The 57671-nt window shown below is 46.7% G+C and carries 55 protein-coding genes, 16 tRNA genes and 2 rRNA genes (2 of these 73 cut by a window edge); 64 read left to right on the top strand and 9 right to left on the bottom strand.

Features of this window, described 5'->3' with window-relative positions:
- Together M1D71_RS24895 and M1D71_RS24890 are read left to right on the top strand one after the other, a co-directional pair.
- Window positions 1–567: the 3' portion of a sigma-70 family RNA polymerase sigma factor gene (locus tag M1D71_RS24895; protein ID WP_145325800.1), read on the top strand. Its footprint begins 207 nt before the window's first position; only the last 567 of its 774 coding nucleotides appear in the window; the start codon falls outside the window, past its left edge; its stop codon occupies window positions 565–567.
- Window positions 568–697: 130 nt separating this feature from the next.
- A complete protein-coding gene (locus M1D71_RS24890; protein WP_458127350.1) occupies window positions 698–1726 on the top strand; it encodes a magnesium transporter CorA family protein in 1029 nt (342 codons plus the stop codon).
- Between the two features lie 17 nt (window positions 1727–1743).
- On the opposite strand, the gene M1D71_RS24885 is transcribed toward M1D71_RS24890, so the two are convergent.
- The 4 genes from M1D71_RS24885 to M1D71_RS24870 form a co-directional block, all read right to left on the bottom strand.
- Window positions 1744–2109: a DUF5665 domain-containing protein gene (locus M1D71_RS24885; RefSeq protein ID WP_458124097.1), complete on the bottom strand. Its 366-nt coding sequence runs from the start codon at window positions 2107–2109 to the stop codon at window positions 1744–1746.
- A gap of 82 nt (window positions 2110–2191) precedes the next feature.
- On the bottom strand, window positions 2192–2599 hold the full coding sequence (locus tag M1D71_RS24880; RefSeq protein WP_458124096.1) for a YtxH domain-containing protein: 408 nt from the start codon (window positions 2597–2599) through the stop codon (window positions 2192–2194).
- 64 nt (window positions 2600–2663) lie between these two features.
- The gene (locus M1D71_RS24875) at window positions 2664–2921 is read right to left on the bottom strand and encodes a GlsB/YeaQ/YmgE family stress response membrane protein (protein WP_145325797.1); all 258 of its coding nucleotides are present in this window, start codon (window positions 2919–2921) and stop codon (window positions 2664–2666) included.
- A 135-nt stretch (window positions 2922–3056) separates the two neighbouring features.
- Entirely contained in the window at window positions 3057–3758 is a 702-nt protein-coding gene (locus tag M1D71_RS24870) for a phosphatase PAP2 family protein (RefSeq protein WP_458124095.1), read from the bottom strand.
- Between the two features lie 178 nt (window positions 3759–3936).
- Between M1D71_RS24870 and M1D71_RS24865 the strand changes: the two genes are divergently transcribed.
- Window positions 3937–4956, top strand: coding sequence for an asparaginase (locus M1D71_RS24865; RefSeq protein ID WP_458124094.1), 1020 nt, complete (start codon window positions 3937–3939; stop codon window positions 4954–4956).
- Window positions 4957–5096: 140 nt separating this feature from the next.
- Window positions 5097–5822 carry a pirin family protein gene (locus tag M1D71_RS24860; protein ID WP_458124093.1) on the top strand — a complete coding sequence of 242 codons (726 nt, stop codon included), beginning with the start codon at window positions 5097–5099 and terminating at the stop codon, window positions 5820–5822.
- A 149-nt stretch (window positions 5823–5971) separates the two neighbouring features.
- Here M1D71_RS24860 and M1D71_RS24855 read toward each other — a convergent pair whose 3' ends face one another.
- The gene (locus M1D71_RS24855) at window positions 5972–6196 is read right to left on the bottom strand and encodes a DUF1128 domain-containing protein (protein WP_458124092.1); all 225 of its coding nucleotides are present in this window, start codon (window positions 6194–6196) and stop codon (window positions 5972–5974) included.
- A gap of 158 nt (window positions 6197–6354) precedes the next feature.
- Between M1D71_RS24855 and yyaC the strand changes: the two genes are divergently transcribed.
- The 5 genes from yyaC (at window position 6355) to M1D71_RS24830 (ending at window position 12542) form a co-directional block, all read left to right on the top strand.
- Entirely contained in the window at window positions 6355–6912 is a 558-nt protein-coding gene (gene yyaC / locus M1D71_RS24850) for a spore protease YyaC (protein ID WP_458124091.1), read from the top strand.
- Between the two features lie 60 nt (window positions 6913–6972).
- On the top strand, window positions 6973–7764 hold the full coding sequence (locus M1D71_RS24845; protein WP_458124090.1) for an alpha/beta fold hydrolase: 792 nt from the start codon (window positions 6973–6975) through the stop codon (window positions 7762–7764).
- Between the two features lie 197 nt (window positions 7765–7961).
- Window positions 7962–8666 carry a DUF6483 family protein gene (locus M1D71_RS24840; RefSeq protein WP_458124089.1) on the top strand — a complete coding sequence of 235 codons (705 nt, stop codon included), beginning with the start codon at window positions 7962–7964 and terminating at the stop codon, window positions 8664–8666.
- 95 nt (window positions 8667–8761) lie between these two features.
- Window positions 8762–10003: a class I SAM-dependent methyltransferase gene (locus M1D71_RS24835; RefSeq protein WP_458124088.1), complete on the top strand. Its 1242-nt coding sequence runs from the start codon at window positions 8762–8764 to the stop codon at window positions 10001–10003.
- A gap of 1090 nt (window positions 10004–11093) precedes the next feature.
- Window positions 11094–12542, top strand: a complete 1449-nt coding sequence (locus M1D71_RS24830) for an O-antigen ligase family protein (RefSeq protein WP_458124087.1) — start codon at window positions 11094–11096, stop codon at window positions 12540–12542.
- A gap of 153 nt (window positions 12543–12695) precedes the next feature.
- On the opposite strand, the gene M1D71_RS24825 is transcribed toward M1D71_RS24830, so the two are convergent.
- Window positions 12696–13043, bottom strand: a complete 348-nt coding sequence (locus M1D71_RS24825; RefSeq protein WP_458124086.1) for a dehydrogenase — start codon at window positions 13041–13043, stop codon at window positions 12696–12698.
- Between the two features lie 160 nt (window positions 13044–13203).
- Here M1D71_RS24825 and M1D71_RS24820 point away from each other — a divergent pair, with 160 nt between their 5' ends.
- From M1D71_RS24820 to M1D71_RS24740, 17 genes are all read left to right on the top strand, one after another.
- Entirely contained in the window at window positions 13204–13818 is a 615-nt protein-coding gene (locus M1D71_RS24820; RefSeq protein WP_145325788.1) for a DedA family protein, read from the top strand.
- Between the two features lie 2 nt (window positions 13819–13820).
- Window positions 13821–14390 (top strand): thioredoxin family protein, encoded by a 570-nt coding sequence (locus M1D71_RS24815; protein ID WP_458124085.1) that lies wholly within the window; start codon window positions 13821–13823, stop codon window positions 14388–14390.
- Window positions 14391–14396: 6 nt separating this feature from the next.
- Window positions 14397–15029 carry an MBL fold metallo-hydrolase gene (locus M1D71_RS24810; protein WP_458124084.1) on the top strand — a complete coding sequence of 211 codons (633 nt, stop codon included), beginning with the start codon at window positions 14397–14399 and terminating at the stop codon, window positions 15027–15029.
- Between the two features lie 427 nt (window positions 15030–15456).
- A complete protein-coding gene (locus M1D71_RS24805; RefSeq protein ID WP_458124083.1) occupies window positions 15457–15702 on the top strand; it encodes a hypothetical protein in 246 nt (81 codons plus the stop codon).
- A 102-nt stretch (window positions 15703–15804) separates the two neighbouring features.
- The gene (sigY, locus tag M1D71_RS24800; RefSeq protein WP_336764721.1) at window positions 15805–16335 is read left to right on the top strand and encodes an RNA polymerase sigma factor SigY; all 531 of its coding nucleotides are present in this window, start codon (window positions 15805–15807) and stop codon (window positions 16333–16335) included.
- A gap of 2 nt (window positions 16336–16337) precedes the next feature.
- A complete protein-coding gene (locus tag M1D71_RS24795) occupies window positions 16338–16673 on the top strand; it encodes a DUF5345 family protein (protein WP_458124082.1) in 336 nt (111 codons plus the stop codon).
- Window positions 16666–16899, top strand: coding sequence for a sigmaY antisigma factor component (locus tag M1D71_RS24790; RefSeq protein WP_336764719.1), 234 nt, complete (start codon window positions 16666–16668; stop codon window positions 16897–16899). Before M1D71_RS24795 ends, M1D71_RS24790 begins: the two co-directional genes overlap by 8 nt.
- Window positions 16900–17116: 217 nt before the next feature.
- Window positions 17117–17500, top strand: a complete 384-nt coding sequence (locus M1D71_RS24785) for an ATPase (RefSeq protein ID WP_458124081.1) — start codon at window positions 17117–17119, stop codon at window positions 17498–17500.
- 205 nt (window positions 17501–17705) lie between these two features.
- A complete protein-coding gene (gatC, locus tag M1D71_RS24780) occupies window positions 17706–17993 on the top strand; it encodes an Asp-tRNA(Asn)/Glu-tRNA(Gln) amidotransferase subunit GatC (RefSeq protein WP_076333553.1) in 288 nt (95 codons plus the stop codon).
- 27 nt (window positions 17994–18020) lie between these two features.
- Window positions 18021–19478, top strand: a complete 1458-nt coding sequence (gene gatA, locus M1D71_RS24775; RefSeq protein WP_458124080.1) for an Asp-tRNA(Asn)/Glu-tRNA(Gln) amidotransferase subunit GatA — start codon at window positions 18021–18023, stop codon at window positions 19476–19478.
- 26 nt (window positions 19479–19504) lie between these two features.
- Window positions 19505–20944, top strand: coding sequence for an Asp-tRNA(Asn)/Glu-tRNA(Gln) amidotransferase subunit GatB (gene gatB / locus M1D71_RS24770; RefSeq protein WP_336764717.1), 1440 nt, complete (start codon window positions 19505–19507; stop codon window positions 20942–20944).
- A 95-nt stretch (window positions 20945–21039) separates the two neighbouring features.
- Entirely contained in the window at window positions 21040–21501 is a 462-nt protein-coding gene (locus tag M1D71_RS24765; RefSeq protein ID WP_458124079.1) for a GNAT family N-acetyltransferase, read from the top strand.
- A gap of 33 nt (window positions 21502–21534) precedes the next feature.
- The gene (locus tag M1D71_RS24760) at window positions 21535–22245 is read left to right on the top strand and encodes an MgtC/SapB family protein (protein ID WP_076212609.1); all 711 of its coding nucleotides are present in this window, start codon (window positions 21535–21537) and stop codon (window positions 22243–22245) included.
- 147 nt (window positions 22246–22392) lie between these two features.
- Window positions 22393–22986: a hypothetical protein gene (locus tag M1D71_RS24755; RefSeq protein ID WP_458124078.1), complete on the top strand. Its 594-nt coding sequence runs from the start codon at window positions 22393–22395 to the stop codon at window positions 22984–22986.
- 25 nt (window positions 22987–23011) lie between these two features.
- Window positions 23012–24421 carry a DUF4097 family beta strand repeat-containing protein gene (locus tag M1D71_RS24750; RefSeq protein WP_458124077.1) on the top strand — a complete coding sequence of 470 codons (1410 nt, stop codon included), beginning with the start codon at window positions 23012–23014 and terminating at the stop codon, window positions 24419–24421.
- Between the two features lie 171 nt (window positions 24422–24592).
- Window positions 24593–25015, top strand: coding sequence for a peroxide-responsive transcriptional repressor PerR (gene perR, locus M1D71_RS24745; protein WP_026081471.1), 423 nt, complete (start codon window positions 24593–24595; stop codon window positions 25013–25015).
- 118 nt (window positions 25016–25133) lie between these two features.
- Window positions 25134–26864, top strand: coding sequence for a glycosyl hydrolase family 18 protein (locus M1D71_RS24740; RefSeq protein WP_458124076.1), 1731 nt, complete (start codon window positions 25134–25136; stop codon window positions 26862–26864).
- A 259-nt stretch (window positions 26865–27123) separates the two neighbouring features.
- On the opposite strand, the gene M1D71_RS24735 is transcribed toward M1D71_RS24740, so the two are convergent.
- On the bottom strand, window positions 27124–27504 hold the full coding sequence (locus tag M1D71_RS24735; protein ID WP_458124075.1) for a DUF2614 family zinc ribbon-containing protein: 381 nt from the start codon (window positions 27502–27504) through the stop codon (window positions 27124–27126).
- A gap of 122 nt (window positions 27505–27626) precedes the next feature.
- Here M1D71_RS24735 and M1D71_RS24730 point away from each other — a divergent pair, with 122 nt between their 5' ends.
- The 20 genes from M1D71_RS24730 to M1D71_RS24635 all read left to right on the top strand — a co-directional run bounded on the left by M1D71_RS24730 (window position 27627) and on the right by M1D71_RS24635 (window position 36855).
- Window positions 27627–28505, top strand: a complete 879-nt coding sequence (locus M1D71_RS24730) for a nucleotidyltransferase-like protein (protein WP_458124074.1) — start codon at window positions 27627–27629, stop codon at window positions 28503–28505.
- 502 nt (window positions 28506–29007) lie between these two features.
- Window positions 29008–30560: ribosomal RNA gene (locus M1D71_RS24725) — 16S ribosomal RNA — on the top strand.
- Between the two features lie 345 nt (window positions 30561–30905).
- Window positions 30906–33833: ribosomal RNA gene (locus tag M1D71_RS24720) — 23S ribosomal RNA — on the top strand.
- The 16S and 23S rRNA genes sit together here with 15 tRNA genes alongside, the layout of an rRNA operon.
- A 66-nt stretch (window positions 33834–33899) precedes the next feature.
- Window positions 33900–33975: transfer RNA gene (locus M1D71_RS24715), tRNA-Asn, on the top strand.
- 3 nt (window positions 33976–33978) lie between these two features.
- Window positions 33979–34070 (top strand) — tRNA-Ser (locus M1D71_RS24710).
- Between the two features lie 9 nt (window positions 34071–34079).
- Window positions 34080–34151 (top strand) — tRNA-Glu (locus M1D71_RS24705).
- 67 nt (window positions 34152–34218) lie between these two features.
- Window positions 34219–34294: transfer RNA gene (locus tag M1D71_RS24700), tRNA-Val, on the top strand.
- A gap of 21 nt (window positions 34295–34315) precedes the next feature.
- Window positions 34316–34389 (top strand) — tRNA-Met (locus M1D71_RS24695).
- A gap of 27 nt (window positions 34390–34416) precedes the next feature.
- Window positions 34417–34494, top strand: a tRNA-Asp gene (locus M1D71_RS24690).
- Between the two features lie 95 nt (window positions 34495–34589).
- Window positions 34590–34665, top strand: a tRNA-Phe gene (locus M1D71_RS24685).
- Window positions 34666–34685: 20 nt separating this feature from the next.
- Window positions 34686–34761 (top strand) — tRNA-Thr (locus tag M1D71_RS24680).
- Between the two features lie 9 nt (window positions 34762–34770).
- Window positions 34771–34856 (top strand) — tRNA-Tyr (locus tag M1D71_RS24675).
- A gap of 5 nt (window positions 34857–34861) precedes the next feature.
- Window positions 34862–34935 (top strand) — tRNA-Trp (locus tag M1D71_RS24670).
- 30 nt (window positions 34936–34965) lie between these two features.
- Window positions 34966–35038 (top strand) — tRNA-His (locus M1D71_RS24665).
- Window positions 35039–35060: 22 nt separating this feature from the next.
- Window positions 35061–35135: transfer RNA gene (locus M1D71_RS24660), tRNA-Gln, on the top strand.
- Window positions 35136–35139: 4 nt separating this feature from the next.
- Window positions 35140–35214: transfer RNA gene (locus M1D71_RS24655), tRNA-Gly, on the top strand.
- A 6-nt stretch (window positions 35215–35220) separates the two neighbouring features.
- Window positions 35221–35294: transfer RNA gene (locus tag M1D71_RS24650), tRNA-Cys, on the top strand.
- Between the two features lie 6 nt (window positions 35295–35300).
- Window positions 35301–35379: transfer RNA gene (locus M1D71_RS24645), tRNA-Leu, on the top strand.
- Window positions 35380–35547: 168 nt separating this feature from the next.
- Complete coding sequence (locus tag M1D71_RS24640; RefSeq protein WP_458124073.1) at window positions 35548–36483, top strand: class I SAM-dependent methyltransferase; 936 nt, start codon at window positions 35548–35550, stop codon at window positions 36481–36483.
- A 296-nt stretch (window positions 36484–36779) separates the two neighbouring features.
- Window positions 36780–36855: transfer RNA gene (locus tag M1D71_RS24635), tRNA-Asn, on the top strand.
- Window positions 36856–36911: 56 nt separating this feature from the next.
- Here M1D71_RS24635 and M1D71_RS24630 read toward each other — a convergent pair.
- Window positions 36912–39299 (bottom strand): helix-turn-helix domain-containing protein, encoded by a 2388-nt coding sequence (locus M1D71_RS24630; protein ID WP_458124072.1) that lies wholly within the window; start codon window positions 39297–39299, stop codon window positions 36912–36914.
- Window positions 39300–39785: 486 nt separating this feature from the next.
- On the opposite strand from M1D71_RS24630, the gene M1D71_RS24625 reads away from it, so the two are divergent.
- The 12 genes from M1D71_RS24625 to M1D71_RS24570 all read left to right on the top strand — a co-directional run bounded on the left by M1D71_RS24625 (window position 39786) and on the right by M1D71_RS24570 (window position 50250).
- Complete coding sequence (locus M1D71_RS24625) at window positions 39786–40094, top strand: LiaF transmembrane domain-containing protein (RefSeq protein ID WP_017692311.1); 309 nt, start codon at window positions 39786–39788, stop codon at window positions 40092–40094.
- A gap of 35 nt (window positions 40095–40129) precedes the next feature.
- Entirely contained in the window at window positions 40130–40801 is a 672-nt protein-coding gene (locus tag M1D71_RS24620; RefSeq protein WP_458124071.1) for a PspA/IM30 family protein, read from the top strand.
- Window positions 40802–40805: 4 nt separating this feature from the next.
- Window positions 40806–41039 (top strand): PspC domain-containing protein, encoded by a 234-nt coding sequence (locus M1D71_RS24615; RefSeq protein WP_458124070.1) that lies wholly within the window; start codon window positions 40806–40808, stop codon window positions 41037–41039.
- Between the two features lie 17 nt (window positions 41040–41056).
- The gene (locus M1D71_RS24610; protein ID WP_145325033.1) at window positions 41057–41560 is read left to right on the top strand and encodes a PspC domain-containing protein; all 504 of its coding nucleotides are present in this window, start codon (window positions 41057–41059) and stop codon (window positions 41558–41560) included.
- Window position 41561: 1 nt separating this feature from the next.
- On the top strand, window positions 41562–42269 hold the full coding sequence (locus M1D71_RS24605; RefSeq protein ID WP_017692315.1) for a PspA/IM30 family protein: 708 nt from the start codon (window positions 41562–41564) through the stop codon (window positions 42267–42269).
- A 150-nt stretch (window positions 42270–42419) separates the two neighbouring features.
- Entirely contained in the window at window positions 42420–43067 is a 648-nt protein-coding gene (gene liaF / locus M1D71_RS24600) for a cell wall-active antibiotics response protein LiaF (protein WP_458124069.1), read from the top strand.
- A gap of 31 nt (window positions 43068–43098) precedes the next feature.
- Window positions 43099–44214: a sensor histidine kinase gene (locus M1D71_RS24595; protein WP_458124068.1), complete on the top strand. Its 1116-nt coding sequence runs from the start codon at window positions 43099–43101 to the stop codon at window positions 44212–44214.
- Window positions 44150–44824, top strand: a complete 675-nt coding sequence (locus M1D71_RS24590) for a response regulator (RefSeq protein ID WP_458124067.1) — start codon at window positions 44150–44152, stop codon at window positions 44822–44824. Before M1D71_RS24595 ends, M1D71_RS24590 begins: the two co-directional genes overlap by 65 nt.
- 219 nt (window positions 44825–45043) lie before the next feature.
- The gene (locus M1D71_RS24585; protein ID WP_458124066.1) at window positions 45044–45793 is read left to right on the top strand and encodes a YwmB family TATA-box binding protein; all 750 of its coding nucleotides are present in this window, start codon (window positions 45044–45046) and stop codon (window positions 45791–45793) included.
- A 215-nt stretch (window positions 45794–46008) separates the two neighbouring features.
- Window positions 46009–47559, top strand: coding sequence for a glucose-6-phosphate dehydrogenase (gene zwf / locus M1D71_RS24580; protein WP_458124065.1), 1551 nt, complete (start codon window positions 46009–46011; stop codon window positions 47557–47559).
- Window positions 47560–47915: 356 nt separating this feature from the next.
- Window positions 47916–48314, top strand: a complete 399-nt coding sequence (locus M1D71_RS24575; protein ID WP_458127349.1) for a DoxX family protein — start codon at window positions 47916–47918, stop codon at window positions 48312–48314.
- 352 nt (window positions 48315–48666) lie between these two features.
- The gene (locus M1D71_RS24570) at window positions 48667–50250 is read left to right on the top strand and encodes a peptide chain release factor 3 (protein ID WP_336764565.1); all 1584 of its coding nucleotides are present in this window, start codon (window positions 48667–48669) and stop codon (window positions 50248–50250) included.
- A gap of 230 nt (window positions 50251–50480) precedes the next feature.
- On the opposite strand, the gene sspI is transcribed toward M1D71_RS24570, so the two are convergent.
- Window positions 50481–50714, bottom strand: a complete 234-nt coding sequence (gene sspI, locus M1D71_RS24565; protein ID WP_458124064.1) for a small acid-soluble spore protein SspI — start codon at window positions 50712–50714, stop codon at window positions 50481–50483.
- A 167-nt stretch (window positions 50715–50881) separates the two neighbouring features.
- Between sspI and M1D71_RS24560 the strand changes: the two genes are divergently transcribed.
- The 6 genes from M1D71_RS24560 to M1D71_RS24535 all read left to right on the top strand — a co-directional run.
- Window positions 50882–51544 (top strand): potassium channel family protein, encoded by a 663-nt coding sequence (locus M1D71_RS24560; protein ID WP_458124063.1) that lies wholly within the window; start codon window positions 50882–50884, stop codon window positions 51542–51544.
- Between the two features lie 26 nt (window positions 51545–51570).
- Window positions 51571–52356 (top strand): TrmH family RNA methyltransferase, encoded by a 786-nt coding sequence (locus tag M1D71_RS24555; protein WP_458124062.1) that lies wholly within the window; start codon window positions 51571–51573, stop codon window positions 52354–52356.
- 630 nt (window positions 52357–52986) lie between these two features.
- Window positions 52987–54195 (top strand): sensor histidine kinase, encoded by a 1209-nt coding sequence (locus M1D71_RS24550; protein WP_458124061.1) that lies wholly within the window; start codon window positions 52987–52989, stop codon window positions 54193–54195.
- Window positions 54182–54829 (top strand): response regulator, encoded by a 648-nt coding sequence (locus M1D71_RS24545; RefSeq protein ID WP_458124060.1) that lies wholly within the window; start codon window positions 54182–54184, stop codon window positions 54827–54829. The genes M1D71_RS24550 and M1D71_RS24545 overlap by 14 nt, the downstream gene beginning before the upstream one ends.
- A 226-nt stretch (window positions 54830–55055) precedes the next feature.
- Complete coding sequence (locus M1D71_RS24540) at window positions 55056–57269, top strand: MMPL family transporter (RefSeq protein ID WP_458124059.1); 2214 nt, start codon at window positions 55056–55058, stop codon at window positions 57267–57269.
- Window positions 57270–57388: 119 nt separating this feature from the next.
- On the top strand, window positions 57389–57671 hold the 5' end (the start) of the coding sequence (locus M1D71_RS24535; RefSeq protein WP_458124058.1) for an LTA synthase family protein. The gene runs 1637 nt beyond the window's last position; the window shows 283 of its 1920 coding nt (coding positions 1–283); it begins with the start codon at window positions 57389–57391; its stop codon lies off the right edge, out of view.

The following is a 57671-nucleotide window of genomic DNA, read 5'->3' as shown; positions in this document are numbered from 1 at the left end:
TTGCTCAAGCAATATGATATCAACCTGGGTATCCCATTCGAACCTTATGCCATGAAGAGCATGATCGGTCATATGAAGAACTATTTGCGAGATAAATCCTGGTATATTCAGGTGCCCCGGAGGATCAAGGAAAAGGGAGCACTTGTGCAGCATGCCATTGATGAGTTAACCGTTAAGCTGGAGCGCTCACCAGGTGTGAACGAGATTGCTGAATACCTTGATTTGACTGCAGAAGAGACGATTGAAGTTCTGGCTGGTCGGGAATGTTACCACTATGTGTCACTGGATTCTCCGTTATCTCAGGATGACAGTGCAGCCACATTGGGAGAACTGATCAGTGCAGATGTAAATGACTTCGATTCAGTCGAAAAACGGATGGACTTGCAACAGGCATTGGCACAATTGAAGGAACAGGAACAGAAGGTACTTATTCTAGCATTCCAGGATGGTCAGTCTCAGCGGGCAATTGCCCAGAAGCTTGGTGTTTCACAGATGAGTGTATCTCGGATTCAGAAGCGAGCTACAGAGAAATTGAAACAGATCATGTCCAATGCTTCAATGCTATGAAAGATGAATCCCTGATATTTTTGAGCACGGCATAAAGAAGGACACGTAATTCCGTTGGAATACATACGTGTCCTTTTTGGGATTAAAAAGGTTGTATGCTATAAACATATGTGCAGGAGTGGATATTGTGATTGTGGACCAAATCAAGCTGGAAGCTCGTCGAGACAAGTTATCTTGCTCAGATCATTGGCAATGGTGGGATTGGGTTGCACCTGACACGGATAGCATGAATAATGCCTTGGAGGAGCTGACAGAGGCATTTCCGGATATGCAGTATTGGCTTCATAAAATTTCGGAAGTGGAATCGAATTATTTGTCCGTCCGTTTCGTGAATGGTACGGAGCCCATCATATTTGGCTCCTTGTTATATGCGATTAAGAATGAGAGAGATGACAAACGAAAAGATAATCAGATGTTCTTTTATGTCGATCGCACCAACCTGGTTACCTTGAATATGGATGACAACACAAGAGGCATTATGAAGACAGATGAACGTGCGAATATGTTGCAACAATGTACGGTAGCCAGGGATGGCATGTTCGTACTTTTTCGAGCTCTACTTCATTACTACCATGTGGGGATGGATCATTTTGAGATGAACCTGCGTGATTTGGAACGAAAGATGGAGTCTCGTAATGCACGCACCTTGATGGACCAGATTCTCGCTGCCCGATTTGAATTGTTATACTGGAGCAATCTGTTTATCCCGTACTCGGAACTCATGGCCGCTGCCCATGAAGCTTACCTGAGTGAGATGAAAGACAATCGTTTCTTTCTACAGCTTCAATATCGTGTAGAACGGATGGAGCGTCTGTTCAATCACTATGAGAAAGAGATTGACACCTTAATCTCTATTGATAATGCAATCTCAGGGGTTCGTGGAAATGAGATTATGAAGACGCTAACTATAGTTACAGCTGTATTCATACCGGCAACGGCTGCTGGAGCGATATGGGGCATGAACTTTGAGAATCTGCCCCTGATCGACAAGAGCTGGGGAGTTGTACTGGTCATCGGACTGATTATCTTTAGCATGATCGGCATGTATGTATGGCTGATGATGAAAGGGTGGACAGGAGACCTGCTGAAAGTGAAGTCTTCGCAGCCTTCAGCTGAAGAGGTCGAGAAAAAAGGAGCAACTGAAACACGTAGGGGATAGCCTATCGGCTAGTCCTCTTAGTTTTTGTAATCTTCAATATAGCCAAGTAAATCAGCAATGTATTGTCCAACAATCGGCATATTGACGAATTGACTCAGAATGAACGCCAGCAAACCCAGAACAACAAAGGTCCCCACGGTTAGACCGAGTCCTCGTGCCATGCCTGCTGTAAAGTTGGTAATGATCCGCTTTTTGGGACTGCTGTAATTCTCAATAATATCTTTGATCTGTGCCCTCTCCAGACTGTCCGCAATCTGGTCCAGACGGGTATTTAGCCGCTTTACCTCATGTCTTAATTCAAAAGGGTGCTCGCTCGTATCATACTGTTGCCCCGGTGTTCCTCCCGTAACTGGAGTATTACCGTTGATTGTAACTTTGCTCATGCTCCTTTTCCTCCCATTCGCATTGGATAAAAAATAGCCAGCTGGAATGCAGCTGGCTATTGGTCACTCGATCTACATCCCCTTACAGGCTAGGCGAGTTTAGTTCTTTACGCGCATCTTCCTTCGCTTCTACGGAAGCGGCAGCCACTTCATCAGATGCACGGGATGCTTCGTTAGCCACATCAGCGGACGCTTTTCGTACAGAGTCCATTACATCATTACGACCTTGATTTACCGTTTTCGCAATTTCAGAAGTTTTGGAGGAGACCGTTTTAGCCAGTTCAGAGGCTTTGTCACCTACAACGGTTGCCACTTCTTTCGTACGATCAGTAACCATGCCTACTTTCTCGGAAAGATCACCTCGTAATTCACGTCCTGGTTTAGGCGCGAAGAGTAGAGCTGCAGCTGCTCCCAGCAAACCCCCGATGAAAATTCCTTTGGCGAAAGTCGAACCCGTCTGTACAGGATATTGTTCTTCTACTTTATTCATGTCTAATCACTCCTTCTTCAAATTAAGAAACAAATACGAAACACCGAACACCTTGTTGCCCGAATCAGGCAGCCTGTCTTAGCAGTCTGGACACAAGCCCCAGCAAGAAAACAAAGAGCGCTGTACCAATGATGGCAGGAAGAATGGCAAAGTTACCGATAACCGGTCCCCAGTTACCAAGCAAAAGTGCTCCCAGCCAAGCTCCGGCAAATCCGGCAATCATTGCACCGATGATGCCTCCAGGCATATTGTGACCGGCTAGTGCATCTCCGATCAAACCGATGATGACAGCCATCACAATGCTGATAATGATGCCCCACATAACAACCGCCTCCTTTTAAACTTGATGTAGGATGTTGTCTGTTCGCGTTTGCTTACTTCGTATATAAACGCCGTGCACCCCTGTGAAACAACAAAGATGAGGATGAACGATCTGGAAATTGGAGAAATCCATTCTTCAACCGGTGCGTTTAATGCCTTTAATCATGCAGAAGATCCATGCCAATCCAGCGGCAAACCCCGTAAATACATCCGTAGGATAATGAACGCCCAGCATGATGCGGCTGATGCCAATCAAAAAAATAAAAATAATGCCGCATAGAACAGGAAGCCGCATACCAGAAGAGTTATTCCGTTGTCGTTCAATCGCCCAGATTACAAAGAGCATGCCGTAGAAACCCATGGAGATCATCGCATGACCGCTGGGGAAACTGTATCCGTGAACGACCAGCAGATGATCCAGTTCAGGCCGGCTCCGTTTGAAAAATTCCTTCAATAACGTGTTCAGAATCCACATCACGGCAAAGCTCCCCAAGATCGTATATCCATATATAACAAACCTTGGACTGCGTTGCATGAATAAAAGAAGAGCAAAACCTCCTGCAGCCACAGCAGAGATCTTGAATGAGCCCAGTGCTGTTATGAATGCAGCATAAGGGAACAGGAGGAGGCGTAAATCCGAATCCAAATAAAGTAATTGCTGAATCCAATCATCCAGACGAATGATACCATCAGCGCCCAACCAGGCACCTTGAGCTGCCAGGATGAATACGACCGAAGCGCTGAGCGCCATACCAGCCAAACTCCAGTTGAGCAAGGGGCGTAATAACATGCCGGGAGTTGAACCGGATGAGGATGGTAGATACGATTTGCGCGGCATAGTGAGTTTCTCCTTAAGTAGTTGTAATAGATGAATCTAGATGAATATAGGTATACCCGAAATACCTGTCGAAAAAACTGTAAAAACGTCGTTTTTGTACTATACTATTTAAGATATCCCATGCGGCGTCGTGACGCAAAGCAGAGATGAATTCGGGAGCATAAAGGAGAGAACTCGCATGGAGAGTGACTTGTTAATTACAGAATACCGTGCAGGCGTTATGGAATCCGCCCATTACGGACACATAAGCATTACGGATGAGCAGGGTCGAATCGTATACTCGGCTGGCGATCCTCATTTTCGAGCGTTCACACGTTCATCAGCCAAACCTTTTCAGGCTATACCAGGCATTCGGGCAGGGATTGCTGATCACTATGGCCTGTCAGCACAGGAGATTGCTATCATGTCCTCCTCGCATCGCTCGGAACCCGAACATATCCGGGTGCTTGAACAGTTGTCTAGTAAAATAGGGTTGGGTGAAGAGTGCTTGATCTGTGCTCCGAGCTATCCGCTTAATGAAGAAAGCCGAAATGAATGGCTGCGCGGACAAGGGGAGAAACGTCGCATTTTACACAACTGCTCCGGCAAGCATCTGGGAATTCTAGGATACAGTCAGATGAAGCAGGTGGATCTGGGCAGTTACGCTGAGCCGGATCATCCAGTGCAACGTGAAATTCTTGAGACCTTTGCCGATATGGCGGGTATTGAGGAAAAAGAGATTGAACTTGGGACGGATGGCTGCGGCTTTCCGGTATTTTCTTTGCCGTTGTCAGCATTATCGAACGCCTATCTGAAACTCGCTTGTCCCGATCTTATCGCTGATCCTTTCACAAGGAAAGCTGTCGAGACCATCACGTCGGCCATGAATGAACATCCGTTGATGGTAGGTGGCACAGAGCGTGTAGATTCAGTGCTCTTGGAAGACGATAACATTGTAGCGAAAGGTGGATTCAAGGGTGTATTCGGATTCGGCCTGAAAAAGGAACGACTGGGAATCACCTTCAAGGTTCTTGATGGTTCCGAAGATGAGTGGGCCATCATTACCCAATCCATTCTGAAACAGATTGGTTATTCCAATAAGCAAACTATTGCACGACTGGCTGAAGTCTTTCCATCTGGCATTCGAAATGATGCAGGGAACCTTGTTGGTCATACAGATAGTGAGTTCCTCCTGCGCTCACTTGCAGATAGCCTATAACCTTAAGAAGGGGCGTGATTAGAGTTGCCGGACCCCGGGTAAAGATGACATACCAACTGGTATTCATCTATACAATTCATATACACGCACGGACTGCCGCAGTAATGTGGCAGCTCTAAACCCTTGGAGGTGGATGAACCATGATTAAAGTGGTGACATCGGAAGAAAGGCACACGTCGGATCGAGGTTGGATACACAGTGAATTCAGCTTTTCCTTTGCGGATTATGATGATCCTAGTAATGCCCATTTTGGTTGTCTGCTCGCTCATAATGATAACACGCTGATGCCGCAAGAAGGCTTTAAGAAGCATCCACATCATGATCTTGAACTTGTCAGTTATGTCATATCAGGTACGCTCAAGCATACGGACAGCATGGGAACAGAACAATTACTTGAGCCGGGCACGGTTCAGGTTATGAGCGCAGGTACGGGAGTGGAGCATTCCGAGACCAATCCGTCAATGGATGAACCGGTACATTTCCTCCAGATGTGGTTTTTGCCATCTGAACGTATGCTACAACCTTCCTATACGAATCGAAGGGTAGAGGCTCAGGAACAGTTGAATCGTCTATGTCCGATTGTATCAGGGCAAGGCGGCGAGGGAACCGAGGGCGCATTGGCTATTTCCCAGGATGTAACCTGTTACTTGTCCCATTTGGAATCCGGTAAGAAGTTGATGTACCCGCAGCACGAAGATCGGCGTACACATCTTTTCCTGATCAGTGGACATATCGAGATTAATTGTTCGGATGGCAATTTCAACCTCAAGCCGGGGGATGCTGCACGAATTCGCAAAAGCTGTGATCTGCAAATCACGAGCACAGGTAGCGAACCTGCCGAATTTGTTCTGGTTGACCTGCCTTAATGTTCATGTTTATCCAATAAGGATAGCCTTGAAATATTACTAAGCAAAAAGGGACCTGTCCTCCACATGAACGTGGAAACAGATCCCTTTTTGGCTTGTTCTTGAATATGTCTTCATAGAGGTCGCAGATGACCAAAAGCAATACTGCACTAGGCTTTACGAAGTTTGCCCAGTTCCGAAGCGACAGCTTCCACTTCAGAAATACTGAGATGTTCCTTACCCAAAATCATTTCATACAGGTCATACAGATCTTCGTATTTCTCAAGTGGAAATGCCGAAGCTTGCATGGCGGCACCGCTTGCCATCCGGAGTTTGGTTTTGATCGCTTCAATCATATATTCCATATTGGCTGCTGTTGCTTGTGTTAAATCCATCGTTAAGATCATCCCTTCCGTATCGGAAACTCTTGTTATTGTATCATGATTGGAAGTGCTCAGGCCAATGCTTTTGCGGGGAGACGAAGCATCGGTTACAATAATGGATACAACAACAGGGGTCAATGGAGACCTGGGTGTACTGGAGGGAATACAGCTTGGCTGCGTATAAGCGAGAAATGGTTCGCCATCAAGGAAGGGAAGTCCGCAAAGGTGTACCTGCAGGGGATCTGGTCTTGTTTTTCAAAAACATTGTTCAACTTCATTCCTTAGATGAAATCACGTTTGTCTGCATCGGCACCGATCGTTCCACCGGGGATGCGCTGGGTCCACTGACAGGAAGTTTACTGCAAGAGAACGGAATGGAGAATGTGATCGGCACGTTGTCTTCCCCTTGTGATGCAGATAATCTGGAGAAAAAATTGGCACTTGTTTCGCCACATCATGCCATCATAGCAATTGATGCGTGTCTGGGTCCCAAGAATGCTGTAGGTACATACTATCTCTCGAATAACCCACTCATTCCAGCTCAATCAGTTGGAGGCAAGCTGCCGCCTGTCGGACAATATAGTGTAGCAGCTGTGGTCAATGCCAATGGGCCAAGGCCCTATTCCATATTGCAGATGACCTCGCTTCACTTGGTTATGGGGATGTCACGAACGATTGCAGACGCTGCAATCGAAGCATGGAAATGGAGACAAACGTTTCATTCATGATACGCAGGCTTAATAATATACAACCTGAATTATATCATTCGCGCAGAGAGAGGGATTCATATGGAAAAAGTGATGTGTGATGGAACGACGATTTGTTATGCCGAACAAGGTAAGGGAGAAGCACTCATTTTGCTCCACGGATACTGTGGCAGTTCATCGTACTGGGATGAGGTCGTACCTGAGCTGGCACGCAGCTATCGCTGTATCGTACCTGATCTGCGTGGACACGGAAAAACAGATGCACCTGTAGGGAGTTATACCATCGAGCAGATGGGCAACGATGTATTACAATTGATGGATGAACTAAATGTGGATAAAGCTGTTCTCCTGGGACACTCGATGGGCGGATACATTGCGCTCTCAATCGCACAACGCCATCCGGAACGCCTGAATGCATTTGGTCTGATTCATTCCACAGCCTATCCGGACAGTGAAGAAGCCAAGGAGAAACGCCTTCGCGCTGTATCCACCATTCAGACCGAAGGTATCGTGAATTTTGTAGATGGACTGGTTCCCGGCCTATTCGCACCAGAACATGTGGAGACGTTATCTACGCAAGTAACACGTGTGAAGGAAATTGGTTACCAGACAGCACCTCAAGGTGCTGTCGGCGCTGCACTTGCTATGCGGGAAAGGCCGGATCGTCGTGATGTATTGTCGGCAACCCCATTACCTGTATTGCTGGTTGCGGGAGAGAAGGATGCGGTTATCCCACCAGAACGCACATTTACAAGTGACAAGCCGCATATCGTGCAAGCCGTTATTGCTGGTGCGGGGCATATGAGTATGTACGAAGCTCCTGAACAGTTAATTCAGGTCATTAAGCAATTCATGGCAGGATTTTCAAAGTAAATTAGTACCAGTACCATTCAAGTCCAACCCCTGCAACGTCCCTTTGGGACAGGCGGGGGTTAGGTGCGTTAGGGCCAGAACATAGACGCACAAGTCTTGTTTTTGGCTTTTTGTCATGGCATGAATTAAAATAATTATAAAGGGACGATGTGAGAACGAGTGAATTGACAGGGTCGAACGATGAGGGGGCATGAAGCATGTTCAGAAAAGATTATCTGCTCCGCATGTTGGAGGAAATGACAGAGGCCATTGGCAAAGTGTTCACGCTCAAACAGCAACGTAAGCACACCGAGGCTTTGTCTGAACTAGATGAGTTGATGCGCAGACAGTTTGGGTTGAACTTATCTTTACTGAATTCATTGCCAGCGGAGGATGTCATAGAAATGTTCCGTTTTCGCGGAGTTATCGAAGTGGACAATCTGCAGCAAGCCGCCAGGCTGATTGAAGAAGAAGCTTACATTTATCAAGAGAAGGCCAGAGTGGAAGGCATAGATGATCAGGAGAGAATGGACGCAGAGGATGACGCCCTCATTCGAATGATGAGATCACTTCATTTTTACCTGTATGCATTGAATCATGGCGCTAATCCTAAGTTATTGGACGCACCGGAACGGTTGGAGGGTATATTGGGGCTCACGATAGAATATGAACTCCCTGCCCGAACCGAAAGACAGCTTGCCCTGTATCGTGAGCAACAAGGACGGTATGACCAGGCAGAGAACAGTTGGTACAGATTGTTACGGCTTGGTGCTGAATTCCCGGTGAATTATCGAGCTGATGTGCAGGCGTTCTACGAAAGGTTGAGCCATCTCACGGATGAACAACTGGAGCAAGGTGGTCTGCCACGGAACGAAGTTGAAGAGGGGCTAGCTGAACTCAATCGTCAAGGGATGAGCTCATAAATATGGATTGCATCAAGGCTTGTTACATGCCTTCACTTGGAGAGGGGACGGAAGTGTGGTATGGTAACGGTTGACCAAACCAAACCGAAAGTGAGATGTACCCCGTGGATTCATTGCGAAAGCTTATACAAGACATCTTTGAACAGAATTCGCTGATTACAGCGACCTGGAGCCAGCTGCGCAGACGGGACAATGTCTCGTATACCAAAGTGCAAGTCAAGCCGGTGACACTGAAGAATCAGCTGCATTATCAATTTGCATTTCATTATAACAACAAAGTGCTGCACGAGAATTTGACTCCGGCTGAAGCGGCGGATCGCATGACTTTGCTATGCGAAGAGACGTTTCGTCAAGGGCTGCTCTGCACGACCGAGGCGGACTATCAAATTTTGATCAGCAAAAAATATAAAGTATCCATACTGACTAAATCTGCATCCAAGACTGCGGTGGATTTGTCGCATAATCGCAAGAAGCAATATGTATTGGAAGAGGGAGTACCCGTCTCGTTCCTCGTTGAACTTGGTATTATGAATGAAGAAGGTCGTGTGCTGGCTCGTAAGTATGACAAGTTCAGACAGATCAACCGGTTCCTCGAAATGGTGCAGGATGTCATTCCGCATCTACCCGAGGGACGTCCGCTTACCATCGTTGATTTTGGTTGTGGCAAGTCTTATCTGACATTTGCTTTGTATCATTATCTGTCGGTACAACAACGGCGTTCGCTCAAGATTATCGGTCTCGACTTGAAGGCTGATGTCATCGAACATTGTAATGATTTGGCTAACAAATTACATTATGGTGACCTGAAGTTCCTGGTTGGAGACATCGCCGACTACGATGAACTCAATGAAGTGGATATGGTCGCAACGCTGCATGCTTGTGATACAGCTACCGATGCGGCTTTGGAGAAGGCGGTTCGCTGGGGCGCTTCAGTCATTCTGTCTGTGCCTTGCTGTCAGCACGAGCTGTTTGACCAGGTTGAATCTTCCGTGATGAATCCATTGTTGTCCCATGGCATCCTGAAGGAACGTTTCTCGGCACTGGCTACGGATGCGATTCGTGCCAAGCTGCTGGACCTGATGGGATACAAAACACAACTGCTTGAATTCATCGATATGGAGCATACGCCCAAAAATATATTGATTCGTGCCGTTCGCGGTCAAGCAGGCCAGATAACGGATATGTGGAATGAATATACAGCTTTCCGTGATTTCATTCATGCCGATCCATATTTGGAGCGGGCTTGTGCAGATTTGCTTCCAGGCGATGGCAAGCAGATCAGCGAGAAATCGAGCAAAGAAGCCCTTCAGGATTCCGCGAATTGCGATCTTTGCTAAGTGTGTCAATGACAATCCAGGGACATACTGCAATTAGGGTCTCTGAATGTAAATTTTAATACAGTGCATATACTTCGTAGCAAGCAACATCATAACTGTCAGATCTATCAGACAGAAGGACCCGATATCGGGAACTTCTGTCTTTTTGTTGTGCATGTGGAGCGGTGAATGGAGGTGGATCTGGGTGAAAGATTGGACAAAAGACGAGGGAATTTTAAGGAGTAGACGAGGGCATGCGGAGAACGAGGAAAGGGTGGAACACGCCTTTGACAGGTCTCACCATGGAGATGGAGTTATCCAAACTGAGGGGGCAGGTAGTTTTTCTCAAAGTTTGAGGCGTAAACGTTATTCAGAATTAGGATGGACTGGTGCGGTGGGTATACTCTCCATTGTCCTGCTGCTCGCAGGATGTCTGAGTCGGGGATTGTACTTTTCCACCGATCTATATTCTGTTCTTCTGATCGCAGCAGGAAGCACCTTGATCCTGGTAACCCTGTTCCTTGTAGGTGTTCGTCCACAGAAGGCGAGTGAACGAATAGTTGAGAAAATATTTCGATTTCCGGGAATGTGGCGGGTGTTGTGGCCGCTGGCGATGATGATTTGTTACGCCCTACATGCATGGGCAGGCTCGGTGAGTAAACAAGGCAGTATAGATGAGATGCTGCGGTGGAGCCTGCTTGCGATGTTTACTCTGCTCACCGCAATACTGGCTGCGCGTACGGATGGTGCGTGCTGGTTAGCCTGCGGTTGGCAGATGGCGGGCGGCTTGCTCGTGCTAAGCGGCATCCTTGCCGTGTGCGGGGTATGGCCGCTGCCCTTCGGGGTGATGCGGACTGCTGACCCCGAGATCAGCTCCGCCGGTGCCCGTCTCGGCGGATTATTGCAGTATCCGAATGCGTACGGTGCCGTTGTCGGCATGTACGCATTGGAGCGGCTGACGGCCGCCGCCCGAGTCATAGCCCGGCCTGTTCCGGCCGGGCGACTCATCGCGGCAGTGCTGCCGCTCATGCCTGCGCAAGCCGCGCTCCTGCTGAGCGAGTCGCGCGGCGCTTGGCTGGCGACCGGCTGCGCCGCGGTCGCCGCCTTCGCTTTGCAGCGGCGCGGTGCCCGCCTGCCGCTGCTGCTGGCCATGGCCGCGCCACTGGCGTGCGCGGCCTGGCTGTACCGCCAGCTGGCTGCTGCCCAGCTGGCGCCTGCACCCGTGCCCGGCCTGCTGGCACTGGCCGGGGCATGGGCAGCTGCGCTGCTCGGCACGCTGCTGCTGTGCCGCCTATGGCACAGCGGCGCCGCCAAGACTCGCGCCGCTGCCCTGACGGCCATCGTGCTGGCGGGAACCGCCGCCGCACTGATGGCCGTAGCCTCCACTGCCGATCGCCTCGCGGCTGGTGTCGGCACAGGGGTGTCCCGCCTGCACCTGTGGCGGGACGCCCTAACGCTGTGGACCGAGGCCGCATGGCTTGGCCACGGGGGAGATACATGGCGCAACATGTTCCGCGCCATTCAATCCTCGCCTTATGTCGGAGGCGAGGTTCACAACGGCTTGCTCGATCTTGCCCTGGACACGGGCTTGATCGGCATCCTGCTTGTCGCAGGGTGGTTTCTCCTCACCCTGCGAAGCATGCTTCACGTTGCACCGCAGCTCATGCCATCTTTGCTTATTTTTGGCCTGCATGGGGCGATGGACTTTGACTGGAGCTTCACACTATTCTGGATGCTCTTCATCTGGCTCGGTGCTTGGGCAGCTGCATTGAAGATGGAAGAGGTGGAGGACAAGCAATCCGGGGGAACTGTCGAATACAACCCACCCAGACCTCATCTCTCCGATTCTCCACTAACCCAATCCCGTCTATTATCTTTACCGATGCGGTCCTTCTCTCATTTTCTTCAGCGTTTAACTTATCGGGGAATACGGGCATCAGTAGTGATGATTATCCTGTTCTGGCTCGGTGGAACAGTCTGGCTGACCTCCCGATACGCCTTAGCAGAAGTGCAGTACCGTCAGACGATGTCTGAATCGGATGGAACTCCCGTACAAAAGGCACATCTTATGGCTGCCTTTCAATCGAATCCGAATCGACCAGATATTATCTTATCCCTTGCACGATCTCTAACGGGGCAAGAAGCAGAATCACTCCTTCTGAACAGCCTGTCCCATTCCCCTGTGCACCCTCAGATTTACTTCGAACTGGGGCGACTGGCAGCCCAATTCGGAGAGGGGCAGCGGGCTGGAAAATATTTTAAGCAAGCTATCGCATTGAATCGCTATGATGGCATTGGCCAATCCGCGGCTTTATATTGGATGGAACAGGCAGCGCGGCGGGAATGGGAGGCAGGATTCACGGATCGAGCCCAACAGACTGCCGCCGCTGGTGTACAGATGTATGAACGTTATCGTTTGTTGGTGGAGAAAGTGGAAGCAGGGAACGTTCATAATGATCGTCGTTTTGTAATGGAGGAACATGCTCTTGATTATGGAGAGAACCTGCGCAAGCTTGCTTCCGCTCCATTTACTCCAGAGTTGACCATGCGGAATCATTGAACCGTAGCTGGATCTTAATGGCTTACCTGTTTGCTTTTATCAAATGAACAGATTCAATGCATGAGAATGAAGAGGGTTAACTGTTAAGCCATTTTCATGTACAGGTAGACAACATAAACTTTTTTTCCGCCTACCTACCTCATTGCCCCATATCTACAGACGATACCCGCCAAATGCATGCTGAAATGCATCTTTTAATGGCTCAACATCCACTTCCCATAGCGCAGCGATCTCTGCACTGACATCCGTGTTCCACCACTCACATAATTTTTTGCGGTTGTCGCGATTCTCCCCGATCCAGAGCAGGTTCGCAATCACCTTACGGTAATAACATTCTTCCGCCTCCTTCATTCGTTCGGGGGAGACGTACACCTTCAGCCGTTTGGCTGTGCGGTATAGTTCTTTGCTGCATGCCCGGCGAATTCCCCTGGCGGAAGGAAGGTTTTGACCGGACTGCTTATGTTTGACCGGTGGAGAACCGGGTATTGACTTGTGTGACATCTTTTCACGCTCCTCTCCCCATACCATATGCGAACCGCTGCAAACGGGACACTATCCCAGCCCTGTGAAGTAGCAACGTCCACAGCCCTGTGATAAAATAGGGACGAACATCCATGGTGCGGAGGGGCACCGCCAATCAGGATGGAGAAAGAGGGTTGAGATGGACTTTATTCATAACCTTGTCGGCCAATTGTTCGATTGGATTCAAAGTCTAGGATACTTTGGAATCATGCTTGGATTAATGATGGAAGTCATCCCGAGCGAAATTGTGCTGGCGTATGGAGGTTTTCTCGTTTCACAAGGTAATATCAACTTTTTCGGTGCTATGATTTTCGGAACAGTGGGCGGTGTGATTGCCCAGTTATTTATTTACTGGATTGGCCGTTATGGCGGCAGACCTGTACTTGAACGCTACGGTAAATACATACTCATCCAGAAAAAACACATCGACCATTCCGAAGAGTGGTTCCGCAAGTATGGTACAGGTGTCATTTTCACGGCTCGTTTTGTCCCGGTGGTACGGCATGCAATCTCCATCCCGGCTGGCATCACGAAAATGCACGCAGGCAAATTCATCTTGCTTACTACACTCGCTGTTATACCTTGGACTGCATTGTTTATATATTTAGGGATGATTCTTGGAGATCAATGGAAGCATATTGATGAGAAAGCGGCACCGTATGTTATGCCTATTTTGTTGGTCGCTCTCGCCCTTATGATTGTTTATGTACTTATTAAATGGATGAATGCTCGTAAAAAGAAAGGAAGTGTATAGTTATGGGTAAACCCAACTTGTCTCACAAATTCGGTAAAGGTCTGCCACCAAAGGATTTCATCGAGAGTATGACCAAGAACCAAAGTGAATTTCAGGCCAACTACGATAACTTTACATGGTCGAATGAAGAGGATCGTGAGTTCTTTGAGAGCCTGAACCATCGCGACGATCTGCGTGTGTTAATTCTGGCTGCTGACTGGTGTGGAGATGTTGTACGCAATATTCCGGTTGTGTTCCAGGCGCTTGAAATCTCAGGAATCCCAACAGAAGTTCTGATTATGGAGAACCATCCAGAAGTGATGGATGAGTTTCTGACGATGGGTGGCCGTTCCGTGCCAATCGTTATTTTCGCCGATACAGGTGGCCATGTGTTGGGTCAGTGGGGACCTCGTCCGCAGCATGTACAGGAAGTTATGATTGAATTCAAACGCCTTAATCCGGATCGTGAAGCAGCAGACTATCAAGAAAATTTAGCTGTAGCGCGTCAAGAGATAGGTAAACGTTATGGGAAAGGAACGGAGTCACATGCAGTCATTATCCGTGAGTTGCGTGAACTGATTTCGGGTTACTAAGCCGATATGCTTAACATTCGTACGTTTACACTAGGCCCGCTTCAAACCAATGCATATCTGTTACAGGGAGATGATCCGGGTAAAGCAGTCATTATCGATCCGGGCATGAATCCAGGGCCGCTGCTTAAGGTGATCCAAGACTTGGAGATCGAAGCCATTCTCCTGACTCATGCTCACTTTGATCATATGGGTGGGGTAGATGAGATCCGTAAATTAAAGGGATGTCCCGTGTATCTTCATGATTTGGAGAGTGACTGGCTGACAACCCCAAAATTAAATGGATCTTTGAATTGGCCGCAGGCGACACCGCCGCTTTCGACAGATCCTGCCGAATATGCCATGGACGAAGGACAGAAGCTGAATCTGATTGGTCATACGTTTAAAGTGTTCCATACACCTGGACACTCACCAGGAAGTGTAAGTCTGCTTTGTGGTAATGACCTGTTTGCCGGTGATGTGCTGTTCCGCATGGGTGTGGGCAGAACGGACCTGACCGGAGGACGTGAACGGGATCTGATCGATTCGATCCAGAACAAGCTTTACACCTTTGCAGATGAAGTGAAAGTGTACCCAGGTCATGGTCCCAAAACGACCATTGGTTATGAGAAACAGAACAATCCTTACGTGTCCGCAAGATAATCCGACAGGATATGTGAAGAAAGTCTGGACAAGTGACAACTTTTTCATTAGAATAGCAATTAGTTGTTACAAGCGTTAAGGCATCAACTAACTGAAGTATTACCAAGAAACACCAACCTCGCGAAGCACGCAGACTGTGGTCTATACCCGGTTTGCGTTCTTTTTTTATTTTCAGCCGTTTTTTATCGAAAAATCAGCCAGTTTCACCCTACATAGAGATGCATGACATGTGCTTCATAACAATCCAGTTTGAGACCAATAGCAAGTACGAATTGATTTAGAAATGATGAATTTAAGAAAATAGTATATAAGTTGAACTAATCATTTACACGATAACGGCGATTGGAAGGTTATTCTGTCATCGTAGTGTCAGTGTAAATAATCTTTAGTTCAACTTATATAGATCATGAGAGCGGGGGATATCAAAGTGGAGAAAACAAGAGTCATTCCGTTGGGACAGCGTGTCGAGTATCTGATTATTGAAGAAAACCGTCGCATATTGGATAGTGGAAAAAGAGAAACAGGTACTAACCGATCTTTAATACATAATCCTAGCGTGACCAATGAAGTGATCAAGCCTCAGCAGAATATATGGACAAGCCGTGTACTAATAAACGGAGCCTGCAACCAACCGTGGTTCGACAAACTGCAAGATTACCGGAATCAAGTCTGATTGCCCGGGAAATTGTCGGGTTTAATTTTTTTTGAGTCCATTGAACGTTTCTGCAGAGCCTGTCGTATTAACTCCAGATTGAACGGGAAGCAGGTGATTTTCATGATAAAAACAGCTGAGCTTGAAGAGGTACGCAGAGCAGTATCGGGAGACGATAGCGCACTAGCAGCGTTGTTGCAACGTCACTACACTTTTGTGTATAAGTATCTTGTCAAAGTGACAATGGACGCTAACCTCGCAGAAGAGACGGTGCAGGATACGATGATTCGTTGTATGGAAAATATCCATCGATATGATGGCACGTCTGCCTTTTCATCATGGATGATCACCATTGCGACCCGCATCTATATCGATAAGACAAGACGTAAGAAGAGAGAACAGAACTGGCTTGCTCTCATCCGGGATCAGGCTGTACGTCGATTCCGCTGGCAGCTTGAGACTCGGAATGAAGAATGGACAGATGTCATGGATGCGATGACAAGACTGACACCCGAACATCGTGTAGCAGTGCTACTGAAGCATTATTATGGATACGGGTATGACGAGATCGGGGAAATGCTGGGTATTCCTGCCGGAACGGTGAAGTCACGTACAGCTTATGGTCTCCGTCAGTTAAGAAAGGAGCTGGAATAAGGATGGGCAGATCAGATGATGCACAAGAACAAGAAGTTGTAGAACGATTGCAGCAACACATGAAAGTGCTGGATGATACATTTGAGCCGACAAGTATTCCTTCCTTGGGTTCACTTGAATCCCAAGTCAGGGAACGGAGACAGATTAGACGTCGAGCCAATTGGATCGAGATGATATGTTTCTGGGTGGTTGGATTGCTTGCCATTACGTTCGGGGCATTATTTTTTGTATCTGCTCCAGCTCTATATTTGGGTATCCAGGCTCTTGGTACAGCTATTGCGGTGATTTTGGCTGTGATCTGGGCAGGACGGCGCCGGAAGGAGGTTCGTCATGAATAAAATGCATTATTCATTGGATGAGATTTCTCCACTGTGGCTTACATTGCTTGGCATTTTTCTTCTGGTTCAGGGCACATGGATCTTTCAGGACGCACGCAAACGTGGACGTTTCCCCTGGTTATGGGGATTATGGGGGATCACCGGATTTCCCACGCCGCTCATCATATACTGGTTCGTTGTGATTCGATCACAACGCAAGCCAGGTACACAAAACAAGAAAATATGATCGTTTTAATAGAGGTTGTATAAAAAGTTCGCTACTCCATTTCTAGCTTCATCCCATCTTCACGGTACTGAAAACCGATCTTCTTAAACACATTAGTGCAGAGAAAAAAGATTTTGCACAAATATGTTGTTTAATTCTAGTATTCCTAGACATCGTTATTCTTTTCTAGTAGACTATACAGATAAATATTAATGATAGACTACCAGGAGGTTAGACGATGCTGCGATTAGGAGAGAAGGTTGTCATCGTCGCGGATGCGTTTGAGCAGAATCTTCCTGTGGGGGAATATGGTTTCATCATCGCTTATGACCGGAATCCGGACAATGCGTTCGATTACGTGCTTCGAGTGCCGCAGGTGAACCGGAACTTTTTTGTTCCATCCGGCGACGTCGATCTGGAAGAGGTTCTGCTGAAGCAGGAAGCTGAGCGGGTCGAGCGAGAAGCGTTGATAGATTACGCCCTTGCGACACACAATGAGAAGCTGTTTCATCATCTGATGAACGGAGATTTTCAAATTGTGGAAGAGGAAGAGGAAACCGCGAACGATGTTATGTCACAGGCGGATTTTATAAAGCAGGTTAATCTGCGTGCATGGATTTAGAATTTTAAGAGTCGGCTGATGCCGGCTCTTTTTTATTTTATAAGTTTGATTTTAGCTTCCCGGAAGCCTGTCAGGTCATTTGCATTGAATTGTCGAACTATCTCACCTATAATGAAAAAAGTTATCTTGAGACTTTAGCCCGTTAAACGAGCGATTCGTTTCAGGTCGTTTCGGGAATCAGAACGAATGAAGGAGGCATCCGCTAATGAGTATTTCGAATAATGACGTTCAGCATGTGGCCAAGCTGGCCCGGCTCAACTTGACTGCTGAAGAAGAACAGACCCTGACAGGTCAGCTGAACGCGATTTTAAAATATGCAGAAAAGCTGAATGAGCTGGATACAGAAGACATTGAACCCACCACTCACGTTCTGCACGTAAGCAATGTCATGCGTGATGATGAGACCAAAGAAAGCCTGTCGATTGAACAGGTGATGCGCAATGCACCGGAAGAAGAAGACGGGCAGTTTAAAGTGCCTGCTGTAATGGAATAACGGATAACCGGAAGGAGGACAAAAACAGTGAGTTTATTTGAACAATCGTTGCCTGAGTTACATAACAAGCTGCATGCCAAAGAGCTGTCGGTCAGCGATCTGGTGGATCAGGCGTATCAGAACATTGGCGCGCATGATGATAAAGTTAAGGCATATTTGGCACTGGATGAAGAACAAGCACGCGCTCGTGCACGTCAACTGGATGACCGTCTGGTTAGCGGCGAGGAGAAAGGTTTGCTTTTCGGCCTGCCTGTAGGCATTAAGGATAACATCGTTACAAACGGACTGCGCACGACGTGCGGTAGCCAGTTTCTTCGTAATTTCGACCCGGTGTATGATGCGACAGTTGTCGAGAAATTGAAAGCTGCGGACACCGTAACTATTGGTAAACTCAACATGGACGAATTCGCCATGGGCGGCTCCAATGAGAATTCAAGTTTCTCCCCTGTACGTAATCCATGGGCACTTGATCGTGTTCCAGGAGGCTCCAGTGGTGGTTCTGCAGCAGCTGTGGCTGCGGGAGAAGCATACTTTACACTCGGATCAGACACAGGTGGCTCCATCAGACAGCCTGCTTCGTATTGCGGTGTTGTTGGATTGAAGCCGACTTATGGACTTGTTTCCCGCTTTGGTCTTGTGGCATTTGCCTCATCCCTGGATCAGATTGGACCTTTGACGAAAAATGTTGAAGATTCTGCCTATGTATTGCAAGCCATTGCTGGTTATGATGCCAAAGATTCGACATCTGCAAAAGTGGAGATCCCCGATTATTTGAGCGGACTGACAGGTGATGTCAAAGGACTTCGTATTGCCGTTCCGAAAGAATACATCGGTGAAGGCGTCGATCCACAAGTGAAAGAGACAGTTCTGTCTGCATTGAAAGTTCTCGAAGGACTCGGGGCAACATGGGAAGAAGTATCCCTTCCGCATACCGAATATGCGGTGGCTACGTATTACCTGCTTGCTTCTTCGGAAGCTTCTTCGAACCTGGCTCGATTTGATGGTGTACGTTATGGCGTGCGTGCAGACAATCCGGACAACTTGTTGGATCTGTATCATCAATCCCGCAGTCAAGGCTTTGGTCCTGAAGTGAAACGACGCATCATGCTTGGAACGTATGCACTCAGCTCGGGTTACTATGATGCTTATTATCTGAAAGCACAGAAAGTTCGTACATTGATCAAACAGGATTTCGACAATGTATTTGCCAAATATGATGTCATTATCGGACCAACTGCGCCAACAACGGCGTTCAAACTGGGTTCACAGGTGGATGATCCACTTACGATGTATCTGAACGATATTCTGACGATTCCGGTCAATCTGGCTGGTGTACCTGCCGTTAGTATTCCATGTGGATTCTCGGAAGGATTGCCAGTAGGCCTGCAGATTATCGGTAAGGCATTTGATGAAACGACCGTATTGCGTGTAGCGCATGCGTTTGAACAAAATACAGAATTCCACAAGCAGCGTCCGCAGCTGTAGACTGCCCGGAACGGAGGAATATAGAAATGTCCGCATCTAAATATGAAACGGTCGTTGGACTTGAGGTCCACGTGGAGTTGCACACGAACTCCAAAATTTTCTGTGGCTGCTCCACAGCTTTTGGAGCTCCGCCGAATACGCATACCTGTCCGGTCTGCCTTGGGCATCCTGGCGTATTGCCTGTACTGAATCGTCAAGCTGTAGACTATGCGATGAAGGCAGCGATGGCCCTGAATTGTACGATTGCTGATGTCAGCAAGTTTGACCGTAAAAACTACTTTTACCCCGATTCACCAAAAGCCTACCAGATCTCGCAATTCGATCAACCAATCGGTGAGAACGGCTGGATTGATATCGAAGTGAATGGTGAAACGAAACGAATCGGCATCACGCGTCTTCACTTGGAAGAAGATGCAGGGAAGCTCACGCATATCGATGGTGGGTACGCGTCTTTGGTGGACTTTAACCGTGTCGGTACTCCACTCGTGGAGATTGTATCCGAACCTGAGATTTCTTCTCCGGAAGAGGCACGTGCGTATCTCGAAAAATTGCGTGCGATCATGCAGTACTGTGATGTATCGGACGTGAAGATGGAAGAAGGTTCACTGCGTTGTGACGCCAACATCAGTTTGCGTCCACATGGACAGGAGAAGCTGGGAACAAGAGCCGAGCTGAAAAACATGAACTCCTTCCGTGGTGTGCAGCGTGGTCTGGAATATGAACAGTATCGCCAGGCTGAAATTCTGGATGATGGCGGTGAAGTGGTTCAGGAGACGCGTCGTTGGGACGAAGCTCAAGGAAAAACACTATCAATGCGTGGTAAGGAACAGGCGCATGACTACCGTTATTTCCCGGACCCGGATCTGGTGAAGCTGCATATTGATGCAGACTGGAAAGAGCGAATCAAGGCTACCATACCTGAGCTTCCAGACGAACGTAAGGCTCGTTATACGGCTGATTATGGGTTGCCTAGCTATGACGCAGAGGTTATTACTTCATCGAAAGCTATTGCTGATCTTTTTGAGGATAGCCTGAAATTCACTCAGGATGCCAAATCCGTATCCAACTGGATCATGGGCGATTTGCTGGGTTACCTGAATACAAGCAACCTCGAGGTGACTCAGGTTCCACTAACAGGTCAAGGTTTGGGTGAGATGATTGGCTTGCTTGAGAAGGGCACCATTAACAGCAAAATCGCCAAAACGGTATTTAAGGAAATGCTCGAGAGCGGTAAGCTTCCTCAGCAGATCGTTGAAGAGAAGGGTCTTGTGCAGATTAGTGATGAAGGTGCCATTCTTGCCATCGTGGAGCAAGTTGTGGCGAACAATCCTCAATCTGTGGAAGATTATAAGGCTGGTAAACAGAAAGCTATTGGCTTCCTCGTTGGTCAGGTTATGAAAGAAAGCAAAGGCAAGGCGAATCCCGCCCTCGCCAACCAACTGCTTGCAGATGTACTGAACCGCTAATCCTTCCGGTGAGGCCGGACAGAAAGAGGCTCGTCCCTGTGACAGCCTCTTTTTGTTATGAAAGAGACGAAAGTAATTCAGACGGGGGAACAGATATGAACATTCAAATATTATCACTAAGTGATCAGGAGACGTTGGGACAGTTATGGAGACTTCAACATGCAGCCTATCGATTGGAAGCTGAAATCATCGGATTTCAGGAGATTCCTCCTTTGATGGATACGATGGAGACACTTCGGGATTGTGGAGAGCACTTTTATGGTGTCCATGATGAGGGAGAACTTATCGGGGCTGTCGCTGTAGCGGAGGAAGAGGAGAACACACTGACTATTACACGAATGATGGTGCACCCGGATCACTTTCGCAAGGGAATCGCCGCATCTTTGATGGCGTATGTGTTAGAACAGCATGCGGATGTTCCGCGTTACATCGTCTCCACAGGAACGCTGAATCAACCCGCTGTGAAACTGTACACCAAATTTGGTTTTGAGCCCGTAGAAGTCATACAGATTGCACCTGGAGTGGAATTAACGACTTTTCACAAGAATAAACTTTAATAACGTTAAAAACTTGGAGGAGGAATACCAACTTTGGGCGATCCCTGGTTCATTGATGAGTGGCACATTTTATTACGATTATTACTGGCTATGCTGCTTGGAGGGCTCGTAGGCCTGGAGCGGGAACGGTCCAATCATGCTGCTGGTTTGCGTACTCATATTTTGGTGTGTCTGGGCTCTGCACTGATTATGATGTTGTCTGTTTATGGCTTTAAAGATTTTGCTAATGAATTAAATGTAAGGATCGATCCAGCTCGTCTAGCTACAGCTGTAATTACTGGTGTCGGATTCCTGGGAGCAGGGACAATTCTCTTCACGGGAAAATCCATCACCGGATTGACTACGGCAGCTTCAATCTGGGTTGTTGCAGCCATTGGGCTCGCAGCAGGTGCGGGATTCTTTTTTGCATCGATCGTCTCCACCGTCCTGGTATTGCTTAATCTCTGGGTATTTAACAAACTGGAGCTGAGGTATTTACGAGGGAACAAAATGCATGTCGTTACACTTCATACCTTGTCAGAACCCGGTTTTCTGGAACAACTGTCTTCATGTATGGAGCAGGAGAAGATCAAGATCCGTAAAATTACTGTGAATGAACAAGACCTGGCATATGCAGAGATGATATCGGTTGAACGCAAAATTGAGATTGTGCTGCATGTCCAGGTACCGCATGATTTCGAAACAGTAGGGCTGGTATCCAAGTTGAGACAGTGGGAACACGTGACCAAAGTTTCGATCGAATAAATGAATGACAACCCTCCACAGGCCAGCAGTGCCGGAGGGTTTTTGGTCATATCCATATTTCTTCCAGTTACTCTCCTTGCTCTTTAGGGTACTATCTAACCAAATGCATGAAGAGCGGAAGGTCAGATCAGAAGAGAGGAGTATGTTATGAAGCGGAGACGTCGATTGAACAAAAAGACCCGTATAGTTCAGGCCAAACCGGTCAGAAATCGGACTCACAAGTTTATTGCGGGATTATTGAGTGCCATTATTCCTGGACTCGGTCATATATATCTGAGATTGTACATGCGAGGTTTGACCTTTATGCTGTTGGTTTTGCTTGATCTATCAGCAGTGCTGTACTTCTCATCCATTGGAATACAGATCAATGTGCCATTGCTCATTTTGCTTGCTTTGTGTATCCCGGTTATTTACTTTTACAATGTATATGATGTGCTGCAATCTGCAGATTGGGTCATGATGCGCAGACGGAGAGCGGTAACCCAGGGAACTTTGGACAAGCCGGTATCCAATGAACGTTCTACAAGAGATGCCATGATGGTCTGGGAGAGAGGCATATCATTTGGATTGCTCCTGATTGTGGGAGGGTCTTTGATGGTACTGTTTTTCCGTAAACCACGCTGGTTCCAGGAGATCCTTGCCATGTATGGCGGATATTCATTCGCGATTCTCATGATTGTAGGAGGTTTGCTTCTGTTCGGGCGTGAGTTTTGGGTTATGTTGAACAAGAAAAAATTGTAGCCGATACGATAAAGGGGGGAACCTGATGAACCGTAAAGTCCGGGTTGGCCGCTATACGGCTGCCGCCTTAATCATAGCGGTCGGTGTGCTGTTGATTTTGGATAAACGGTGGGGAACAGACTATGTATATGAGATGGTGGACTGGTGGCCATTTTTACTCGTTGTTTTAGGCGTGGAATATATTGTGCTGTTCTTGTGGACACGTAGAAGAAAAAAAGTGCAATCCGTTAATTCAGACAATCCTGATGAACCCATAAAAGTACGTTTCAGACCCGATGCCAAAGGCATTCTGACCTCGTTGATTTTGGCGGCTTCTGTATTTATTGTTACGGAACAGGATCACTACATGCACTTATGGAATAGAGTGAGTCTAAATCTTGGAGCGGCTTCCATGGACTACAGTCAAGCTGCAGGATATATGGAGGATAAGGGCACGATCCGTGTACCTGTTGGTATGGATACTTCAGATCTGGTGGTTGAAGGTGTGAACGGAGATATCTCGGTACAACGGGGAGACACAGAGGGGATTGAAGTACGAACGGTTATCTGGGTAGATCAGACGACGGAGGTGCAGGCGAAGGCCGTAGCGGATGCCTCTTTTGTGGAGACCGATGGTACGAAAGTAATTCATATCAAGGCTACAGGCAAGACGTATGGAGAAAATGAAAAAACACAGCCACGGATGAATATGACTATTACGATACCGGATGATCGTCGCTTTAATCTGGATATTCGAACTTCCAATGGAGCCATATTATTAAATCGTCCGGAAGCGATCAGTACCATATTTGCTGAAACGGGGAACGGACGAATCCGGATTACCAATGCCGTGGGAGATATCTCGGGGAAAACGTTGAACGGAGATGTCATTGTAGCTAACGCCATTGGCAATGTAGATCTGGACAGTAACCGTGGAGACATGAAGGCTCGCGGCGTTTCAGGAGATGTCGATCTGACCACACAAGTGGGAAGTATCAGTATCGCAGACTCCGTTGGCGAATTCACGGCAGAGACACGTAACGGCAATATTACATTGGATGGTGCCAACCTGGGAATCAAGGCTCAATCGCTCAATGGCAGTATTAACATCGTATCTGCCAAAGTCGGAGGAGACTGGGATGTGTACAGTGCTGTAGGTGCCATTAACGTGCTACTCCCTGATCGGGGAGATTATAGTCTTTCTGGTTCCAGCAGTTATGGAGATTTAAGCACTGATTTGCCTTTCAAAGTCCAGAACAAAACCATAGAAGGCCAGCTCGGTGAGGGTGAGTACAGGGTGAAAATTGAAGGCAACAGTGATCTCACCATTCAGAGCAACCCAGCCGTGTCTACGCCTGAAATAGTTACACCGGAGTCTGAAGATGGGGCTGAAAATCTGGAACAGACAACCGAAGACGGAGCAAATTCCCAGGAGGATTCTACGGAGGTTCCTTGACCGCCGCGTTGACAATAAACTTGTAATCGCCGTACAATAAATGTACACTGGCAAGATTACACGACACGATAGATCGGGTGTCGTTGTTAATGGCCGGGAATTAACTCTGTACGAGGAGACAGTAACTCACTCTTCATCAGAGAACGAATGAAAGGTAAGGCGGTGGGTTTTATGGCAACACGTGTCCAACATGCGTTGGAGCATCTGAAAACGACCGGTGTCCGTATTACACCCCAGCGTCATGCCATATTGAACTATCTGATGGAATCCATGGGGCACCCGACAGCCGATGAAATTTACCGAGCGCTTGAACCCCAATTTCCCAGTATGAGCGTGGCGACGGTATATAACAATTTGAAGATGTTTCTGGAAGCTGGCATGGTCCGGGAATTGACATACGGAGATAATTCAAGCCGCTTCGATGCCAATGTGACGGATCATTATCATGTTATTTGTGATCAATGCGGCAAGATTGAAGACTTCAGCTATCCTTCACTCAAAAGTGTAGAACTTCAAGCGGAGTCTAGTACGGGTTTTGAAGTACATGGTCACCGATTGGAAGTATATGGCGTATGTAAAAGTTGCAGGGATTAAGAGAGTTGAATTACAATATTAACGTGTAGAATTCAGAGTATGGATTCTACACGTTTTTTTTTTATAACAACTTATGCGCATATCCTTATGATTCAGCATAATTAACGGAGGTAGACGTTTGGGTAGAAAAAGCAGATATACACGTCAGAAGCGACGTTCATTTTGGCCCGGTTTTCTCGGGGCTTGTCTGATCGCCGGGGGAGCCTACTGGCTTATAACGAGTGTATGGTTGAACCAGACCTATGAAGACCCGGATTGGGTGGGAAGAAACCAGCCTATTTTTGTGGATGGACAACTGATGGACGGAGACGCTTCGGGTACGGGAGATCAACTCAAGTTGCCTGTAAAGGTGCTGCAAGAAGCAATTGATGAGGGTATACGTTATGAACCTGAGTCGGGAGATATCATTATTGCCTCCCCTCAGCGTGTCCTTCATATGAAGGAGGGCAGCACACAAGCAGAACTTAATCATAAGGACTATCCTATGACGGTTAAGCCGGAGGTTAAGGACGGAGAAGCATACATTCCGCTCAAACCATTGAAAGAAGTATACGGCATAACCATACAGGAAGATGCGGTAACGGGTGCTGTGCTGCTGATGCGTGGAGGAGACACGATACAATATGCAGAGATTGATACGTTGTCATCCAAGGAAGACAAGACAGTACCGCTATACAAACGCGGGGGAGAATCTTCACCAATCATTGCTGATATGGAAAAGAATGCACGGGTACGTGTATGGCAGACGGGTGATGACCAGAGTTTTGTTCAACTCGATAATGGTTATGCCGGATATGTAGATAATGATCATATTGCGCTCACCGAGAAAAAGAAGGTGGACATGCCCAAGCATACGCTGACTGCAGCTGAGAAGAAATGGCAGAATAAACCGGTCAACCTGGTTTGGGAAGCCGTGTACAATCGTCAGCCTGATGTGAGCTCTATTGGTAAAATGCCGGGTGTAAATGTGGTCAGCCCCACATGGTTCCACATTACAGATGGACAGGGTACTGTGAAAAGTAAGGGAAACCAGGCTTATGTAAACTGGGCTCATCGTTCCGGCATGGAAGTATGGGGGTTAATGGATAACAGCTTTGATCCCGACATTACAAAAGAAGCCGTCGCTTCTTACAAGACACGCACTCATATTATCGAGCAGATGTTAGAGTATGCACAGACATATCAATTGGATGGTATCAACATCGACTTTGAGAACGTGTATACAGATGACGGGCCGAATATTACGCAATTTGTACGCGAGATCAAGGCGATGGCACGCATACATGGATTAATGTTATCAATTGATGTAACACCAAAATCGAACAGCGAGATGTGGTCAGCCTTTCTGGATCGCCGCGCTTTAGGTTCTTTTGCAGACTATGTTATTGTGATGGCTTATGATGAACATTGGGCGGCCAGTCCCAAGGCAGGTTCTGTAGCGTCTCTGCCGTGGACCGAGGCTTCCATGAGACGCATACTTGAGGAGGATGAAGTACCTTCCAACAAGTTGATTATGGCGGTTCCGCTCTACACACGGATCTGGACGGAAGAGACGGATGATCAAGGCGAGGTTAAGGTGTCTTCCAAAGCGGTAGGCATGAATACCATTGTGGAACTCATCCAAGAAAAGAAACTCAAACCCGTACTGGATCAGGCAAGTGGACAGAACTATGTGGAATATGAGGAAGACGGAGCTACCAAGAAAATATGGATCGAAGATGACGTGTCCCTGCAGGCGCGTGTGGATTTGATTGCTTCGTTGAAACTGGGCGGAGTAGCTGCGTGGAATCGGAGTTTTGCCAATGCTTCTGCATGGGAGGTATTAAAGCAGGCCGGTTACCAGAAATAAGTTTCTTTTACTCTGGTACTGCCGCATCACTTCTCTTGTTTTGCTTCGCAGAGCCAAAAGTTGCTTCCGTTCCATACCGATTACATGCAATTTTTCAATTTATTAGCCGTAGGACTTATAAATTAACTAAGTATTTTAGCTAGTCATAAAAGTTATGTATAAAGCCAAGTCAAAAAGGTCCGGTAGACATACCGGGCCTTTTTATGTTCTTCAATGAAATTAAGATGTAAGACATCTGGCGGTTGAAGATCAATTTGGACTATCCATCGGTGGGGGGAGCTGTTGTAGAAGGCGCTTTCAGTTGTTGACTGGTCATATTAGCCTTATTCGGATCAAGGGTGAGGATGGTATGACAGAACATACATCGATCCGTTTTGCCAAGCATTTTGGTTAACTTCCCGCATTCCGGGCAGTCGACTTGTACTGCACTGGTGGAGAGCATACCAGCCCAGAAATAGATGGCCAGACTGGCCATCATGGCAATCAGTCCGATGACGAGTCCAACAGCTGCGAATACCTTGCCTGCATGTCCCCAGAATACAATCCCGGCTGTCCCAAGTATCATTAAGCCCATACCTAGCATGGTCAGCAGTAATCCCCAAGTGCGAAAAGCATTAATTTTTGCTGATTTAAAAATCATGAAAAATGCTCCTATCGTATGAGTAGTATCGGACCTGGAAAAGAAGGAAACTTCAGTCTGGATGTAGAATTACATTATAACTGACTTGGCGCTTATCTGCCATGAATTGTATGGAGGGAATCGTGGAATTAAAGAACCTTGCTTTTTTGTCCGAACAGTCGGAAGAGACGGGGGCAGTTGGGGCTATCGCTTATTCCCACCCGGGAGAGCGATTCCACGGCTCCCTATTTCAAGATTTTGAATTATTAGTACTTGTTGTTCATAACGATGACCAATTGACATCGACAGTAGGACATTACAGATATGGTGATCTTCGTTATCAAATGATCTATGCCAGCCGTCATGATGTACAGAGCAGTGTAATTACCGGTAATCACAATAACCTCACCCAGTGTCTGATTGAAGGTGAGATCATCTGGGAAGCAGACAGCGCATTAAGTGATTTGCGAGAAGAACTCTCTGCTTTTGGTACAGAATTGCGTGAGCAGAAGCTTCTGCACGAATTCACCAGTTTCTTGAGAATGTATGTCGAGGCTAAGCGTCACATCCAGGAAGGTCATGTTGTAGACGCGTACTACAATGTATTAGAGGCTTTGGGGAACTGGGCACGCATTGTGCTGATTGAACAGGGGATATACCCGGATCATGCGGTATGGACACATGTGCAGAATATGGACCGCGCTTTATGGAAGTTATATCAGGAGCTTACCGTAAGCTCGGAGACGCTGGAGCAGCGAGTAGAGCTTGTATTGCTTGCGTGTGAGTTCTCCGTAATGTCCAAAATGAGTGAATGTTCAGAGCTTCTACTTCGTGTGTTAAGAAGTCGCAAGGAGCCGTGGAGCATGAATGAACTTGTTCATCATCCCCAGTTAAGATTTGTTCGAGAGGATCTGCCGTTGGTTCTGCGCAAGTTGGTCTTTCGTTCTATTGTAAAAGAATCAGCAGGATGGCCATCAATCGGAGGAGAGGGCCGGGACATTCGGTATTGGATTGAAGCATAACCTTCTCTAGAAGACTGATACTATATTCATCACATAAGGGAGGGGAAACCTTCCTTTTTTGTTTGTGTAATAATTTATAAAAAAATGTTGACTCTCATTCGCGATATGTGATACATTATATTTCGTTCCTCAAACGAGCTTATCGCCAACAAATGATAAAATCTTTAGAGGGAAAGTGAAGAACTAAAGCTTCAAAAAAAGAAATTAAAAAAAGTTCTTGACGAAAACAAACGAAATGTGTTACATTATTTAAGTCGCCGCCGAAACTTGGTTGAGACAAAATAAGTAAAACAAAACAAGTTTGATCTTTGAAAACTGAACAACGAGTGAGTAAACATTCTGCTTGCAGAATGAGCGCGAAAGTTTGAAACAAGCCTTGGCTTGGATCGACTGGAGCACAAATGAGATTTTTAATCTCGTCAGATTCAAAATGAGCTTATCGCTCTTTTCAAATATTTGAGATGATTTTCATAGCGTTTAACCGCGCTACTGAAATTCATCTTTATTGGAGAGTTTGATCCTGGCTCAGGACGAACGCTGGCGGCATGCCTAATACATGCAAGTCGAGCGGACTTGAAGAGAAGCTTGCTTCTCTGATGGTTAGCGGCGGACGGGTGAGTAACACGTAGGCAACCTGCCCTCAAGTTTGGGACAACTACCGGAAACGGTAGCTAATACCGAATAGTTGTTTTCTTCGCCTGAAGAGAACTGGAAAGACGGAGTAATCTGTCACTTGGGGATGGGCCTGCGGCGCATTAGCTAGTTGGTGAGGTAACGGCTCACCAAGGCGACGATGCGTAGCCGACCTGAGAGGGTGATCGGCCACACTGGGACTGAGACACGGCCCAGACTCCTACGGGAGGCAGCAGTAGGGAATCTTCCGCAATGGGCGAAAGCCTGACGGAGCAATGCCGCGTGAGTGATGAAGGTTTTCGGATCGTAAAGCTCTGTTGCCAGGGAAGAACGCTTGGGAGAGTAACTGCTCTCAAGGTGACGGTACCTGAGAAGAAAGCCCCGGCTAACTACGTGCCAGCAGCCGCGGTAATACGTAGGGGGCAAGCGTTGTCCGGAATTATTGGGCGTAAAGCGCGCGCAGGCGGTCATTTAAGTCTGGTGTTTAATCCCGGGGCTCAACCCCGGATCGCACTGGAAACTGGGTGACTTGAGTGCAGAAGAGGAGAGTGGAATTCCACGTGTAGCGGTGAAATGCGTAGATATGTGGAGGAACACCAGTGGCGAAGGCGACTCTCTGGGCTGTAACTGACGCTGAGGCGCGAAAGCGTGGGGAGCAAACAGGATTAGATACCCTGGTAGTCCACGCCGTAAACGATGAGTGCTAGGTGTTAGGGGTTTCGATACCCTTGGTGCCGAAGTTAACACATTAAGCACTCCGCCTGGGGAGTACGGTCGCAAGACTGAAACTCAAAGGAATTGACGGGGACCCGCACAAGCAGTGGAGTATGTGGTTTAATTCGAAGCAACGCGAAGAACCTTACCAGGTCTTGACATCCCTCTGATCGGTACAGAGATGTACCTTTCCTTCGGGACAGAGGAGACAGGTGGTGCATGGTTGTCGTCAGCTCGTGTCGTGAGATGTTGGGTTAAGTCCCGCAACGAGCGCAACCCTTATATTTAGTTGCCAGCACTTCGGGTGGGCACTCTAGATAGACTGCCGGTGACAAACCGGAGGAAGGTGGGGATGACGTCAAATCATCATGCCCCTTATGACCTGGGCTACACACGTACTACAATGGCCGGTACAACGGGCTGCGAAATCGCGAGATGGAGCCAATCCCAACAAAGCCGGTCTCAGTTCGGATTGCAGGCTGCAACTCGCCTGCATGAAGTCGGAATTGCTAGTAATCGCGGATCAGCATGCCGCGGTGAATACGTTCCCGGGTCTTGTACACACCGCCCGTCACACCACGAGAGTTTATAACACCCGAAGTCGGTGGGGTAACCGCAAGGAGCCAGCCGCCGAAGGTGGGATAGATGATTGGGGTGAAGTCGTAACAAGGTAGCCGTATCGGAAGGTGCGGCTGGATCACCTCCTTTCTATGGAGAATCGTTTCCCGCGTGGAAACATTCAAATATAAGTCTTCAGGAAGCATGCTTCCGAAGCGAGCTTTACTTTGTAAAGCTTTTAACTCACTCGTTGCTCAGTTTTGAGAGCTCAAACTCTCAAACAGCTTGCTTTTGCATGGAGCTTGTTCTTTGAAAACTAGATATCGAAACGAAAGTAAATGCGAATTAGAACATTCCTTTTTAGCTGAACTTGTGTTAAAACAAGTTTCAATAAAAACGGTAGTTAATTGCTTTTGCGATGGTATTGAATGGGAGTGACTTTTGGCTTTGCGCAAGCAAAACAAGGGAAGCGAGCAGTCAAAACCGGAGCAATATGGTTAAGCTACTAAGAGCACATGGAGGATGCCTAGGCGCTAGGAGCCGATGAAGGACGTGGCGAACAACGAAACTGCCTCGGGGAGCTGTAAGCAAGCTTTGATCCGGGGGTGTCCGAATGGGGAAACCCAGCTGGGGTAATTTCCAGTTACTCACAACTGAATACATAGGTTGTGCAGAGGCATACCAGGGGAACTGAAACATCTAAGTACCCTGAGGAAGAGAAAACAATAGTGATTCCGTCAGTAGCGGCGAGCGAACGCGGAGAAGCCCAAACCAGAGAGCTTGCTCTTTGGGGTTGTGGGACGTCTCACATGGAGTTACAAAGGAACCGGTTAAGCGAAGAGGTCTGGAAAGGCCCGCCAAAGAAGGTAAAAGCCCTGTAGTTGAAAGTCTGTTCCCTCCGAGACGGATCCCGAGTAGTGCGGGGCACGTGAAACCCCGTATGAATCCGGCAGGACCATCTGCCAAGGCTAAATACTTCCTAGCGACCGATAGTGAAGCAGTACCGTGAGGGAAAGGTGAAAAGCACCCCGGAAGGGGAGTGAAATAGAACCTGAAACCGTGTGCTTACAAAAAGTCAGAGCCCGTTTTAGGGGTGATGGCGTGCCTTTTGTAGAATGAACCGGCGAGTTACGTTCCCGTGCAAGGTTAAGGTAAAGAGCCGGAGCCGCAGCGAAAGCGAGTCTGAATAGGGCGACATAGTACGTGGACGTAGACCCGAAACCGGGTGATCTACCCCTGTCCAGGGTGAAGGTGCGGTAACACGCACTGGAGGCCCGAACCCACGCATGTTGAAAAATGCGGGGATGAGGTGGGGGTAGCGGAGAAATTCCAATCGAACTCGGAGATAGCTGGTTCTCCCCGAAATAGCTTTAGGGCTAGCCTCGGAAAACAGAGTCGTGGAGGTAGAGCACTGATTGGGTGCGGGGCCCGCAAGGGTTACCAAGCTCAGTCAAACTCCGAATGCCATAGACTTACTTCCGGGAGTCAGACAGTGAGTGCTAAGATCCATTGTCAAAAGGGAAACAGCCCAGACCATCAGCTAAGGTCCCCAAGTGTGTGTTAAGTGGGAAAGGATGTGGAGTTGCACAGACAACCAGGATGTTGGCTTAGAAGCAGCCATCATTTAAAGAGTGCGTAATAGCTCACTGGTCGAGTGACTCTGCGCCGAAAATGTAACGGGGCTAAACACACCACCGAAGCTATGGCTTGATGCTTTGCATCAGGGGTAGGGGAGCGTTGTATAAGGGTTGAAGGTGTACCGTAAGGAGCGCTGGACATTATACAAGTGAGAATGCCGGTATGAGTAACGAAAAGATCAGTGAGAATCTGATCCGCCGAAAGCCTAAGGGTTCCTGAGGAAGGCTCGTCCGCTCAGGGTAAGTCGGGACCTAAGGCGAGGCCGAAAGGCGTAGTCGAAGGACAACAGGTCGAAATTCCTGTACCACCGTAAGCCGTTATGAGCAATGGGGGGACGCAGTAGGGTAGTGACGCGGACTGATGGATGTCCGTCTAAGCAGTAAGGCTGATGTGTAGGCAAATCCGCACATTGTAAGGCTGAGCTGTGATGGGGAGTGAAAATTACAGTAGCGAAGGTCATGATCTCACACTGCCAAGAAAAGCCTCTAGCCAGGTGATGGTGCCCGTACCGCAAACCGACACAGGTAGGCGAGAAGAGTATTCTAAGGCGCGCGGAAGAACTCTCGTTAAGGAACTCGGCAAAATGACCCCGTAACTTCGGGAGAAGGGGTGCCCCGGTAGTGTGAATAGCACGAGGGGGCCGCAGTGAAAAGGCCCAAGCGACTGTTTAGCAAAAACACAGGTCTGTGCGAAGCCGTAAGGCGAAGTATACGGGCTGACGCCTGCCCGGTGCTGGAAGGTTAAGGGGAGTGGTTAGGGAGTAATCCCGAAGCTGTGAACCGAAGCCCCAGTAAACGGCGGCCGTAACTATAACGGTCCTAAGGTAGCGAAATTCCTTGTCAGGTAAATTCTGACCCGCACGAATGGCGTAACGACTTGGGCGCTGTCTCAACGAGAGATCCGGTGAAATTTTAATACCTGTGAAGATGCAGGTTACCCGCGACAAGACGGAAAGACCCCATGGAGCTTTACTGCAGCTTGATATTGAATTTGGGTACGATCTGTACAGGATAGGTGGGAGCCTTTGAAGTGTGAGCGCCAGCTTGCATGGAGGCAACGTTGGGATACCACCCTGATCGTATCTAGGTTCTAACCTGGTACCGTAATCCGGTGCGGGGACAGTGTCAGGTGGGCAGTTTGACTGGGGCGGTCGCCTCCTAAAGAGTAACGGAGGCGCCCAAAGGTTCCCTCAGAATGGTTGGAAATCATTCGAAGAGTGCAAAGGCATAAGGGAGCTTGACTGCGAGACCTACAAGTCGAGCAGGGACGAAAGTCGGGCTTAGTGATCCGGTGGTACCGCATGGAAGGGCCATCGCTCAACGGATAAAAGCTACCCTGGGGATAACAGGCTTATCTCCCCCAAGAGTCCACATCGACGGGGAGGTTTGGCACCTCGATGTCGGCTCATCGCATCCTGGGGCTGAAGTAGGTCCCAAGGGTTGGGCTGTTCGCCCATTAAAGCGGTACGCGAGCTGGGTTCAGAACGTCGTGAGACAGTTCGGTCCCTATCTGTCGTGGGCGTAGGAAATTTGAGAGGAGCTGTCCTTAGTACGAGAGGACCGGGATGGACGTACCGCTGGTGTACCAGTTGTTCCGCCAGGAGCACCGCTGGGTAGCTATGTACGGAAGGGATAAACGCTGAAAGCATCTAAGCGTGAAGCCCCCCTCAAGATGAGATTTCCCAGTATGTAAGACCCCTTGAAGACGACGAGGTAGATAGGCTGGGGGTGGAAGTGCAGCAATGCATGGAGCTGACCAGTACTAATCGGTCGAGGGCTTATCCAATTGCAAGTGATAATTCGCATGTTTCGTTTCGAATCTAGTTTTCAGAGAACGATCTCTGAAGCATATTCCCTGATAGCTCAGTTGGTAGAGCACTCGACTGTTAATCGAGTTGTCACAGGTTCGAGCCCTGTTCGGGGAGCCATATGGAGAGGTGTCCGAGCTGGCCGAAGGAGCACGATTGGAAATCGTGTAGGCGTCACAAGCGTCTCGAGGGTTCGAATCCCTCTCTCTCCGCCATAATATTAAGGCCCGTTGGTCAAGGGGTTAAGACACCTCCCTTTCACGGAGGTAACAGGGGTTCGAATCCCCTACGGGTCATATTAACTTCAAAAATAGAAGTTGATTTTTACAATAAGATTATGGTAAGATCATAAATGTGTTGTTCGGAGGCTTAGCTCAGCTGGGAGAGCATCTGCCTTACAAGCAGAGGGTCGGGGGTTCGATCCCCTCAGCCTCCACCATATAACTTATTTTTATAACGACGCGGGGTGGAGCAGCCCGGTAGCTCGTCGGGCTCATAACCCGAAGGCCGCAGGTTCAAATCCTGCCCCCGCAATTATACTTTCCTTTGAGAAAGTGATCTGGAACCGTGGTGTAGTTGGCCTAACATGCCTGCCTGTCACGCAGGAGATCGCGGGTTCGAATCCCGTCGGTTCCGCCATTTAATCTTTACATGAGGCAAACTGTTCACTACATCTGCTGTATGGCACTGATGCCCTATATAAAGTGTTAGGAAATGAGATTAGACTTTATTATGGCTCGGTAGCTCAGTCGGTAGAGCAGAGGACTGAAAATCCTCGTGTCGGCGGTTCGATTCCGTCCCGAGCCACCATTTATAAAACAATTTAATATGCCGGTGTAGCTCAACTGGTAGAGCAACTGACTTGTAATCAGTAGGTTGGGGGTTCAAGTCCTCTCGCCGGCACCATGTAATCCTGGAGGATTAGCGAAGTGGCCAAACGCATCAGACTGTAAATCTGCTCCCGTACGGGTTCGGTGGTTCGAATCCATCATCCTCCACCAGTTTTAGGGGCATAGTTTAAAGGTAGAACAACGGTCTCCAAAACCGTTGGTGTGGGTTCAATTCCTGCTGCCCCTGCCAATTAACTTTTTAGAAAATTAACTTTTTGTGGCGATCGTGGCGAAGTGGTTAACGCACCGGTTTGTGGATCCGGCATTCGGGGGTTCAATTCCCCTCGATCGCCCCTTTGTTTTTTCATTTTTTATTGGGGATTAGCCAAGCGGTAAGGCAACGGACTTTGACTCCGTCATGCATAGGTTCAAATCCTATATCCCCAGCCATTATGCGGACGTGGCTCAGCGGTAGAGCATCGCCTTGCCAAGGCGAGGGTCGCGGGTTCGATTCCCGTCGTCCGCTCCAAAATATGGCGCCATAGCCAAGTGGTAAGGCACAGCTCTGCAAAAGCTTTATCCCCAGTTCGAATCTGGGTGGCGCCTCCAGTATATGCCGGCGTGGCGGAATGGCAGACGCGCTCGACTCAAAATCGAGTGGGAAACCGTGGAGGTTCGAGTCCTCTCGCCGGTATATTGAATAGCCCTGCAAATTGCTTATGCAATCTGCGGGGCTATTTTTATTTTATATGAAGTGATTGTTTTATAGTAAGGAAAGTTGGACGTTAATAAAGATTGACGTATGATTATATTCAGTATATTGTAGATAAGTGAAGTCTTTAATATGAAGGAGTGAAATAAAGTGACTACTAAAAAAATTATACCGGACACTGACCTGTTATTTAACCTTTTTGTATGGGAAGAGGCTTGGAAGAATCGTCCGAGAAGTTCAAAATATAAGAAGAAAAGTGCACCATTTAATACAGAAGAAGCGTTTGAGCGGTGGGCCAGAGATTATCATGCACAATCATTTACGGTAGAAGGAATACAGCGGTCTGAGCGCATTATGGGCTGGATTGAAAACCAGGGAGTAGAGTTCGCGGGCTTGTCCATTCTAGACATTGGAGCGGCCTCAGGCATATTTACCATTCCTTTTGCTGAAAGGGGAGCAAGTGTAACCGCTGTTGAGCCTTCTGAGTTGCTTGTCTCGCTCATGAAAGAAACAATACCCTCAGAGCTGGAATCTAATATTGAAATCGTGAAAGAGCGATTTGAGGAAATCTCCATTCAGGATAAAGGCTGGGAGAAGAAATATGATTTTGTATTTGCTTCCATGTGTCCGGCTATGTCGGATTGGGAAACGATTGAGATGGCGATTAACTGTGCTCGTAAGTATGTGTATATAAGCACTATAGCGGGACAGAAGGAACACACACTAATGGATGAACTTAAGGATGTACTTGGGATCAGTTCTTCATACAAGGCTGGTGATATGGGATATATCCAACAGTTGCTGTATTTGAAGGGTTATTCATACACGATGATCATTACAAGAGAAGTTAACTCATTTGAAGTACCGGTGGAAGAGATTATTGAGAAGCTGCCAGAATGGCTTAATACGTATGAGTTACCAACAGATGAGGATTCCCTCAGACTGGCTGAGAAGTACATCCGCGATACATATAAGGATAGTACGGTGACCTTCTCACGTGGAGCAAGGTTTGGTAAAATTCTGATCCAACTTGAACAAACCAATATGAAAACAGTCCGTACCAAGGATAAACGACAAATCGTATAAGCTTGGTATGTGTTATGAGGAACAGGAATCGAGACGCACAACGTATATTCTAACGTCTAGGATGACGCTAGGAAGCATCAGATCGCTGCGCAAAAAGGGAACGTATGAAACATATGAAGTTAAGATATAGAAGCGAAGTTGTAAGTGAAGGGAGCAGGGATATGTGCTCCCTCTTTTTTTTGAAGCCAATAATTAATCGACCGCTTTGAACCAGGCCCTCGTTTATTTGGAGATGTTCGAGACAACGAAAAAACAAAACACATATCTAGTTTTCAGAGAATGATCTCTAAAGGATATCCCTGATAGCTGAGTTGGTAGAGCACTCGACTATTAATCGAGTTGTCGCAGGTTCGATCCCTGTTCGGGGAGCCATATGCAGAGGTGTCCGAGCTGGCCGAAGGAGCACGATTTTAAATCGTGCTCCTTTTCTAATTGTTGTTCGACACTTCTGCTTTTTGTTTCCGCTCCCGATACTGACCGGGAGTGATTCCTTCCCATTTACGAAATGATCGGATAAAGTTTTGCGGATTGTTGTAACGAAGCCGTGCTGCGATATCTTTAACCGTTAGATCACTTTCGTCCAGCCATTTTTTAGCGATGTTAAATCGGTACTTGGTCAGGTATTCACTAAATGCACAGCCGGTCTCTTTGCGAAAAACGCTACTTAAGTAGTTGGCATTATAGTGAAGCTTCACAGCACATTCCTCAAGCGTCAGATCCTTATCGTAATCTTGATGAATCAGAGCAATCATCTTCTCTGATATATGCTGGTACTGGGCATACTGTCTCCCTTTAAAAACCTGGATGATGGGCAAGATGACTTGATGGTTAAACCACTCCTCAACTTCAGCGCCGTACTGCAAACCATGAAGTTCATGAAACATCGATCCATTGCCTTGAGAGATCTGTCCGAGTCGTATACCGGATTCCTGAGTCATTTGCAAAATATGCGTCAGCAGCCTCGTAAAGGCCACCTGATATTCCTCTGGCGTACACTCCATACCAAAGATTACTTCCAGGACCTGATGCAGAAGAGCAGAGGCATGAACTTCATCCGCACTTTGAATAGCTTGGATCAACGAGTATTCCAATGATTCCGGGTAGGTCATGGACCAAGCTGGCGCATAATGATCTATGTTCTCATATTGAAAGATAATACCTGTCCCCAGCTTCATTCGATGCTTCAAAGCCTCCATAGCTTCTGTGTAAGCCTGAGGGATGTGGTATAGGGAGCTATGCGGCTGGCTGAAGCCTATACTGACCTGAAGAGCCAGAATCCCATCAATCTGTTGTTGTAACTGGTCTGTTAATACATATAGCTGCTGTGAAAAAGCAAATTGATCCTGTTCAACGGTGCCAATCACCGTGACAACCGTATGTTCCAGCACGATAGGAAGCAGTTGTTGGTTATGCACAACCGTTTCCTCCAATATATTTTGAACAGCGAATAACAGGAGGTCACGATCATTGGCATTGTATTTTCTGTGATTAACGAGATCGGCCTGTAGTGCAATAACAGCAATTTGTTGCCATTCCCGAACCTGACGTGTGTAGCCATATTCATTCAGGGTGTCATATAGAGTGTGAACAGGGCTCTTGCCCTGGAAGAGATTCATCATAAAATGAGTGCGAATCTGCAACAGATGCATATTTAGTGTGTTCTCCAGTTGGGAGCGAGATGCAGATAATTGTGAGACACCTGCTCGAATCTGTTCGAACTCATCAGACAGCTCTGGTGATTGCTGAGTCATAGTGCCGCCATCTTTGGACAGGTGGTTGTCACCAAGTTGGGTTAAAAGTTTACGAATTGGAATATGCATTCGTTTGGAGCCGAGCCATGCGAGCAATAATGAAAGCAAAAGCAAGAAGATACTGATATACAAGGTGTGTAATCCGATATCGATATATTCCTGTGTCAGAATGTTGGTGGGTGAGATTAGAACATAAGTCCATCCTTTTAAGGTAGAAGGGCTGTACGTCAGAGAATAGTGTGTATCGGCGATCTTGACTTCTCGTTCTTCAAAGCCTGTTGAAAATGTGATGGGAGATAGTCTAATTATGCTGGCTTCCGTCTCACGATCTTGTAATCCAACTGCAGACAGCGGTTGTCCAATATATACGGGATCGGGATGTACCATGATACGTTGTTCCCGATTTAAAATGATCAGTCCTGAGGCAGCATTGCCCATGGAGGCTTCACCTAGCGTATTTTGTAAAGAGCATGCAGGAATTCCGGCAATTAAGGCTACATCGGAAGACGCATTCAGATTCGGAATAGATCTCGCAAGGGCAATATGATAGATACAGCCTGTACCGGGCGAACGCTCATCATTACTGAACACCGATGAAGGGGAGAGCTGCCATCCGGAGGTTAGCGTATCCGATATCAAATCCTTCATGGGAAGTGCCAGTGGGAAATCCGTATTACGATATAATCCGGCATGGTCAATAAGCCAATTCTGGGATTGATTCACCAATGTGATATCCAGCAAAGGTTCCCACGACCTCATATTCTGAAACTCGCTCTGCAGCTTATCGGCAAGTAATGGTCCTTTCCTTTGAAGTGAAGAAGCAGACAGGGAACGGAGGGTTACTGGAGATCGAACGGCCTGATCAAGCATATAACTGACTGTAGCGAGTTTGTGTTCTACGTTGGATTGCATTTGTTCCAGCAACTGCCTGTTAGCTTGTGTACGATGTAATTCAGTTTGGTTCGATGAATAGATAAACGCGGCAATTCCCGTTAACAAAATGGGCAGGGTGCTTAGCAGGATTCCGAAGATGATCATTTTATGGAGATAGCTGATTGGTCGCACAGTTTCAGTTCAACCCCTGACATTAGAAATAGTAACACTCTCTATTTTAGTAAACGCTTACATATAGAACAATCTAAATTTTGTTTATTTGGATAAATAAGTAATTTTATTTTGAGGCAAAAGAGATTGGCACGGGATGGAAACGAAAGTGAAGGGTGAACGTAAATAGAGATATGGACATCATTCTATCTACCGGACGATATCGGGTGAAGTAGAGCCTGAACACGGGGAATAGAAGGTAACTGGAAGCTATTCAGCTTAGGTGGAACGATGGTCTTATACCGGGACAGTCCAAGGTCCAACTAGATCCCCGACCTGAGTCTAGGATGAAAAACCGTCCACGGTCTGTTTTGAAAAGTCTCAGAATCCCCTAGAATAAGGACATAAGGTTAAACAAGAAACATGGAAACAAAAAAACAAGAAACAAACGAACAAATGACTTAACCAATTAAAATGAACGAACGGAAAGGGCGGTGAACAACAATTATGAGATTGAATAAGGGAAATGGCTGGGCGATTGTACTGATTGCACTGGGTGCACTACTCCTCTTCGGAAAGTTAACTCCTCTTCTTGGACACTTAATGGGTTATCTGATTCCGGTCCTGATGATTGCACTGGGATATTACGGAGTTAAACGAGGGAATGTGATGCTTGGCTGGATTGTTCTCATCATCGGTATCATCTCACTGATGGGTAAGCTGGCATGGCTGATCGGACCGATCATCGCGATCGGGTTAATCATCTTTGGTATCTCAATGCTAAGCAATAACCGCAGTCGTCGTGGTCGTTACTAAGCTTTCAGGATTATGAAAAGGAGGGAAAGAACATAATGAGTGTATTTCGTCGAATGCGGGATATTACCGTAGCCAATCTGAACGAACATTTGGAGCAAAGTCAGGATCCAGTCAAACTGATTGATCAGTTCCTGGTCTCGACCCGCCAAGACATCGGTGAAGCCGAGAAACTTCGTCATCAATATGCAAGCCATACCAGACAAATGAAACAACAAGCCGATCAGGCAGCAGGTATGGTGAACAAACGGGAAGAACAGGCTTCCATGGCTCTGAAAGCAGGGGAAGAGCATCTCGCTAAGTTGGCCTTGCAGGAGAAAATCCTCCATGAGGAAAAAATGGAACAGTACAATGAATTGTATGCACAAAGCTATGCAGCATTACAGGAGCTGGATGAACAGATCGACCAGCTGAAGGTTGAATATCAGAATGTATACAGCAAACGCCAATATTACTACGCTCGTATGCAGACGATTCAGTTACAACAACGTATGAACCAGAGAGGGAATCACAACGGTCAGAATGTACCCCGTATGTTTAACCGATTGGATGACCAAGTCTCTGATCTCGAATATGAAGCACAAAGTCTCCGGGATATCCGGCGGATGAGCCAAGACGGTTCAGGAGCGACTGGCAGCATGTCATCCTCTACGCTGGATAAGGAACTGGAGCGCTTAAAACAGAAGTTGAACAATGACAGGAAGGAGTAGTCACATGAGTAAATTATACCGCTCGGCGCGTAATCGAATGCTAACAGGTTTGATTGGCGGCATTTCTGAAAATCTCGGATTGAGCACCACGCTGCTACGTATCATCTTCTTCATCAGTATTTTCGCTACGGGAGGTACATCATTGTTGATCTACTTCATCGCTGCATTGGTCGTACCGAAGGAATCCAATCACGTTGATCCATATGCTTATGGTCCCAACGCAAGAGGATATAAGTAAACGAAAGGAGAAAGCACATGAGCAAATTATACCGCTCAACGCGTGACCGGATGCTAACCGGCTTGTGCGGCGGAATTTCCGAAACTATCGGGATGGATTCTACCCTGCTGCGGATTATCTTCGTCATCAGTATCTTCGTAACTGGCGGCACGTCGTTGTTAATATACTTCATTGCAGCACTGGTGGTACCAAAAGAACCGTATCCGCCTTATGATCCATATGGCTACGGCCCAGGCCCTGGCCCTGGCAGAGGATACAACAACTATGATCATCAGGCGCCAAGAGGTCCTTTTCAAAATAACCAAAACCAACAAGGTCCTGGCAACTTCGGTCCTGGCCCAGGATACAACAGCAGACCCCAATCTGGTCCGCGCTCTTATGATAACAACGCCTACGGAGCAGGAGCACCGCAAGAAAGTGAACTTGATTCCATGATGAAAGATATTGAGAAAAAAGCATTGAAAAAAGAAGTTGAAGAGCTTCGCCAAAAATTATCTCGTTACGAGAAGGGAGAAAAGTAAAATGGGAGTATTTAAACGGATTAAGGATATGACGAAAGCATCGGTAAATGATATGTTGGATAAGGTAGAAGACCCGATTGTAATGTTGAACCAGTACTTGCGTGATATGGAGGCTGAGATTCATGAGGCTGAGGTAACTGTTGCCAAACAAATGGCAAATGAGCGCCGCATGAAACAACGTTTGGATGAAGCGGAGCGTACTTCGGTACAACGTGAGTCCCAAGCAGAAGCTGCTCTGTCTAACGGTCAGGAAGAAGTAGCACGCAAATTGCTGGAAGAGAAAATCTACTTTGATCAAAAAATTACGGAGTACAGTGAACTGCATGCACAGTCTGAAGCACAAGCAAAAGATCTGTTGCAACAGTTGCATGATATGAAAGATGAGTTCTACAAAATGCGTAACAAACGTAATGAACTCGTATCCCGTGCACAAATGGCAAAAGCCAAAAAACAAATGTCTTCCATTAACAGCTTGCATTCGATCGAAAGTGGCGGAGCATCACTAGGATTCCACCGCATGGAAGAGAAAATCATGCAACTGGAAGCTGAAGCTGACGTAGCTCGTGCACCATATCGCAACACATCATCCACGTACACGAATCCTGTAGATGTGGAAAAGCAATTCAAAGTGGATCAGCAATTGCAGGCCCTCAAAAACAAAATGGGCAATGGTTCCAAGAATGAAGCGAACGGAACTTCAAAAGAATAACTGTTCGCTCGGTGGACAATATGATATTCTATAAATCGTGTATAATGTACGGTTGGTAGAACAAAAGTTAAGCCATACAGGACTTCATTGCCTGGTATGGCTTTTCCGTTGAATGAAGAGAGATTAACATACAGAGGAGGTGCGGCAGGGATGAATAACAAGAGTAAATGGCTTGCAGTTGTCATTATTATTATCGGCACTTTCATGTTATTGAATCAGAATATTAACTTGCTGACCGCTGCCGCACTGATTCTCTTAACCATTGGAATGCTGCAAGTCCGCAAAGGGGATACCCACAAAGGTTATCGGTATCTTGGCATTGGTGCGGCACTGTTACTACTGGATAATTTGATGATTGTATTCTTAATTGTACTGGCTTCCTTAGCTTACTTTTATTCCAAAAACAAAAAGATTTATCTGGACGATGGCGTTATGAAGAAACATAATTTCATGGCTAGGTATTACTGGGATCAACCATCCTGGACGTTACGCAGTATGAGCCTATGGCATGCCATGGGTGAGGTTAATGCAGATCTGTCTCTTTCGATTCCGGAGGAGAAACAAACGATTGTGCTGCTGCAAGGGGTTATGGGGAATGTTCGCCTGACGCTGCCGGAAGATTATGGTGTAGAGATTGAAGCATCGGTCCTTTTCGGCCGAATTAATCTTCTTGGAGAACAAGATAGCGGCATGATGAACAAATTAGTATGGAGAACTCCTGGATATGAGTCCAGTGAACATAAAGCAAAATTTGTCATTTCGTATATTGTTGGCGACCTAAGCATTAGTAATCCGTAGTAAAATAGATGAAGAGAAGGAGGAGACCCCGATGAAGACAAAACGACATACCGACATGGTAACCCGAAGTATGGGTGAAGGGATCCTCCTGGTTTTCATTGTGCTCGCTGTTATTTTGTATGTATTGTATACATATGGTTATCTTGCTCCATTTGCAGGCTGGCGGCATCTGATTCAATCGGGTCTGGCTCTATTGCTGCTCCTGATTGCGATCGGTGCGGTCTTTGGTTTCTATCAGAGTTACCGGGTCAAACGCCGGTTGGAGCTGCTGCGGGAAACGCTCCTGCAGTGGGAGAAGGGTTCACTGTCTCGTACTGTACCTGATCTGGGCGTAGATGATGTGGGTCGCTTAAGTGAGCAACTCGGACGAATCGGCAAAAAGTGGGAAGATCAAGTATCCTCGCTCCAGCGATTGTCTACTCATAATGCACAGCTTGCGGAACAAGCCAGAATTACAGCCATTGTGGAAGAGCGGCAGCGTTTGGCACGGGAACTGCATGATGCGGTATCTCAGCAATTGTTTGCGATATCCATGACAGCAACGGCCGTAGGACGAAAGATGGAGAAGGATTTTGAACGTGCTCAGCGGCAGGTGGCCCTGATTGAGGAGATGGCTTCGGTAGCTCAGTCCGAGATGCGTGCGTTATTGTTACATCTGCGGCCAGTCTACCTGGAGGGCAAACATCTCGAACAAGGTCTCCGTGATCTGGTGATGGAACTGAAAACGAAAGTACCCATGGACATTGTGCTTGAAATGGATGAAGACATCGATTTGATTAAAGGCATTGAGAATCATCTGTTCCGGATCGTTCAGGAGGCTATGTCTAATACATTACGGCATGCGAAAGCGGAAAAAATGGAGATACGGATCCAGCGCCGAACAGATGCGATACGGGTACTGATTCGTGATGATGGGCAAGGCTTTGATCTGGATGAGAATAAACAAGCTTCCTACGGTCTGGCTAACATGCGTGAACGTGTTACGGAGATTGGCGGAGCCATACAATTTGTAACAGCGCCTGGTAAGGGAACGCGAATTGAGATTACGATACCTTTGATGAGTGATGAAAGCGAGGAAGAACATGTCAGTGGAACCGGAAGTCGAAACGGAGACGGAAACGTCGATCAAAGTATTGCTCGTGGATGATCATGAGATGGTGCGTATTGGTCTTGCAGCGGTATTAGATACCGAAGATGGAATTGAGGTTGTTGGTGAAGCAGGTAGTGGAGAGGAAGGCATTCGGCTTGCACAGGAATATAAGCCTGATGTTGTTCTGATGGACCTGGTCATGGAAGGAATGGATGGCATTGAGGCTACCCGTCAGGTGCTCAAAATGTATCCGGAGTGCAAAGTCATCGTATTGACCAGTTATCTGGATGATGAAAAAATGTATCCTGTCATTGAAGCAGGCGCATTCAGTTATCTGTTAAAAACATCAAGAGCCAATGAAGTGGCAGATGCGATTCGCGCAGCAGCTCGCGGTCAATCCGTTCTGGAGTCACAGGTGGCTTCCAAAATGATGAATCGATTCCGGCAGCCACAGGCAGCAGCTCCTTTGCATGATGAATTGACGGATCGAGAAATGGATGTGCTCCGGTTGCTGGCTAAAGGCAAGTCGAATCAGGACATCGCTGATGATCTGATCATCGGTATCAAGACAGTCAAATTCCATGTCACGAATCTACTGGCAAAATTGGGCGTAGACGACCGCACACAGGCTGCGATCTATGCTTATAAAAACGGACTTGCAGAGTAAGAAGAATCATATGCAATATCATAATTAAGCCAAAGAACCGTGCTTTCATGTGCGGAGGTAATAGATGAGAACATATATAAAAGTATGAATGGAAAGCCCTGCTCTGCCATGAATGTGGCGGGTGGGGCTTTTTTTTGATGTGTTCAGAAGAAGTATAGCTAATGCGGGAAAGGGGCATGCTGTTGATAGATTCATAGAAGTAAGAAGCGGGGGATTCGAATGTTAAATCGTTGGATGACAGCAGGCATATTGGCAATAGCGATCATTATACTTATCGGTGTAACACAGGTATACGCAGAGAAGAACGAACCCAAAAGAGCCCAACTGGAACAGTTAATCTATACTGCTGACAGTGTAATTGATCATGTAGATCGCCTGGTGATTAAATGGCAAGGAGAAGGCAAGGGAGATGCACAAGCGCAGGCCGTATCACTGGCTAGTCAATTGGGACTTGAACCACCAATGAAGGTACGTCAGACGGGCCACGATGTGTATCGCAGTGAGCTGGTTGTAGGTGCGGCTAATGGAGGTGCAGGCATGTTGGTCAATGTCGTCGATACAGGAGACAACGGATATTATGCCATCGTGCAGTTATCAGGTGATGCACACACGGATCGGAAGAGATTAGTGGCGTCACATGAGCAGGTGGATCAACTGCTTGTGGACTCAGAGATGAAGGCAAGCTGGAATGTGTCAGTGCAGGGTACGGCAGCTACTGCGGTTGAACGTGATGCGAGTCAGCAGCTGGAACTGATCGAAGAACAGCTGTCCACAAAGATGGATATCACCTCCGTTGAACGTTATACGGATGTAGCCAGTGCCAGTGTCTCTTATGAGGCGGCTGAGCTGCCCTTGTCGATCAAGAGTGGCTCGCACATGTTGAATATGCAACTCGCAGTTCACCATGTTGGTGACGAGGTCGACAATCGAATTACAGTGGGGTTTCCGGTGATTACGATTGAATATTAAGGGATGAATTATACGTAAATTCGGACCCAATATTGAGAATATTTATCAGAAAAATGAGTGAGAAATAGTGCATCCGTTCAGTTGATATGCTAAAATGGCATCACATCCAAGAAGGAACTTGCTGGTAATTGACGGTTGTATGTCGTGCATATATAACACCATTACATAGCTCGGGGAGAGCGTGAAGGTTGTCTTCCCGGAAGAAAGAGGAGCCCATGGTTGAGAAAAAAACGCAAGATGAAGTACTGACACCAGGCGCAGTATTTATCATTTTTGGAGCAACCGGTGATTTGGCCCGCCGGAAGCTGTTTCCGGCCATCTACAGTCTATACCGCGAAGGCAAGCTAGCCGAAAACTTTGCGATTATTGGCGTAGCGCGTCGTCCGAGAACCCCAGAAGAATTCCGGGAGGACATCTATGAATCCATTAAAGAGTTCTCCCGCTATCCAGCGGGGGACCCTGATGAGTGGAACGCTTTCGTCGATCATTTTGAATACAATACTCTGGATATCAATAATGTAGAAGGGTTCAAAGAGCTGCTTAAGCAGACGGAGCATCTGGAAGCGAAATTTAACACGCCGGGTAATCGGCTGTTCTATCTGGCGCTTGCACCTGAGCTGTTTGGCAGTGTCTCGTACAGTTTACGGGACGGCGGTATGCTGGAAAGTCAGGGTTGGAACCGATTAGTGATCGAAAAACCATTTGGTTATGATCTGCAATCCGCTGAACATCTGAATGAGCAGATTCGTGAGGTATTCCGTGAAGAGGAAATCTATCGGATTGACCATTATCTGGGCAAGGAAATGGTGCAAAATATCGAAGTGATCCGCTTCGGGAATGCTTTTTTCGAACCACTCTGGAACAACAAACATATTGCCAACGTTCAGATAACGCTGGGGGAGACGGTAGGCGTGGAAGAACGTGGCGGTTATTATGATCACTCCGGCGCACTGCGTGACATGGGGCAAAATCATATGCTTCAAATGCTGACGATGATTGCAATGGAGCCACCGAGTCGCCTGTTCCCCGAGGATATTCGGGATGAAAAGGTGAAGGTATTACGCTCTCTACGGACGTTCACCTCGGATGAGGAAGTGAGCAACAACGTTGTGCGGGGACAGTATGCCGAAGGGGAGTACCGTGGCAAGCAGCTTCCCGGTTACCGCCAGGAAGACAAGGTTGACCCACAGTCGAATACGGAGACGTATTTTGCCGCACGTGTATTTGTTGATAATTTCCGCTGGGCAGGTGTGCCATTCTACATTCGGACAGGCAAACGTCTGCCGGTGAAAACGACCGAGATCGTAGTCGAGTTCAAGTCGATGCCGAATAACGTGTACCTTGGGAAAAAATATAAGCTTGAACCGAATCTGCTGGTCATTCGGGTGAATCCGATGGAAGGCATATATATCAAAATCAATGCCAAGAAACCGGGCTCGGATTCCGAGATTCAGCCACTCGCGATGGATTTCTGTCAGAGCTGCATGATCGGAATCAACTCGCCTGAAGCGTATGAACGTCTGCTGCTCGATGCAGCAGAAGGGGATTCTACGTACTTTACCCGTTGGGACGAAGTGGCAACGGCCTGGTCTTTCGTAGATCGGATCGCTGCAGCCTGGAGCCAGAATCAGGGAGAGCTTCACACGTATCCGGCTGGAACCTGGGGGCCGGAAGCGACAGATAAACTGCTGGAGCAGGATGGATTCCACTGGTGGCCGGTGAATGGTCAGGATGAGGATCGTGTGATCTGGCAAGTCAACAATTAAGGCTAATCGTTCATAAGATGAAATGATTAAGGGGCTTGGAAAGAGCGCGGATGAAGCGAACTTTCCGGGCTTCTTTTTGATGCGAGAAGCTGGAGGGAATGCGACTGGATAAAAATATTTAAATTAAGTTGTTGACAAAAAGTAAGTATATAACTTATACTCAATACAAGAGATAAAGAGTTACGCAAATGACCAACTTAATCCGATGAACTTCTCGGATAAGTGCACCATTCATGAGATGAAATGTGAACCAGTTGAAGGGGTTTCGACACCACATCATGAAGAAAAAAATTTAGCATAATATCTTTAATCTAAGAATACTATTTTGTATATATTGAATGGAGGAAAAGAAAATGATGTTGGACTTAGGATTGTTGTTGATTCGTTTGGTGATTGGATTGTCGTTCATGGCGCACGGGGCACAAAAGCTGTTTGGATGGTTCGGAGGTTACGGGATCAAGGGTACAGGCGGCTGGTTTGAATCGATGGGGATGAAGCCAGGTCCATTGGTAGCGTTACTGGCTGGACTCGCTGAGTTCGGTGGTGGACTGCTGCTGGCTCTGGGTCTGCTCACACCGGTAGGTGGCATTCTGATTGCATTGACGATGGTTATTGCGATTGTGAAAGTCCATGGTGCGAACGGTTACTGGTCCACACAGAACGGATTCGAATATAATCTCGCGATTCTAGTCGTTGGTGTAGCGCTGGCTCTGACGGGTGGCGGACAATACGCGCTGGATGCATTGATTTTCTAAACTCGATAACGAGAAATGAATGAGGAGTACCTGGATGCCATGATTATGGCTGAAGGGTGCTTTTTTTGCAAGGGAAAAGAGAAGAATCTGCTGCAGTAATCGGTTATTTTCGGTACAGATTATGGTACAATAGGAGAGTTGGGTTAAGAAGCAGTTCACGGTATGGATGAAAGCACAGATTTGAGGAGGATGAACTCCATTGTAAATGTGTAAAATTAATCTAGTGAGTAAACATCTCGTATGCAAAATGACCAGTGTACAATCAACCGGCCTCGCCGGATTGCATAAAGATTGAATGATGGACCGGCCATGCCGGATTAACGTGAATGAACGGACGAAAGGGATTAAACCTATGAGCAAAGCTGCAAATGATATTCTTCAACAGGAAGTGGACAAACGCCGGACGTTTGCCATTATCTCTCACCCCGATGCGGGTAAAACCACATTAACCGAGAAACTGTTGCTGTTCGGGGGCGCGATTCGCCTTGCGGGAACGGTAAAAGCTCGGAAAGCCAGCAAGCACGCAACAAGTGACTGGATGGAAATTGAGAAACAACGGGGGATCTCGGTTACCTCTTCCGTAATGCAATTTGATTATCTGGATCATCGCGTCAACATTCTGGATACACCGGGTCACCAGGATTTCAGTGAAGATACGTATCGTACACTGACGGCTGCCGATAGCGCGGTAATGTTGATCGACGTGGCAAAAGGTGTCGAGGCACAAACGATCAAATTGTTCCAGGTGTGTGCTAAGCGTGGCATTCCAATCTTTACGTTTATCAACAAACTCGACCGTGAGGGTAAAAGTCCATTTGACCTGATGGAAGAGCTTGAAAATGTACTGGGTATTCGTTCGGTTCCGATGAACTGGCCTATTGGTACAGGTCGCGAGCTTTGCGGTGTGTACGACCGGATGAAAAATCAGGTGGAGTTGTTCCAAGGGGACGATCACTCGACGATTAAAGTACAAAAGGTAGATGGCTATAAAGATCCAATTATCCGTGAGATGGCTGGAGAATATCTGCATGATCAATTGTGTCAGGATCTGGAGTTGCTGGATATCGCGGGCGACCCGTTCGACATGGAGAAAGTTCAACGCGGTGAATTGACCCCTATTTTCTTCGGTAGTGCGATCAACAATTTCGGCGTGCAGACTTTCCTGGAGAATTTCCTGGAACTGGCACCGAAGCCTGAGCCACGTCGCAGTACGGCAGGAGAGATTCAGCCAACGAATGAGAAATTCAGCGGTTATGTATTTAAAATTCAGGCGAACATGAACCCTGCGCACCGGGATCGTATTGCATTCCTGCGTATTGTGTCAGGCAAGTTCCAACGTGGAATGAGTGTGAAGCATACTCGTGTGGGCAAAGAGATCAAGCTGTCACAGCCACAGCAGTTCCTGGCACAAGACCGGGATATTGTAGAAGAGGCGTATGCCGGCGATATTATCGGTCTGTTCGATCCGGGTATCTTCCGGATTGGTGATTCATTGAGCCAAGGCAGCGAAGTTATTTTTGAAGAATTGCCAACGTTCTCGCCAGAGATTTTCGCTAAAGTTACCGTTAAAAATGCGTTGAAACATAAACAGTACCAAAAAGGAATTGACCAGTTGACGGAGGAAGGAACCATTCAGGTATTCCAGACGGCAAGTTTCGACGAGACGATTCTCGGCGTAATTGGTCAACTTCAATTCGAGGTATTTGAATACCGGATGAAAGGCGAGTATGGGGTAGACGTGCAATTACAGCGTATGCCGTATCAGTTCGCTCGCTGGATCGTGGACGAGAATCTGGACGCAAGTAAATTCCGGATTAACTCTGCGCTTGTAAAAGATAAAAAAGGGAATTATGTAGTGCTCTTCGAAAATGAGTACGCAATGAGAACGGCTATGGATAAAAATCCTACAGCTCAATTCCTGGAGACTGCGCCTTAAGTGAAGGCAGACGTATTCCGTAGTAATCATTAAAAGGGTTAGTCAAACGTGACAAGCTCACGCGATGAGATAGCGCCTGTTAAAAAATATGATCCCTCCGCCGATTGGCGGGGGGATCTATTGCTATACACCTTACTTAGAGGCGGGTATGATCCAGCCGAATAAGGGAAAGCTTTCTTTTGCAGACAGAACAAACGTAATGATGGTTACCTTACCCCTCCATGCTCCAATTAACGAAGCGGTTGGACGGGAATGGTGTGCAGATGCTCCTGCGCGATTTGAATCATTTCTTCCTGCTTGGCAGGTTCTGTATTCTTCCAGATCATCTCGAAAATGGCGCCAAGTCCAGGTAATGCAGCTTCCGGTCCATCTACTGAACCTTCAATCATCTCCCGGAGCTGATCATCACTCTTGTCATGAACTTTATGAACAATCGCTTCACGCAGGCTTAATGTAATGGGCATCGCAATTCCCTCCTCGTATATTCGGCTGCTCTTATACTGTTCCCAGGGAAGCGTGAGCGCATTCAAGTTTATCAGGCTTTGTGGTATACTACGAAGGATTATTTACGTTAGCATGGGTATCCGTAATGATGCGTCATGCTGAAGTGCAGCGGGAGGTTAAAGACCTAATGGCCAAGAAACAGTATGCCGTAATTGGCATGGGACGGTTCGGATCAAGTGTTGCCAATGCACTGAGTGGCATGGGATTCGACGTGCTGGCAATTGATGCGGATGAGCAGAGAACTCAGGAGATGTCCAATGTGGTGACCCATGCAGTATCGGCAGATTCAACAGATGAAGAAGCGCTGCGTGCGCTAGGCATACGGAATTTCGACGTTGTCGTTGTGGCGATTGGTGAAGATATTCAGGCAAGTATTCTGACAACCCTGATATTGAAAGATATGGGTGTACCCGTTCTGATCGTAAAAGCTCAAAATGAGCTTCATGGTAAGGTGCTGCAAAAGATTGGCGCAGATAAAGTCATCTATCCTGAGCGGGATATGGGACTGCGCGTAGCCCATCATCTGACCTCGCCTAATATACTGGACTACATCGAGTTGTCTGAGGATTACAGCATTCTGGAGATGAGAGCTTCCGAGGAAATGATCGGTAAGAACCTGATGGAATTAAATATTCGTGCACGTTTCGGATGCAATGTGATGGCGATCCGCAGTGGGAACTCAATGAACATTTCGCCGTACGCGGAAGACCGAATCGAAGCTGGAGATGTGCTGATCATTGTGGGTCACAAGGATCATTTGACGAAAATGGAGCTTGCGTATCCGAAGTGATGGATGCAGATGGGAAGGATGGAAAGATGGATATTGTATCACCGCAAAATACCCGTGTAAAAGAATGGGCACAGCTGCTGGAGAAAAAGCATCGTACCCGTCAACATAAATATATTATTGAAGGTATTCATCTTGTCCAGGAGGCATTGCGCGCCGGAGCAGATCTGGAGTGCATCGTGTACGACGGGGAGCAAGGCGTACCGATTGAACTTGCAGGACTTGAGAACCCGCTTCAGCGTGTGGAGTGGGTCAGTGTATCACCTGCGGTTATCGCCAAATGTACGGATACGATGACTCCACAGCCTGTATTTGCAATTGTACGTAAAGGCAGTGAGCCACTGGAAAAACTGATCGCGGGAGCGCGCGGACTTGTCGTGGTGCTGGATGGAGTGCAAGATCCAGGGAATGTGGGGACGATTATTCGTAGTGCCGATGCAGCTGGAGCAGCGGGAGTCGTGCTCGGCGCTGGCTGTGCTGATGTATATAACCCGAAGACGATTCGCTCGACAATGGGGTCACTGTTTCATTTGCCCATTGTGGAGGGTCAGTTGGAATCCTTGCTTCCCGAAGCGAAGGCTGCAGGTGTGAAACTGGTCAGTACTTCTTTGCAGGCAGAGCATTCATGCTATAGTTATGATTTTACACAATCTGTATGGCTTGTAATTGGCAACGAAGGTAAGGGCATCTCGGATTCTACGGCCCGCTTGGTGGATGATGCGATTACGATTCCGATGCAGGGACAGGCTGAGTCGCTTAACGCGGCAATGGCGGCAACGATTCTGTTGTTTGAGGCGATGAGACAGCGGATGTGAAAAATAACTGTCCAGAGTCAATCGAAGACTGGTAGAAATGCAGCGTATCCAAGCGCACATTTCCCCAGTCTTTTTCTCTTTCTTTCCCTTTTCCTCAAGCGTTTCTCATTCTTTTTCCCTGATCTTCAGCTTTTGTCTATTAATTGCTCACCTTTTTTGTACAGTAATTAAAGGCCTTGTGGGGAAAGGGATTAGGGGATGTTGGAGGAGGGAAACATTACTCCACTCCAGTAGAGGATTCGATACTTCGCTCACGTCTACCTGCGGACATGAACTTTGACAAAGTAATAATGGATTGCATTGAACTTGGCTACCACTCGGTTGTTCTCAATCGTTCATAGGGTGGTAAGTAAAACAAGTCAATCATGACGATTAATCATGTTTAATCACTACATCTGATAATTCTATTTTTCATCAAGCTATGGCTAACACGAAACCTAAGATTATGCCCAAAAGGGCAATCAAACATACCCATTTAGGCGATGTATTCAATAGGTTATAGTACTATAATTAGATTGAAACTTTACCCAAGGAGATTTGTAATTTAGGTGTATCATTAAGTAAGTGTATCTTTGCTAATAATAAGTTATGTAAAGAGATTAAGATGATAAAACTTGGACTGGGGTTATTATGGTGACTAATAAGAAGAATAAACTTGAGACTATACATGAATTATTTGAAACAAGAAAGCCCATTCTCATTTGGTTGATCTTTGTATACGCAGGATCTGTTACACTTCAGTTTTTGGATGATCCTAGAGTTATCAGTAGTTTGGTATTTACGGGACTATTTGTTCTCCACGCCGCGTTGCATTGGATTTCATATCGGGTTAGCCAAAGACATTTTTGGTTTTATTTTGGAATACAAGGGATCTTAATTTACCTGTGCGCTATACTTTTTCCCGGAAGTTATCAGGCAGTGTTGGTGGGGTTGCTCCCCGTATTAATTGCTCAAAGTTTAGGTTTTTCTTTTCGGATTAGTAGGGTGATATTTATAGCTTTGATTAGTATTATTATATTTTTCGACTCTTCTTTAACAGTTGGTGATACAAAGGAACTGCTGGTATTCATTCCGATTTTTGTGATGATGCTAATTATCGTAATAGCTTATGGAATACTATTTTTCCATCAAGTTCATGAGCGAGTCAAGCTGCAAAAGTTTTTGAATGAACTGCAAGTGGCTCATCAAAAGGTCGAAGAACTTACATTGTCCAATGAACGGCAGCGAATGGCTAGGGACTTACATGATACTCTTGCCCAAGGAGTCGCGGGTTTAATTATGCAATTGGAAGCGTCCAACGCGCACATTATGCAGGGGAATACGGAAAAGGCTCATAACATTATAATTCAATCCATGCAGCAAGCACGTAGAACACTGGCTGAAGCACGCAGGGCAATAGATGACCTTAGAATTAAATCAGCACCTGATATTGATTTTAAGGAAGCTGTCGAAGATGAAGTAAGGCACTTCAGACATTCAACGGGTATTCAGGTAGACTGCAATATACAATTGAATCAACTACTATCAAGAGTTTTGATGGAACATAGTCTTCATATCGTCAGAGAGGTGTTGACGAATGTTGCGCGCCATGCCAAAGCAAATGTAGTAAAAGTCAGTGTTATCGTCTCGAACAATCAACTTCAGATAGAAATATCAGATAATGGAAAAGGTTTTAATCCAGATGCGATCGGAAAGGAACCTGGTCACTATGGGTTACTTGGAATCCGTGAGCGAGCAAGATTGATTGGTGGACATATCAAGATCGATAGCAGCTCAGAAGGTACAGCCATAACGCTGTCAATGACAATTAATGAAGGAGGTCAACATGAGCCCTTATAAAATTATGTTGGTGGACGATCATTTTGTAGTTCGTGAAGGACTCAAGCTCATATTAGAGACCAGCGAAAAATATCAAGTCGTAGGGGAAGCTGTAAATGGACAGGATGCGCTTGAGAGGGTTGAAGAGCTTGAGCCTGACATAATTCTAATGGATCTGAATATGCCTGTTCTGAGTGGACTCGAAACGATGAAGGAATTCAAGAAGAAAGGCCTTACGATCCCTATTATTATTCTGACCACGTATAACGAGGATGAACTGATGATTAACGGGTTGGCTTTGGGAGCCAAAGGGTATTTGTTAAAAGATACAAGCAGAGAAAGCTTGTTCAGAAGCATTGATTCTGCAATGCAGGGGGAAATGCTCTTATCTGAGGAGATGCTAGAGCGAGTAATGGCTGCTAAATTAAAATCGCTACAAGAAGTCAAGCAAGATGTCAAACTTTTGAGTGATAAAGAAAACTACATTTTGCAATGCGTGGCTAAAGGGTATAAAAGCAAGGAAATAGCATTTGACATGAATATTGGAGAACGAACAGTCAAGGCTCATCTAACGAACATATACAATAAGCTTGGGGTAGATTCGCGGTCACAAGCAGTAGCAACTGCACTAGATCGAGGTATTCTGAAACTATAATTATTGATCAACGCCAACTAGCATGCAGGGTACCGACCTGCATGCTTTTTTCGTTGGTATAGATTTGATGACATTGAGTACATATATTGGAGATTAGATCCATAAAAGAGTGATATAGCATTCCCCAAAGGGCAGATTCAAATGCCCATTGGGACGATGTTACTGTCTAAAACTAATTATAAAATAAGAATATATTAGATATAGGAGCAGAGGAGACGATACTGAAATGGCAAAAATGTTATACAGACTGGGATTTTGGTCTGCCAAGAACCGCATTAAGGTAATCATCGGATCAATTATGGTCATGTTGATTACCTCAATGGTGGCAATGGGGATGGGACCGAAGCTCAGTGAAGAAACTACGATACCCGGGTTAGAGTCGATTGAAACGATGGGGCAGATGTATCAGGAGTTTCCGTCAATGATAGATAGCAGTAAAGAAATTCAGCTGGTTCTCAAAGCGCCTGCTAACGAAACATTATCATCTGAAAAGATGCAACAACTGATTGAAACACAACTTCAGAGCATATCGAAAGATCCTGCTGTAACTGAAGTCTCCGGCCCATATGATAATAAATCGATGAACACGGATGGCACAATAGCTTATGCGTCAATCTCTTATAACAAGGCTGATGGTGATGTTAAAGAAACTTCTAAAGAGTACGTAATTCATGCCGCAGAAGCTTTACGGAATGCCGGACTCCAAGCGGAGCTCACTGGATCTGGTTATGTGAAGATGGAGATCGGTGGAGCTACAGAAGGAATTGGTATTCTAATTGCACTTGTTATACTTTCCATTGCTTTCGGATCCCTACTCACTGGAATCATTCCGATTCTAACAGCAGTCATTGGTCTTGGGACCGGCGTAATGCTGATCATCCTGGGGTCTAATTTCTTAGATACACCTTCATTTGCCTTATCATTGGCGAGTATGATTGGACTTGCAGTAGGTATTGATTACTCACTATTCATTATTTCAAGATACCGTCAAGAGCGTGCGAGAGGTTTTGAGAAAAGAGAAGCTATTGCAATAGCTAATGGTACAGCAGGCAGTGCAGTTGTTTTTGCAGGTGTAACCGTAATTATTGGTCTTGCAGGTATGGCAGTCGTAGGAATTCCTTTCCTTACAGCAATGGGGTTAGCTGCTGCGCTTTGTATTTTTGTAGCTGTTTTAATTGCAATAATCACAGTACCGGCCGTACTTGACGCAATGGGTAGCAAGATCAAGGTTAAGCCGATAAAGGACTCTGGGAGATTGAATCGGACAACATCCCGAGGAAATCTGTGGGGGAGATTAGTGACAGGGCGACCTTGGATCACAGTGGTTCTCGGAGTGGCACTCCTCTCGACATTATCGGTACCATTCTTACACATGGAAACAGGTACTATGGATGATGGATTAAAGTCAACCAGTATGACGGAACGACGAGCATACGATTTGTTGTCTGAAGCATACGGTGTGGGGTACCATAACCCTCTGATGATTCTTGCAAAAATGGATGGAAGTGCTGAAGCTGATGTTAATTTGGCGAAAACAGTAGAACAACTTAAAACCTATCCAAACATTGGGATGGTTGCCGATCCGGTTAAAGGAGCATCTGGAAAAGTCTCTTTGATTAACATTATACCGGCTACAGGTCATGCTGATGTGGAAACGGTAGAACTAGTAAAAACGATTCGCAGTCATATTCCTGAGATTGAAAGTCAGAACCATGTGCAACTTAAAATAACGGGCAGTACAGCAATCAATATTGATATTTCTCAAAAACTGAACGAAGCATTACCTGAGTTCTGTATCATAATCGTTAGTTTGGCCTTTCTCCTACTTATGATGGTATTTCGTTCCATATTGGTTCCGATTAAAGCAGTGCTCGGTTTTGTTCTCTCGCTTGGAGCAACAATGGGATTCATTACCTACGTTGTCCAGGATGGATATTTCCAAAATCTCTTCGGCTTCAGCGGACAATCACTTGTGCTTAACTTTTTACCGATAATGGTTGTTGGAATCTTGTTTGGATTGGCTATGGACTATGAGGTATTTCTGGTTAGCCGCATGCGTGAGGACTTCAAAAAGAACGGTGATGCCAAACAATCTGTACTCGCAGGAATTCGGCACAGTGGGGGCGTAGTTACAGCTGCAGGATTGATCATGATATCCGTATTTGCAGGGTTTATGATGACGAATGATCCAAGTATCAAGGTAATGAGTTTTGCACTTCTCTTTGGGGTGTTGTTTGATGCATTTGTTGTCCGTCTATTGATTGTCCCAGGTGTGATGATACTTATGGGTAAATCGGCGTGGTACTTGCCGAAATGGTTAGATCGACTTCTGCCGAACTTGGATGTTGAGGGTGAGAAGGTGATGGAAATCGTTGAAAAACGGCACCAAACACGTACGAATTCACACGATCTCTTTCCAGAACCCATAAATAGAGGATAGACGTAAATTGGTTGTGCCTTGAGAATTATAGATTTCAGAAAATTATAGATAGGTTAAACGCTGTAGGGGATGGAGGAGTTGCTCCTTCTCCTTTTTAATAATTTCAGAGGATGAATGGTATGTACAAAAGAAATGAAGGCGCGGGTAGATTACATCGCCGAGCCTATGAAAATCTGTGTTTATTTAGTTTTATTCTCCTGTTGAAAAGTGTAGTAGCATGGTCTGTTGTATTTCATGATGGAGCCAATTGGGCTATCATTCAAACAGAGCTCCCTTTCTTTATCCTGGTGTTCAGCCTGATTGAATGGTTTGCTGCCAAGAGGAAAGTTTTATACTACATGCTGGTCAATTTCTGCATGACTTTAATTTATTTTGCGGTCATCATGTACTACAAATATTATG

This window comes from Paenibacillus sp. Z3-2, from assembly GCF_054161325.1.
Note: the sequence above shows the minus strand (reverse complement) of the source record. Positions and strands in the feature narration are given on the sequence as shown.

What these genes read in the sequence shown, in the direction of transcription:
- M1D71_RS24885 (WP_458124097.1), bottom strand. Translation starts at nt 2,109, where the DNA reads ATGAGCAAAGTTACAATCAACGGTAATACTCCAGTTACGGGAGGAACA.
- M1D71_RS24880 (WP_458124096.1), bottom strand. Translation starts at nt 2,599, where the DNA reads ATGAATAAAGTAGAAGAACAATATCCTGTACAGACGGGTTCGACTTTC.
- M1D71_RS24875 (WP_145325797.1), bottom strand. Translation starts at nt 2,921, where the DNA reads ATGTGGGGCATCATTATCAGCATTGTGATGGCTGTCATCATCGGTTTG.
- M1D71_RS24870 (WP_458124095.1), bottom strand. Translation starts at nt 3,758, where the DNA reads ATGCCGCGCAAATCGTATCTACCATCCTCATCCGGTTCAACTCCCGGC.
- M1D71_RS24865 (WP_458124094.1), top strand. Translation starts at nt 3,937, where the DNA reads ATGGAGAGTGACTTGTTAATTACAGAATACCGTGCAGGCGTTATGGAA.
- M1D71_RS24860 (WP_458124093.1), top strand. Translation starts at nt 5,097, where the DNA reads ATGATTAAAGTGGTGACATCGGAAGAAAGGCACACGTCGGATCGAGGT.
- M1D71_RS24855 (WP_458124092.1), bottom strand. Translation starts at nt 6,196, where the DNA reads ATGGATTTAACACAAGCAACAGCAGCCAATATGGAATATATGATTGAA.
- M1D71_RS24845 (WP_458124090.1), top strand. Translation starts at nt 6,973, where the DNA reads ATGGAAAAAGTGATGTGTGATGGAACGACGATTTGTTATGCCGAACAA.
- M1D71_RS24840 (WP_458124089.1), top strand. Translation starts at nt 7,962, where the DNA reads ATGTTCAGAAAAGATTATCTGCTCCGCATGTTGGAGGAAATGACAGAG.
- M1D71_RS24835 (WP_458124088.1), top strand. Translation starts at nt 8,762, where the DNA reads ATGTACCCCGTGGATTCATTGCGAAAGCTTATACAAGACATCTTTGAA.
- M1D71_RS24825 (WP_458124086.1), bottom strand. Translation starts at nt 13,043, where the DNA reads ATGTCACACAAGTCAATACCCGGTTCTCCACCGGTCAAACATAAGCAG.
- M1D71_RS24820 (WP_145325788.1), top strand. Translation starts at nt 13,204, where the DNA reads ATGGACTTTATTCATAACCTTGTCGGCCAATTGTTCGATTGGATTCAA.
- M1D71_RS24815 (WP_458124085.1), top strand. Translation starts at nt 13,821, where the DNA reads ATGGGTAAACCCAACTTGTCTCACAAATTCGGTAAAGGTCTGCCACCA.
- M1D71_RS24810 (WP_458124084.1), top strand. Translation starts at nt 14,397, where the DNA reads ATGCTTAACATTCGTACGTTTACACTAGGCCCGCTTCAAACCAATGCA.
- sigY (WP_336764721.1), top strand. Translation starts at nt 15,805, where the DNA reads ATGATAAAAACAGCTGAGCTTGAAGAGGTACGCAGAGCAGTATCGGGA.
- M1D71_RS24795 (WP_458124082.1), top strand. Translation starts at nt 16,338, where the DNA reads ATGGGCAGATCAGATGATGCACAAGAACAAGAAGTTGTAGAACGATTG.
- M1D71_RS24790 (WP_336764719.1), top strand. Translation starts at nt 16,666, where the DNA reads ATGAATAAAATGCATTATTCATTGGATGAGATTTCTCCACTGTGGCTT.
- M1D71_RS24785 (WP_458124081.1), top strand. Translation starts at nt 17,117, where the DNA reads ATGCTGCGATTAGGAGAGAAGGTTGTCATCGTCGCGGATGCGTTTGAG.
- gatC (WP_076333553.1), top strand. Translation starts at nt 17,706, where the DNA reads ATGAGTATTTCGAATAATGACGTTCAGCATGTGGCCAAGCTGGCCCGG.
- gatB (WP_336764717.1), top strand. Translation starts at nt 19,505, where the DNA reads ATGTCCGCATCTAAATATGAAACGGTCGTTGGACTTGAGGTCCACGTG.
- M1D71_RS24765 (WP_458124079.1), top strand. Translation starts at nt 21,040, where the DNA reads ATGAACATTCAAATATTATCACTAAGTGATCAGGAGACGTTGGGACAG.
- M1D71_RS24755 (WP_458124078.1), top strand. Translation starts at nt 22,393, where the DNA reads ATGAAGCGGAGACGTCGATTGAACAAAAAGACCCGTATAGTTCAGGCC.
- M1D71_RS24750 (WP_458124077.1), top strand. Translation starts at nt 23,012, where the DNA reads ATGAACCGTAAAGTCCGGGTTGGCCGCTATACGGCTGCCGCCTTAATC.
- perR (WP_026081471.1), top strand. Translation starts at nt 24,593, where the DNA reads ATGGCAACACGTGTCCAACATGCGTTGGAGCATCTGAAAACGACCGGT.
- M1D71_RS24735 (WP_458124075.1), bottom strand. Translation starts at nt 27,504, where the DNA reads ATGATTTTTAAATCAGCAAAAATTAATGCTTTTCGCACTTGGGGATTA.
- M1D71_RS24625 (WP_017692311.1), top strand. Translation starts at nt 39,786, where the DNA reads ATGAGATTGAATAAGGGAAATGGCTGGGCGATTGTACTGATTGCACTG.
- M1D71_RS24620 (WP_458124071.1), top strand. Translation starts at nt 40,130, where the DNA reads ATGAGTGTATTTCGTCGAATGCGGGATATTACCGTAGCCAATCTGAAC.
- M1D71_RS24615 (WP_458124070.1), top strand. Translation starts at nt 40,806, where the DNA reads ATGAGTAAATTATACCGCTCGGCGCGTAATCGAATGCTAACAGGTTTG.
- M1D71_RS24610 (WP_145325033.1), top strand. Translation starts at nt 41,057, where the DNA reads ATGAGCAAATTATACCGCTCAACGCGTGACCGGATGCTAACCGGCTTG.
- M1D71_RS24605 (WP_017692315.1), top strand. Translation starts at nt 41,562, where the DNA reads ATGGGAGTATTTAAACGGATTAAGGATATGACGAAAGCATCGGTAAAT.
- liaF (WP_458124069.1), top strand. Translation starts at nt 42,420, where the DNA reads ATGAATAACAAGAGTAAATGGCTTGCAGTTGTCATTATTATTATCGGC.
- M1D71_RS24595 (WP_458124068.1), top strand. Translation starts at nt 43,099, where the DNA reads ATGAAGACAAAACGACATACCGACATGGTAACCCGAAGTATGGGTGAA.
- M1D71_RS24590 (WP_458124067.1), top strand. Translation starts at nt 44,150, where the DNA reads ATGTCAGTGGAACCGGAAGTCGAAACGGAGACGGAAACGTCGATCAAA.
- M1D71_RS24585 (WP_458124066.1), top strand. Translation starts at nt 45,044, where the DNA reads ATGTTAAATCGTTGGATGACAGCAGGCATATTGGCAATAGCGATCATT.
- zwf (WP_458124065.1), top strand. Translation starts at nt 46,009, where the DNA reads ATGGTTGAGAAAAAAACGCAAGATGAAGTACTGACACCAGGCGCAGTA.
- M1D71_RS24575 (WP_458127349.1), top strand. Translation starts at nt 47,916, where the DNA reads ATGTTGGACTTAGGATTGTTGTTGATTCGTTTGGTGATTGGATTGTCG.
- M1D71_RS24570 (WP_336764565.1), top strand. Translation starts at nt 48,667, where the DNA reads ATGAGCAAAGCTGCAAATGATATTCTTCAACAGGAAGTGGACAAACGC.
- sspI (WP_458124064.1), bottom strand. Translation starts at nt 50,714, where the DNA reads ATGCCCATTACATTAAGCCTGCGTGAAGCGATTGTTCATAAAGTTCAT.
- M1D71_RS24560 (WP_458124063.1), top strand. Translation starts at nt 50,882, where the DNA reads ATGGCCAAGAAACAGTATGCCGTAATTGGCATGGGACGGTTCGGATCA.
- M1D71_RS24555 (WP_458124062.1), top strand. Translation starts at nt 51,571, where the DNA reads ATGGATATTGTATCACCGCAAAATACCCGTGTAAAAGAATGGGCACAG.
- M1D71_RS24550 (WP_458124061.1), top strand. Translation starts at nt 52,987, where the DNA reads ATGGTGACTAATAAGAAGAATAAACTTGAGACTATACATGAATTATTT.
- M1D71_RS24545 (WP_458124060.1), top strand. Translation starts at nt 54,182, where the DNA reads ATGAGCCCTTATAAAATTATGTTGGTGGACGATCATTTTGTAGTTCGT.
- M1D71_RS24540 (WP_458124059.1), top strand. Translation starts at nt 55,056, where the DNA reads ATGGCAAAAATGTTATACAGACTGGGATTTTGGTCTGCCAAGAACCGC.